This is a genomic window from Methylobacterium sp. GXF4 (assembly GCF_000272495.1).
GTDB lineage: Bacteria > Pseudomonadota > Alphaproteobacteria > Rhizobiales > Beijerinckiaceae > Methylobacterium > Methylobacterium brachiatum.
Genome location: NZ_AKFK01000058.1, coordinates 1 through 55942, shown reverse-complemented (window position 1 = coordinate 55942; position 55942 = coordinate 1). Strand labels below are relative to the sequence as shown.

The window sequence follows — 55942 nt, the reverse complement described above, 5'->3', positions numbered from 1 at the left end:
TCGCGGAACGGGAGGGCGGGGGTGTTTACGTCCGTAAGCAATCCAGCATCGAAGCCCATCAGGCTGACAGCGATCTTGAAGGTCGAGGCCGGCGTGACCCGCCGGTCGCAATCGCCGTGCTGGAGCAGGATGCGACCGTCCGTGGCGTTGGCAATCGCGGTGCACACAACCTCGCTCGCATGCGCTCGGGCGGCGAACACGGCGAAGCCGAGCAAGAGGATTCCAGATATCCGCATGACGACTGCGACCATCATCGAGACGTTATACTTTGGCTCAAGTTTGAGGGCGTCGGCGCAGCGCTCAGCCGCCCTCCCGTGCCAGCCGGGCCAGCCCGTCCCGCGTCGGCGCGGCCGGGCGCCATCCGAGCGCCGCGAGGCCGTCGGCGCGGGCCTCCAGGCCCTCGGCCACCCGGGCGAACAGCGCCTCCCGGCCGGTCAGCCGGCAGGCCAGCCCGAGGAGGCCGGCCGGCACCGGGACGAGCCCGGGTTGGCGGCCGAGGCCGGCGCGCAGCGCCGTGAGCATCTCGGCCAGGCCGAGTGGGTCCGGGTCGGCAGCGATCAGGGCGGATCGGATCGGGTCCGGCGCCCGCAGCACCGCGTCCACGGCCCCCGACAGGCTCTCCAGGGAGATCAGCGAGCGCCGCGCCGCCAGCCCGCCCAGCGGCAGGGGATAGGGGCTGCGGGCGAGCCGCAGCAGCGCGGCCATGTTGCCCTTCACGCCGGCGCCGTAGACCAGGACCGGGCGGAGCGCGACCCAGTCGAGCCCGGTCTCAGCGAGCGCCCGCTCGGCCTCCAGCTTGGAGCGGCCGTAGGCATCGGTGGGCCGGGGCTCGTCGCCCTCCCCGACCACGCCGGGCGCGCTGGCGCCGACCTGCGCGCGGATCGAGGACAGGAACACGAACCGGCGCACCTTCGCCCGGGCGGCGGCCTCGGCGAGCTTGCGCGTCGCCTCGGTGTTGAGGGTGCGGTAATCGTCCTCGGGAGCCCCGGACATGGCATGCGCCAGGCCCGCCGAATGCACCACGGCGTCCACGCCGCTGAGCGCCGCCGCCATGTTGATCGGGCGGGTCAGGTCGCCGACCACCGCGCTCGCGGCCCCCTCCGGCAGGGCGGTCGGCCGGCGCAGCAGCACCCGGACCTTGTAGCCGCGGGCGGTGAGGTCGGCGAGCAGGTGGCGGCCGATGAACCCGGTGGCCCCGGTGAGCGCGATCAATCCGGTCACGGGCTGGAGGCACCTTCGGCATGGGCCGGCGCGGGGGCGCGGGCGAAGCGGCGGAGCAGGGCGGCGACCAGGGCGAGCCCGGCCGCGAGAGCCCCGAGCGTGACCGGCCAGGACGGCCAAAACAAGGTCGCGGCGGCGAGCGCGGCCAGGACGAGGTTGACCGCAAACACCCGCGCCACGACGCCCGAAACGGTCAGGCCGTGATCGGTGGCGCGCTGGTAGTAATGGCCGCGATGCGCCTCCCAGACCCGCTCGCGCCGTGCCGCCCGGGCGGCGAGCGTCAGGCTGGCATCGGCGAGGTAGACCAGCGGCAGCAGCAGGGCGGCAGCGAGCCCCCCCGCCAAGGCGAGCTGGCAGAGCAGCCAGGCGGTGACGAGCCCGATCGGCAGCGAGCCGACATCCCCGAGGAAGAGCCTGGCCACCGGCCGGTTGAACGGCGCGAAGCCGAGCATCGCCCCGAGCAGGCAGGCCGCCACCAGGGCCGGCAGCGCCGGCAGGTATCCCGCAAGCCCGAGGAGCAGCAGCGCCCCGGAGACCGGGACGATCTCGGCCACCGTCATCCAGTCGAGCCCGTCCATGAAGTTCGTCAGGTTGACGAACCAGACCCCCGCCAGCAGCGCGAGCCCGCGCTCGAGCCACAGGGGCGCCCCGGGCAGCAGCCGGCCGTCGAGCTGCCAGACCAGCACGCCGACGACGCCCGCCTGCACGGCGAGCCGCAGCCCGGCCGGCAACGGCCGCAGGTCGTCCACGGCGCCGAGCAAAGCCAGGACCAGGGTGCCGCTCGCGAGCCCGATCCAGTCCGGCCGGCCGCCGATCTCCGGCGCCGCGATCAGGAGGCCGGAGATCGTCACCAGCGCCGTCACCACGGCGATCCCGCCGCCCTGCGGCGTCGGCACCGTGTGGCTCGACCGGGCGTTCGGCCGGGCCAGGGCGTAGCGCTGCAACACCGGCCGCAGGCGCAGGATCAGCCCGGCCGACAGGGCGGCGGCGAGCGGGACGGCGAGGAGGAGAATCGTGTCGCGGACGGACGGCATGGCGCCGTCCTACGCGATCCCGCGCGCGCTCGGGAAGGCGCGCCGCCCGTATCCCGTGGGATGCCCCTCAGTAGACCTGCGCGCCCTCCCGCGCCGGCTCCGGCGGGCTGCCCTGCCGGTCCAGGCTCTTCTCCACCACCTTGGCCAGGCCGATCATGATCGCGTCGATGGCGTAGTCCTTGGGGGTGTAGACCGCGCGCACGCCCATGTTCTTCAGGACCAGCTCGTCCTCGGGGGAGATGATGCCGCCGACCACGACGGGGATGTGGTCGAGCCCGGCCTCGCGCATCTGGGCGCGGACCTCGCGCACCAGCGGCACGTGGCTGCCGGACAGGATCGACAGGCCGACCACGTGGGCGCCGGTCTCCTTGGCCTTGGCGACGATCTCGGCCGGCGTCTGGCGGATGCCGTCATAGGTGACGTCGAAGCCGACATCCCGGGCGCGCAAGGCGATCTGCTCGGCGCCGTTCGAGTGGCCGTCGAGGCCGGGCTTGCCGACCACGAGCCGCGGGGTCTCGCCCAGGCGCTCGCCGAGATCGGCGATCAGCAGCTTGGCCTCCTCGGCCGCCCCGGAGGAGACGGTCTCGACCGTCACCCCGGTGGGCGCCCGGTACTCGCCGAAGACCTGCCGCAGGCGCTCGCCCCACTCGCCGGTGGTGACGCCGGCCTTCGCGGCCGCGATCGAGACCGGCATGATGTTGGCGCCCGAGCGCGCAGCCTGTTCCAGGGCGTCGAGCGCCTGGCCCACCGCCCGGTCGTCACGCTTGCTGCGCCAGTCGCGGATGCGCCCCTGCGCCTCCATCTCCACGGTCTCGGAGACGGAGAAGATCGCCCCCTCCCCGGCGGTGAGCGGCGAGGGCTCGCCCTGCTGCCACTTGTTGACGCCGACGACGATCTGCTCGCCGGCCTCGATCGCCGAGATCCGCTTGGCGTTCGACTCGACCAGGGCGCGCTTAAGGGCGCCGGTCTCCACCGCGGCGACCGCGCCGCCGATGCCGCCGATCCGCTCCAGCTCGGCCCGGGTCTCGGCCTTCAGCGCCTCGACCTTGGCCTCGATGACCGTCGAGCCGTCGAAGATATCGTCGTATTCCAAAAGGTCGGTCTCGAAGGCCAGGATCTGCTGCATCCGCATGGACCATTGCTGGTCCCAGGGCCGCGGCAGGCCGAGCGCCTCGTTCCAGGCCGGCAGCTGCACCGCCCGGGCGCGGGCGCGCTTGGAGAGCGTCACGGCCAGCATCTCGATCAGGATGCGGTGGACGTTGTTCTCCGGCTGCTGCTCCGTCAGGCCGAGCGAGTTGACCTGCACGCCGTAGCGGAAGATCCGCTTCTTCGGGTCGTCGATGCCGTAGCGCTCCTGGGCGATCTCGTCCCAGAGTTCGGCAAACGCCCGCATCTTGCAAATCTCGGTGACGAAGCGCAGCCCAGCATTCACGAAGAACGAGATCCGCCCGAAGACGTCGGAAAAGCTCTTCTCGTCGAATGCGGGGTCGTCGCGCACGGTGTCGAGCACCGCGATGGCGATGGCCAGCGCGTAGGACAGCTCCTGGACCGGCGTCGCCCCCGCCTCCTGCAGGTGGTAGGAGCAGACATTCATCGGGTTCCACTTCGGCACGTTCTTGGTCGTGAACAGGATCACGTCCTTGGTGAGCCGGAGCGAGGGTGCGGGCGGGAACACGTAGGTCCCGCGCGACAGGTATTCCTTGATGATGTCGTTCTGGGTGGTGCCCTGGAGGGCGTCGAGCGGCGCGCCCTGCTCCTCGGCCACCGCCAGGTAGAGCGCCAGCAGCCACGGGGCCGTGGCGTTGATGGTCATCGAGGTGTTCATCTGGGCGAGCGGGATGTCCTGGAACAGGGTCCGCATGTCGCCGAGATGCGCGATCGAGACGCCGACCTTGCCGACCTCCCCGCGCGACAGCTCGTGGTCCGGGTCGTAGCCGGTCTGGGTCGGCAGGTCGAAGGCCACCGACAGGCCGGTCTGGCCCTTGGCGAGGTTGCCCCGGTAGAGCGCGTTCGACTCCGCGGCGTTGGAATGGCCCGCATAGGTGCGGATGATCCAGGGTTTATCGCGGGGCGTCTTGTCGCCCCCGGTCTCCGCGACGCGCGCGCCCATCCTGGCCTCCGTATGGTCTTTTTCACTATCCGCGCTCGGGGCGCAGTCTTGGCCGCACCGTAGCGAAGGCGGCCGGGCGCGTCATCCGCGACAGAAGTGCAACGCGCGCCAGTACTGCTTGGGCGGCCTTTAAAAAACTTGTCCGAGCGGACAGCCGGATTTGAGGGCCGGTCCAGCCCCCCTTCACAGGCCCCCTTCACAAGCCCGCGCGCGAGCCAGAATTTAACGGCTCCAAACGGGAACCGGTGCGTTGGACCGCCGGCGATCGCACCGGTACCGTTTCGCACCCGTGCGGCCGCCAAGTCGGGCGCGACCGGTGTCGCCCCCGATTCCAGATCCGTGACTCACCGCGCTCTCCCGTGCCGGACCGGATGGATCGGCCGGCGGGGAGCGCCTCCAAGGAGCGACAGCGATGGCCGACCAGAGCCCGCGCCTGACCACCGCGTTCGGCAACCCCATCTCCGACAATCAGAATTCGATCACCGCGGGTCCCCGCGGGCCCGTGCTGATGCAGGACTACCACCTCATCGAGAAGATGGCCCATTTCAACCGGGAGCGGATTCCGGAGCGGGTGGTCCACGCCAAGGGCTACGGGGCCTACGGCACGTTCCGGCTGACCAAGTCGCTCAGCGCCTACACCCGCGCCAAGGTGCTGACCGAGGTCGGCAAGGAGATGCCGATGGTCGCCCGGTTCTCCACGGTGGGCGGGGAATCCGGCTCCGCCGACACCGCCCGCGATCCCCGCGGCTTCGCGCTGAAGTTCTACACCGAGGAGGGCAACTGGGACCTCGTCGGCAACAACACGCCGATCTTCTTCGTGCGCGACGCGATCAAGTTCTCCGACTTCATCCGCACCCAGAAGCGCGATCCGCGCACGCACCTGAAGCCGCATTGGCGCCGCTGGGACTTCTGGAGCCTCTCGCCCGAGGCGATCCACCAGGTGATGATCCTGTACAGCGACCGCGGCACGCCGAAATCGGCCCGGTTCATGAACGGATACGGCTCGCACACCTTCTCGCTGTGGAACGAGCGGGGCGAGCGGCACTGGGTGAAGTTCCACTTCCACACGAAGCAGGGCATCCAGAATTTTTCCGCCGAGGAGGCCGATCGGATCGCCGGCACGGATCCGGACTACTCCGCCGCCGACCTGTCCTCGGCGATCGAGCAGGGCGACTTCCCGAAGTGGAAGGTCTCCGTCCAGATCATGCCGGAGCTCGATGCCGACACCTACCGGATCAACCCGTTCGACCTGACCAAGGTCTGGCCGCACGGCGACTACCCGCTGATCGAGATCGGCGAGATGGAGCTGAACCGGAACCCGGAGAACTACTTCGCCGAGATCGAGCAATCGGCCTTCGAGCCGTCCAACGTGGTGCCGGGCATCGGCTTCTCGCCGGACAAGATGCTGCAGAACCGCATCCTGTCGTACTCGGACGCGCACCGGTACCGGCTCGGCGTGAACTACCACCAGATCCCGGTGAACCAGGCCAGGAACGCCAAGGTGCAGACCTACCATCGGGACGGGGCGATGCGGACCGACGGCAACCACGGCGCTCAGGTGGACTACCAGCCGAACTCCTTCGGCGGTCCCGTGGAGGATCCGGCCTTCGCCGAGCCGCCCCTGCGCATCCGGGGCGATGCGGCGCGCTACGGCTGGCCGAACGACGACGAGGACCTCTACGGCCAGCCGCGCCAGCTCTGGTCGAAGGTGCTGAACGACGGCGAGCGCGAGCGGCTCGTCAAGAACATCGTCACCTCGATGGGCGATTCCCCGCGTCACATCCAGGAGCGGATGATCGCCCACTGGTATAAAGTCCACCCGGATTTCGGCCGCGGGGTTGCGGAAGGTCTCGGGATCGACACCCGGCAGGCTGCCGCCGAATAATACTTGGTCTGCCGGAAAGGCGAATTTGAATACGGAGGCGCCGGCCTTGAGCCGGCGCCTTTTTCACATCTGAAACCCTTGGGTTTCGACTTTCGGCCCACTTGGACGCTTCGGATATCGCCGCTATAGCGCGATGAGAACCGCGGCCTTCAAGAACCACGCGGGACGAGAGGAGAGCGAGATGGCGGCGAGCGCTGCGGTCAGTCCGGCAGGCGGCGAGGTCAAGGACCTCTACGAGATGGGCGAGATCCCGCCGCTGGGTCACGTGCCGGCCAAGATGTACGCCTGGGCGATCCGGCGCGAGCGCCACGGGCCCCCGGAGCAGTCCCACCAGCTCGAAGTGCTGCCGGTCTGGGAGATCGGCGACGACGAGGTGCTGGTCTACGTCATGGCCGCGGGCGTCAACTACAACGGCGTCTGGGCCGGCCTCGGCGAGCCGATCTCGCCCTTCGACGTGCATAAGGGCGAATACCATATCGCCGGCTCGGACGCCTCCGGCATCGTCTGGAAGGTCGGCGCCAAGGTGAAGCGCTGGAAGGTCGGCGACGAGGTCATCGTCCACTGCAACCAGGATGACGGCGACGACGAGGAGTGCAACGGCGGCGACCCGATGTTCTCGCCGAGCCAGCGGATCTGGGGCTACGAGACGGGGGACGGCTCCTTCGCGCAGTTCTGCCGGGTGCAGTCCCGCCAGCTGATGCACCGGCCCAAGCACCTCACCTGGGAGGAGGCCGCCTGCTACACGCTGACGTTGGCCACCGCCTACCGCATGCTGTTCGGCCACGCGCCGCACACGGTCCGGCCGGGCCAGAACGTGCTGATCTGGGGCGCCTCCGGCGGGCTCGGCGTGTTCGGCGTGCAGCTCTGCGCGGCTTCGGGTGCCAACGCGATCGCGGTGATCTCGGACGATTCGAAGCGCGACTACGTCATGAGCCTCGGCGCCAAGGGCGTGATCAACCGCAAGGACTTCAACTGCTGGGGGCAGCTTCCCACGGTGAACTCGCCTGAGTTCCACGCCTGGACCAAAGAGGCGCGGAAATTCGGCAAGGCGATCTGGGACATCACCGGCAAGCAGGATGTCGACATCGTCTTCGAGCATCCGGGCGAGGCGACCTTCCCGGTCTCGGCCCTGGTGGTGAAGCGCGGCGGCATGGTGGTGTTCTGCGCCGGCACCACCGGCTTCAACATCACCTTCGACGCCCGCTACGTCTGGATGCGCCAGAAGCGGATCCAGGGCTCGCACTTCGCCCATCTCAAGCAGGCCTCGGCGGCGAACCAGTTCGTGATGGATCGCCGGGTCGACCCGTGCATGAGCGAGGTGTTCCCCTGGGACAAGATCCCCCAGGCCCACACCAAGATGTGGAAGAACCAGCACCCACCGGGCAACATGGCCTGCCTGGTCAACTCCCCCCGCGCCGGCCTGCGCACCGTCGAGGACGTGATCGAGGCCGGCCCGCTCAAGCGCTGACGCGGCCCCCGGCCTCCGCCTGGTGCGGGGGCCGGATCGGCGATCCTGAGGCTGCCCCTTGCCCCCGGCCCGGCCGGGAGCGAGAACGGCCGCGCTTGTTCCAGCATCCGAGCCGGGGCGATGACCGATTCGGCGTGACGGGCGCGGGCAAGCGGGGTGACGGGCGCAGCGCCCGGACCCGGTACCGGGGGTATGGTCTTGGCGGGCGACGACGAATCTTACGTGTACGACGAGGCGACGGGCGAGTGGCTCCCGCCCGGTCAGGCGGCCGCGGCAGCGCCCGGACGGGCGGAGGTGCGCGATTCGGCCGGCAACGTCCTGGCCGACGGCGATTCGGTCACGCTGATCAAGGACCTGAAGGTCAAGGGCGCGAACCAGACCCTGAAGCAGGGCACGGTCATCCGGTCGATCCGGCTCACGGACGATCCCGAAGAGATCGATTGCCGCCACGACACCATCAAGGGCCTCGTCCTGCGCACCGAGTTCGTGCGCAAGCGGTAGGGCTTCAGGGTTTCAAAAGGTCCGGGACCTTTTGCGGGGCCGGGGCAGAGCCCTGGGTCGAGCGAAGCGCGATGCCATCGGGGCTCTCGCCCCGATACCCCGCCAAAGGGCTGAGCCCTGCGGAAAACCCGGTCTTCCTACCGGCGCTTGGTCTCTTCCTGCGGCAGGTGACGCCCGTAGGTCTCCTGCTTCTCGGCGCGTTCCCGGATCAGGTCCGCATAGGCCTGCCGCATCTCGGGCGAGACGCTGACGCTCTTGCCCTTGGTGGGCTTGCGCTTGGGCGCCTTCTTGAAGGTGTTGCTGGTCTCGCTCATGCCGGGCTCCGCGTCGGACCATGGCGGCGGCGCGCGGCCGGCAGGAGGTCCGAGTCGAGTCCCGATTCGGATATCCGGGCCGGCCCGCGAGGCCGGACCCCTGCCCTCTAGCGCATCGCGCGGCCGCGTGCACGGGAGAGCGGCGCCGGGACGAGCAGATTTCCGTGCGCGTTACCGGCCGAGGGCCTTCGATCTGGCGCGCGGCCGAGGCCTCTGCCAAGGTTGCCGCGTTGAGCGTCGGGGACGGCGATGGATTCGCGTCGAGCAGGGCAAGAACCGGATCGTGAGACTGCGCCGCGCGGCCGGCGGACGCATCCGCTCCTGGCGGCGCTGCTGCTGGGGTGCCTGACGGCCCCTGGTCCGGCCCTCGCCCAGGACCGTCCGGCCCCGGCCCGGCCGGCCCAGCCCGCGCCGAGGGCTTCGTCCCCTGCCCGGCCCGCTGCGCCCGATCCGGCCTTCGAGGCGACCAAGGCCGCGTTCGAGGCGCTGCCCGAGGCGGAGCGCAAGGCAATCCAGGACGCGCTGGTCTGGACCGGCGACTTCAACGCCGTGGTCTCGGGGGCGTTCGGCCGCCGGACCTTCGACGCGCTGAGCGCCTACCGGACCCGGACGGGCGGCGCCGATCCCCTCGACCCGCGCGGCCGGGCGGCGCTGCTGGCGGCCGGCGAGTCGGCCAAGGCGGCGGCCCGCTTCCGGATCGCCGCGGATCCCGCCAGCGGCGCGATGATCGGCGTGCCCGAGCGCCTGCTGTCGAAGCGCACCGCCCTGCCATCCGGCACCCGCTGGCAGAGCGCGGACGGGCGCGTGACCCTGGAGACCCGGTCCTTCCCGCCCGGGACCGAGACCCTGGACAGCCTGTTCGACCAGGCCACCGCGCCGCTTCCCAACCGCAAGGTCACCTACAAGCTGCGGCGGCCGGAATCGCTGGTGGTCACCGCCGAGGCCGGGCCCGGCCTGTCCTACATCCGCTACGATGCCGGGCCCCAGGGCGTGCGCGGCTTCCTGATCGGCTACGACCGGGCCCTGGCCGCGGAGGTCGGCCGCCTGGTGATCGCCGTGGCCAACGCCTTCGAGCCGTTCCCGGCGGCCGGCGCGTCGGCGCCCCCGAAGCCCGCCGCGAGCGGATTGTCCGCGGCCGCCGCGGCGCCGCCGCCACGGGCGCCCAGTTCAACCGCCGAGGGAGCCGGAACCGGGCTCGTGGTCGCGCCGGGGCGTGTGCTCACCGCATCCGCGGTGCTGGAGGGCTGCGCCGCGCCCCGCATCGGCCCGTCATCGGCTCGGGTGCTGGCCACCGATCCGGCCGGGCTCGCGCTGCTCGAGGCGTCGGGCATTCCGGCCCCGGCGCGCCTGTCCGTGCGGGTGGATGCCCCCGCGGCCGAGGAGACCCTGATCGCCCTGGCCCCGGGGCCGGACGGGGGATTGGCCGCGCCGGCCAACGCGGTGACGGGCGGCGTGATCGCGCCGCTGCAGCCGGGTGCGGGCGGCGCGCCGGTTCTCGACCGGTCGGGCCATCTCGTCGGGCTCGTCGCCCGCTATCCGACGGCCCCGCGGCGGGTCGCCGGGATCGTTCCACCCGCGCGCCTGGCTCTGGTGCCGGCCCAGGCGGTCGCGGCCTTCCTGGCCGGCCAGGGCATCGCCGAGGCGAAGCCGCGCCCGGATGGCGGGCCCGGCGCTCTGGCCCCCGCGCTTGTCGCGATCGCCTGCCGTTAGGGTACGGCCGTCGCGGACGATCCCGCCGGACCGAATCCGGTCCGGCGGGCCCTGCGTCCGAGAGGGTGTGCGGTGCTTAGAGCCGGCCGGTGACCAGCAGGACGATCAGCACGATCAGCAGGATGCCGCCGAGGCCGAAGCCCGGGCCGCGATAGGCGCCGCCGCCCAGGAAGCCGCCGCCGCCGAAGGCCAGGATGATCAGGATGATGAGGAGAATGGTAACGAGGGACATAGAACGGGCTCTCCGGACGGTCGCGCTGTTGCGAGCGTGACCGTTCAAACGCTGCGACAATCCGTTCCGTTCAACGCAGGGCCACGCTTTTGTGAGGATATTGCCCGGATGAGGCGGTAGTTCTCAGGCGTGCCAATCCGGCAACACATCCGGCGGCGCCTCCAGCCAGCCCGGGACCGGCAGGTTCCGTTCGGTCAGGAAGGCCGGATTGAACAGCTTCGAGGCGTAGCGCGCCGCCCCGTCGCACAGGATCGTCACCACCGTGTGACCGGGCCCGAGCTCCCGGGCCAGCCGGATCGCCCCGGCGACGTTGATGCCGGACGAGCCGCCCAGCGACAGGCCCTCCTCCCGCATCAGCCCGAAGACGAGTTCCAGCGCCTCGCGGTCCGGGATCCGGAAGGCGTGGTCCGGGGTGAAGCCGTCGAGGTTCTGGGTGATGCGGCCCTGGCCGATCCCCTCGGTGATCGAGGAGCCCTCCGCCTTCAGGGTGCCGGTTATGTAGTGGGCGTAGAGGGCCGAGCCCTCCGGGTCGGCGAGCGCGATGCGCACCCCCGGCTTCCGGGCCCGCAAGGCCGCCGCGGTGCCGGCCAGCGTCCCGCCGGTCCCGGCCGCGCAGACGAAGCCGTCGACCCGGCCGCCGGTCTGGTCCCAGATCTCGGGGCCGGTCCCGTCCACATGCGCCTGACGGTTCGCGACGTTGTCGAACTGGTCGGCGAAGAACGCGCCCGTCGGCTCCGTGGCCGCGAGTTTTTCCGCCAGCCGCCGGGCGACGTGGACGTAGTTGTTCGGGTTGGCGAACGGCACCGCCGGCACCTCGACGAGGCGCGCGCCCGCGAGCCGCAGGGTCTGCTTCTTCTCCTCGGACTGGGTGACCGGGATGACGATCAGCGTCCGGTAGCCACGCACCGAGGCCACCAGGGCGAGGCCGATACCGGTATTGCCGGCCGTGCCCTCCACGATGGTCCCGCCCGGCCGGATCAGGCCCTTCGCCTCGGCATCCTGCACGATGGCGAGCGCCGCCCGGTCCTTCACCGACAGGCCGGGATTGAGGAACTCAGCCTTCCCGAAGATCTCGCAGCCGGTCGCCTCGGAGGCCCGGCGCAGGCGGATCAGCGGCGTCTGGCCGATTGCCGAGAGAACGTCGGGATGGGCGGTGCGATTCGGGATCGTCATGCTTAGGAGCCTAGGCGGATGCGCGGTGTCTGACGAGCTTCACCCGAACACATGCCCGCCGTTGATCCGCAGGCCGACCGGATGGCCGGCCGGGTAGCGGACGCCGTCGAAATCCTCCACCGCGAGCACACGGCCCTGGTCGTCGGCCACCTCGATGCGCTGGCGGCCCTGGCTGCGGTAAGAGCTGCGCACGGTGCCGGAGAGATGCGCGGCCTCGGGCTCGGCGAGCTGCAATTGCCACGGCCGAACGTAGAGCTTGACCGGGCCGATGATCCCGGCGGGCGCCGCCACCGGCGTCTCCCGGCCGCGCACCAGCACGCGGCCGCCCTCGGCCAGCGCCTCGACCTCGACGTGGTCGCCGAGGAACTTCATCACGATCGCGGAGGCCGGGTGCTCCTGGACCTCGTCCGGGGTGCCGACCTGCTCAAGGCGGCCGCGGTCGAGCACCGCGACGCGGTCTGACAGCTCCAGGGCCTCGTCCTGGTCGTGGGTGACGAAGATCGTGGTCTGGCCGGTGCGGTCGTGGATCTCGCGCAGCCAGCGGCGCAGGTCCTTGCGCACCTGGGCGTCGAGGGCGCCGAAGGGCTCGTCCAGCAGCAGGACGCGGGGCTCGACGGCGAGCGCCCGGGCGAGCGCCACCCGCTGGCGCTGGCCGCCCGAGAGCTGCGACGGGTAGCGGTCGCCGAAACCCGAGAGCCGGATCAGGTCGAGCAGGTCGCCGACCCGGCGCTTGATCTCGGCCCTGGCCGGGCGCTCGGCGCGCCGCCGCGCGTTCAGCCCGTAGGCGATGTTGTCGGCCACGCTCATGTGCTTGAACAGGGCGTAGTGCTGGAACACGAAGCCCACCGCCCGCTCCTGCACGGCCAGCCCCGTGGCGTCGTCGTCGCCGAACAGGATCCGGCCCCGGTCCGGCGCGTCGAGGCCGGCGATGATCCGCAGCAGGGTCGTCTTGCCCGAGCCCGAGGGGCCGAGCAGCCCGAGCAGCTCCCCCGCCCGCACGTCGATCGACAGGTCGTGCAGCACCGCGGCCGTGTCGAAGGTCTTCGAGATGCCCTCGACCCGGATCGCCGTGGACGGGCGATCAGTGAGCCCGGCCGTGCGCAAGCTCGCCCGCGAAGCGCCATTCGAGGATGGATTTGAGGACGAGGGTGATGAGGGCAAGGACAGCGAGGAGCGTAGCGACGGCGAAGGCGGCGACGAAGTTGTACTCATTGTAGAGGATCTCCACGTGGAGTGGGATGGTGTTGGTCAGGCCGCGGATGTGGCCGGACACCACCGACACCGCCCCGAATTCGCCCATCGCCCGGGCATTGCAGAGGAGCACGCTGTAGAGCAGGCCCCAGCGGATGTTGGGCAGCGTCACCGTGCGGAACGCGTGCAGGCCCGAGGCGCCGAGCGTCAGGGCCGCCTCCTCCTCCGCGGAGCCCTGCTCCTGCATGAGCGGGATCAGCTCGCGGGCCACGAACGGGAAGGTCACGAACACGGTCGCCAGCACGATCCCCGGCAGGGCGAACAGGATCTGGATCCCGTGGTTCAGCAGCCAGCCGCCGAACAGGCCCTGCGAGCCGAACAGCAGCACGTAGATCAGGCCCGAGACCACCGGCGAGACCGAGAAGGGCAGGTCGATCAGGGTGATCAGCAGCGACTTGCCGGTGAACTCGAACTTGGCGATCGCCCAGGACGCCGCCAGGCCGAACACCACGTTGAACGGCACCGCGATCGCCGCCACCGTCAGCGTCAGGCGGATCGCGCTCCAGGCATCCGGCTCCCGGAACGCGGCCAGGAAGGCGTCGAGCCCCTTCGACAGCGCCTGGGTGAACACCGCGATCAGCGGCAGGACCAGGAACAGCGCCAGGAACGCGATCGCAATCCCGATCAGGACGACGCGCGTGCCGGTCCCTTCCGAGGCGACCGGCTCCGTGCGCGCGGCGGGCGCGAAGGTCGGGGAGAAGATCTCAGACATAGCCGAAGCGCCTCCGGCTCCAGGCCTGGATCAGGTTGATGGCGAGGAGCGTCAGGAACGAGATGCCCAGCATGATCGTGGCGATCGCCGCCGCCCCGCCGTAATCGAACTCGGACAGCTTGATCACGATCAGGAGCGGCGCGATCTCCGAGACGTAGGGCAGGTTGCCGGCGATGAAGATGATCGAGCCGTACTCGCCGACCCCGCGGGCGAAGGCCATGGCGAAACCGGTGAGCACCGCCGGGATCAGCGGCGGCAGCACCACCCGGGTCAGGGTCGCGAACCGGGTAGCCCCGAGGGTGGCCGAGGCCTCCTCGATCTCCTTGTCGATCTCGGCGATCAGCGGCTGCACGGTCCGCACCGCGAAGGGCAGCCCGATGAACACCATGGCGATGAAGATCCCCACCGGCGTATAGGCCGCCTGGATGCCCAGCCGGGCGAGCGGCGCGCCGAGCAGCCCGTCGGGGGCGTAGAGCGAGGCCAGCGCGATGCCGGCCACCGCGGTCGGCAGCGCGAAGGGCAGGTCGACCGCCGCGTCCACGAGCTTGCGCCCCGGGAAGCGGTAGCGGGTCAGGACCCAGGCGACCAGGAAGCCGAAGGCCGAGGCCACGAGCGCGGCGAGCGCCGAGACGCCGAAGCTGAGCTTGAGGGCGCTGGCCACGCGCGGATCGGTGGCGACGTCCCAGATCCCCGCGAGGCCGAGGCCGGACGCCTTCACGACGAGCCCGGCCAGCGGCAGCAGCACGATGAGCCCCAGGCAGGTCAGCGTGTAGCCGAAGCTGAGCCCGAAGCCCGGGATCACGCTGGGACGGCGGAAGGTCCGTTTGCGACGCGGCGTCTCGACCATGATTCCCGCCTCAGCGGCCGGCCCGGCTCAACCGGTCGAACAGGCCGCCGGCGTCGAAGTTCCGCTTCTGGATGTCGTCCCAGGAGCCCTGCATGTCCTCGATCTTGAACAGCTTGATCTCGGGGAGCTGCGCGAGGTCGGCGGCCGCGGCCGCCTCGCGGCGGATCGGGCGGTAATGGTGCTTGGCGAAGATCGCCTGCGCGCGGTCGCTGTAGAGGAAGTCGAGATAGGCCTGGGCGGCCTTGGTGGTGCCCTTGCGCTCGGCATTGGCGGCCACCAGAGCCACCGGCGGCTCGGCGTAGATCGAGGTCGGCGGCGACACGATATCGAACTTGTCGGCGCCGAATTCCTGCAGGACCAGGTAGGCCTCGTTCTCCCAGGTCGGCAGCACGTCGCCGAGCCCGCGCTGCGCGAAGGTCACGGTGGAGCCGCGGGCGCCGGTATCGAGCACCGGCACGTTCTTGTAGATCTGGCCCACGAAGGCGTCGGCCTTGGCGGTGTCCTTGTCCTGGGCGTAGGCGTAGCCCCAGGCGGCCAGGAAATTCCAGCGGCCGCCGGCCGAGGTCTTCGGATTCGGGGTGATCACCTTGACGTCGGGCTTGGTCAGGTCGGCCCAATCCTTGACGCCCTTCGGGTTGCCCTTGCGGACCAGGAACACCACCGTCGAGGTGTAGGGCACGGCCTCGTTCGGGAGCTTGGTGCGCCAATCCTCGGGGATCTTGCGGGTCAGCTTGGCGATGGCGTCGATATCGGACGGGATGCCCAGCGTGACCACATCAGCATCGACGCCGTCGATCACCGTCCGCGCCTGGGCGCCCGAGCCGCCATGCGAGGCGCGCACCGTGATCGCCTCGCCGGTCTTGGCCTTCCATTCCTCGGCGAAGACGGCGTTGATCTCGCGGTAGAGTTCCCGGGTCGGGTCGTAGGACACGTTGAGCAGAGCGGTCTCGGCCGCGGCCGGCAGGAAGCTGCTCAGCAGGCCGGCGCTGACCAGCATCGACAGCCCGACCGCCCGGAAGGCCCGGTTCCGTGCCGCACCGTTCTTCATCACGTCCGCTCCCCCAGCCGCCGACGGTCGCGCCACAGGAAGACGCACCCGGAACGCCTTGGATCGTTCGTTTTATCGAACGAAGTCAAGCCGTCCGGACGTGTCTGCGTCAGCGTCGTCGCGGTGCAGGATCGGCGGAATCGCCCGGAACACAAGCGTGCTCAGAGCCCGCTCCTGGCAGAAGGCATGGATCTTCTCTCGCGCGCGGCGCAGGGAGAAGAATGTCGGCGTGTTTCCGGGTTTCTTAGAAAGAACGAACTGGCGTGCGCTGGCGCACATTTCATCCGCCAGGGCTCCGCTGGGCTGGGTCGCGGGACGCCTTACGGCTTGGGCTTGGCGAGCTGCTGGACCAGCGCTTCGAGGCGCTGGCTGATCGGGGCCGCCAGCGTGTCGGCATAGGCCGAGCGCAGGGTCTGGCCGAGATGGCGCCGCACGCTCGGGCCGAGCGCTCCCGCGTTCGTGGAGGCCGCCGTCTCGGACGGGCGCTCCGGGTGCGTCTTCGTCATGATCCCGACTCCTCCGCACATCCCTGTCTCGAGAGTGGCAAGGCTTGGTTAAGAAGCCGTCACGCGGCCGCCGCAGCGAACCGGAACTGGCCGCCCCGGGGCTACGTTGGCGGGCATGACCTCTCACACAGATCGGACCCGCCCCTTGTCCCGCTCACTTTCCCTGACCCTGACGGCGTTCCTGGCGGTCGCGGCGGCAAGCCCCGCCCTGGCGCAGACCAAGCCCGGCGAGATCAAGGGGATTGACGCGATGGGCGACAAGTCACGCAGCGCCCAGGACGGCTGGAGCCAGGCGCCGGTGCCCCGGGAGCAGTCGGCGGCCAAGGACGCGCCGAATCCGGGCGGCAAGTCGATCGGCGAGAACGCCAACCGGCCGGTCCCCGGCGCCGATACCGGCAACTCCACCGGGACCGAGCCGCAGGCGCCGCTGGACCACCGGACGGGCGGCCCCTCCGGCCACAACCCGGCCGCGCCGGCGAAATAATCCGCCGCCCGAAAAGATCTGGTTTCCCAGGATGATAGCCGGCATTCGAACGTGCCGGCCAAAAGGCGACGGCGCCGCGCGCTGTGTCACCCAATCGCACTTGCCTCGTGCACGCTTTTTTGGGACACCCTGGAATTATACCAGATCGCTTTAGGAGCGGAGATGACGGTCCAGGTCTCTAGGCGTGGCCTGCTCAAAGGGGCCGGCGCCGGCCTCGCGGGCGGCTCGCTCGGCGCACTCGGCTTCGGCGGACTTCAGCCGGCCATGGCGGCCGCGGTGCGGCCCTTCAAGCTCGCGCAGATGCGCGAGACGCGCAACACGTGCCCGTACTGCTCGGTGGCGTGCGGCGTCATCCTGTACAGCCTGGGTGACCGCTCGAAGAACGCGCGCTCCTCGGTGATGCATATCGAGGGCGATCCCGATCACCCGGTCAACCGCGGCACGCTCTGCCCGAAGGGCTCGGCGCTGCTCGACTTCGTGCATTCCGAGACCCGCACGAAGTACCCGCTCTACCGCGCGCCCGGCACCTCCGAGTTCAAGCGCGTCTCCTGGGACTTCGCGCTCGACCGGATCGCGACCCTCCTCAAGGAGGATCGGGACAAGAACTTCCTGGCCAAGAACGAAGAGCTCACGGTCAACCGCTGGACCACGACGGGCTTCCTCGGCGCCTCGGCCACCACCAACGAGACGGCCTGGCTGACCTACAAGACAGTCCGAAGCATGGGGGCCCTGGTCTTCGATAATCAGGCCAGGGTTTGACACGGTCCGTCGGTCGCCAGTTTGGCGCCCTCCTTCGGACGCGGTGCGATGACCAACCTCTGGATGGACATCAAGCACGCGGACGTGATTACCGTGATGGGCGGCAATGCCGCCGAAGCGCATCCGTGCGGATTCAAGTGGGTCGTCGAGGCGAAGGCCCATAACAACGCCAAGCTCATCGTCGTCGACCCGCGCTTCACCCGCACGGCGTCGGTGGCCGATCTGTACTGCCCGATCCGGCAGGGGACCGACATCGCGTTCCTGTCGGGTGTCGCGAAGTACCTGATCGACAACGACAAGCTGCAGCACCGCTACGTCGCGGCCTATTCCAACGCGGGCTACGTGGTCCGTGAGGGCTACGATTTCAGCGAGGGGCTGTTCGCCGGCTACGACGCCGACAAGCGCGACTACGACAAGACCACCTGGGACTACGAGATCGGTCCCGACGGCTACGCCGTGGTCGACGAGACGATGCAGCACCCGCGCTGCGTCATGCAGCTGTTGAAGAAGCACATCGCCATCTACACGCCCGAGATGGTGGAGCGGATCTGTGGCTCGCCGAAGGAGACCTTCCTGAAGGTCTGCGAGTTGATGGCGACCACGTCCTCCCCTGAGCGGACGATGGCCTCCCTCTACGCGCTCGGCTGGACGCACCACTCCAAGGGCTCGCAGAACATCCGGTCGATGTGCATCGTCCAGACGCTGCTGGGCAATATCGGCATGCTCGGCGGCGGCATGCAGGCCCTGCGCGGTCACTCCAACATCCAGGGGCTGACCGATCTCGGGCTGATGTCGAACCTCATCCCGGGCTATCTCAACCTGCCCGTGGAGAAGGAGCCGGACTACGCGAGCTACATCGCCAAGCGGCAGTTCAAGCCGCTGCGTCCGGGCCAGACCAGCTACTGGCAGAACTACAACAAGTTCTTCGTCTCGTTCCAGAAGATGATGTGGGGCGACAAGGCGACGAAGGAGAACGACTGGGCGTACGATTACCTGCCCAAGCTCGACGTGCCGACCTACGACGTGATCCGTGGGTTCGAGCTCGCCAAGCAGGGCAAGATGACCGGCTACGTCATCCAGGGCTTCAACCCCCTGCTGTCGTTCCCGAATCGCGCCAAGATGACGGAAGCCTTCTCCAAGATGAAGTTCATCGTGGTGATGGATCCGCTCAAGACGGAGACCGCCCGGTTCTGGGAGAACCACGGCGAGTACAACGACGTCGATCCGACCAAGATCCAGACCGAGGTGTTCGAGCTGCCGACCACCCTGTTCGTGGAGGAGGAAGGCTCGCTGTCGAATTCCAGCCGCTGGCTGCAATGGCACTGGCAGGCGCAGGAAGCGCCGGGCGAGTGCCGCTCGGACATCGAGATCATGTCGGAGATCTTCCTCCGCGTGAAGGCGGCCTACAAGAAGGATGGCGGCGCGTTCCCGGACCCGATCGTCAACCTGAAATGGGACTACGCCATCGCCGAGTCGCCGACGCCGACCGAGCTCGCCCGCGAGCTCAACGGCTACACGGTGGCGCCGACGCCCGACCTCAACGGGACGATCATCCCGGCGGGCAAGCAGGTCGACGGCTTCGCCCAGCTCAAGGACGACGGCACCACCGCCTGCGCGTGCTGGATCTACTCGGGCTGCTACACCGAGAAGGGCAACACCATGGCCCGCCGGGACAACAATGATCCCGGCGACCGCGGCATCGCCCCCAACTGGGCCTTCGCGTGGCCGGCCAACCGGCGCGTGCTCTACAACCGAGCGTCCTGCGACCCGGAGGGCAAGCCCTGGTCGGAGAAGAAGAAGCTCATCGAGTGGAACGGCAAGCAGTGGATCGGCTTCGACGTGCCGGATTACGGCGTCACCGTCGCCCCCGATAAGGGCGTCGGGCCGTTCATCCTGAACCAGGAGGGCGTCGCCCGCCTGTGGACCCGGGGGCTCATGCGCGACGGGCCGTTCCCGACGCATTACGAGCCGTTCGAATCGCCGATGGCCAACATCCCGTTCCCGAAGATCAAGGGCGCCCCGGCGGCCCGGATCTTCAAGGACGACCTGGCCGATCTCGGCGACGCGAAGGAGTTCCCCTACGCGGCGACGAGCTACCGTCTGACCGAGCACTTCCACGGCTGGACCAAGCACGCCCGGATCAACGCGATCCTCCAGCCGGAGGCCTTCGTGGAGATCTCGGAAGAGCTCGCCAAGGAGAAGGGCATCACCAAGGGCGGCTGGGTCCGCGTCTGGTCGAAGCGCGGCTCGCTGAAGGCCAAGGCGGTGGTGACCAAGCGGATCAAGCCGCTGATCTGCGACGGCAAGCCCGTCCACGTCGTCGGCATCCCGCAGCACTGGGGCTTCATGGGCCTGACGAAGAAAGGATGGCACCCGAACTCGCTGACGCCCGTGGTGGGTGACGCGAATACCGAGACGCCGGAGTTCAAGGCCTGGCTCGTGAATATCGAGCCGACCACGCCGCCGTCCGACGCGGTCGCCTGAGGGGAGCTGAGATCATGGCCGATTACAGCTCCCTCGATATCCGCCAGCGCTCCGCCTCCACGGAGACGCCGCCGGAGATCCGCCGCCAGGTGGAGGTCGCCAAGCTCATCGACGTGTCGAAGTGCATCGGCTGCAAGGCCTGCCAGTCGGCCTGCGAAGAGTGGAACGACCTGCGCGACGACATCGGCATCAATCGCGGTGTCTACGACAACCCCCACGACCTCACGCCGAAGTCGTGGACCCTCATGCGGTTCACCGAGTACGAGAACCCGGAGACCCAGAACCTCGAATGGCTGATCCGCAAGGACGGCTGCATGCACTGCACCGAGCCGGGCTGCCTCAAGGCATGCCCGTCCCCGGGCGCGATCGTGCAGTACTCCAACGGCATCGTCGACTTCATCGAGGAGAACTGCATCGGCTGCGGCTACTGCGTGAAGGGGTGCCCGTTCAACATCCCGCGCATCAGCCAGACCGACCACAAGGCGTACAAGTGCACCCTGTGCTCGGACCGGGTCGCGGTCGGTCAGGCTCCGGCCTGCGCCAAGGCGTGCCCGACCGGCTCGATCATGTTCGGCACCAAGCAGGCGATGATCGAGCAGGCCGAGACCCGCGTCGAGGACCTGAAGTCGCGCGGCTTCCAGCATGCCGGCCTCTACGACCCGGCCGGCGTCGGCGGCACGCACGTCATGTACGTGCTGCACCACGCCGACCAGCCGAGCCTCTATGCCGGCCTGCCGAACGACCCGAAGATCTCGCCGCTGGTCGCCTTCTGGAAGGGCGGCGCCAAGGTGTTCGGGCTCGCCGCGATGGGCTTTGCCGCGGTGGCGGGCTTCTTCCACTACGTGACGGCCGGCCCGAACGAGGTCGTGCCCGAGGAAGAGGAGGAGGCGGTCGAGTTCGACGAGGCCAAGCGCCGCGAGAGCGGCGGCGACGAGGCCCGGCCGCACTGACACGTCTTTCGGGCCGGCACAGTGGCTCGAGAGACGCGACATGCCCCCTCTCCTGCACGGGAGAGGGGACCCGCGGCCGGTCCCGCGATCGCGTAGATCCGACGGGCCGCCCGATCTAAAACTCCAGAGCCAGCCCTCGCCGCCGCTGCGGCGCAGGGCCGGCGCCACGTCAGGCGCGAGAAGGCCGATGACGAGCCAGAACGATATCCGGGACGGTGATTCCCGCCCGCTGCATCACGCCAAGTCCGAGGCGCCGGAGGTGATGTACGTCCCGCGCTACACCGGGGTTCAGCGCGTGAATCACTGGATCACCGCGATCCTGTTCACCCTGCTGACCCTCTCGGGGCTGGCGATGTTCACGCCCTACCTGTTCTCGCTGACCGGCCTGTTCGGCGGCGGGCAGGCGACCCGGGCGATCCATCCCTGGTTCGGCGTCGCCCTGGCGGTAAGCTTCTTCTTCCTGTTCGTGCGCTTCTGGAAGCTCAACATCCCCAACAAGGACGATGTCGAGTGGACCAAGCATATCGGCGACGTGGTCACCAACCGGGAGGATCGCCTGCCGGAGCTCGGCAAGTACAATGCTGGCCAGAAGGGCGTGTTCTGGGGTCAGACCGCGCTGATCGGGGTGATGTTCGTCACCGGCCTCGTGATCTGGAACACCTATTTCGGCGGGCTGACCACCATCGAGACCCAGCGCTGGGCGCTGCTCGCCCACTCGCTCGCCGCCGTGATCGCCATCGCGATCATCGTGGTCCACATCTATGCCGGCATCTGGGTGCGGGGCACCGGCCGGGCGATGGTGCGCGGCACGGTGACGGGTGGCTGGGCCTACCGGCATCACCGCAAGTGGTTCCGGCAGATCGCCGGCGCCAAGGTACGCCGGGGCTCGGTCGACAAGCGCGGATCCTGAGGCGTGGCCAATTTCTTCCGGCGCAAGCCCGCGGTCCCGGCCGAGACGACGCAAGCCGCTTCCGAGTCGAAGCCCCGGCGGCGGGATTTCAGTGAGCTGAAGCCCGATCCCGACAAGATCGGGATCTCGGGCTCGGTCCCTTTCGTGCGGCTGCCCGATCCCGGAACGCTGTTCGCCGACCGGGCCGCGCGCCTGACCGCCGCGGCGCCGGGGCATCCGCTCGAGGCCTACTTGCTGTTCGTGGCCGAGGTCGCGCGGGCACAGGCTTCGGTCCAGGCGGCGTTCCCGGCCGCCGAGGCCCCAGCGGCGGCCGACATGGCGCTGCGCGCCGAGCACGGCATGCCGCCCCTGTCGCGCCAGCGGCTCGAGACCGATGCCGGCTTCGACGCCTGCCTCATTGCCCTCCTGGAACAGCTCGACCTGTCGGTGTCGCCCGAGGCGTCCCAGGCGGCGCGGGCGAGCCTGCTGGCGGCCTCCCCGGCCGACCGGCTCGACCTGGCCGTGCAGGTCGTCGAAGGCGCGCTGCCGGTGGAGCGGATCGCCGAATGCGTGTTCGTGGCGGCGGCCCTGCAGGTCCGGTTCGCCCAGGATGCGGCGCGGCTCGACGCATCCGCCCTGAAGCCCGTGGCCGACGGGGTCTGCCCGTGCTGCGGCGGCGCGCCCGTGGCGAGCGTGGTGGTGAGCTGGACCCCGGCCGACAAGGCCCGGTACCTGAGCTGCTCGGTCTGCGGCACCCTGTGGAACCACGTCCGGATCCGCTGCACCGCCTGCGGCTCCGGCGAGGGCATCAGCTATTACGGGCTCGACGAGGTGTCGAAGGACGTCCAGGTCGAGACCTGCACGACCTGCCACAGCTACATCAAGCACCTGCACCAGCATCGGGCGCCGGCGCTCGACCCGGTGGCGGACGACATCGCGTCCTATGGCCTCGACCTGAAGATTACCGAGGACGGGTTTCGCCGGGCGGGACTGAACTTGCTGTTCATCGTTTGAGTCCCGGATCCACAAGGTCCGGGACCTTGTGCGGGTGCAGGGCGGAGCCCTGCTAAGAGCCTCTCACAAAAACCCTGCCGCACCGTCGCGTGCGAAGGGAGAGCTCCCGGGAACCGGGAGTTTTGTGAAGCGCTCCAAGTCCCGCGCTCAGACTGCGCTTCGCGTCATCGTTTCCGAAAGCCGGCGTCCACCGTTCGGGATGATGCTCTAGCGATACCCGTAGCGGCTCTTGGCGGCGGCCAGGAGGTGAAGCGCCTCGCCGGACTTGCCGGCAGCGCATTCCGCGGCGGCCTGGCTGAGGTCGGCGTTGAAGCGGTCGCCCACCGGCTTGTTGAGGTTGCCGGTCGCCACGTCGCTGTCGACGATGGCCTTGGTGCGCGCGATCTCCGGGCCGCAGCCGCTGCCCGTCGGCAGGGCCAGCGGCGCCGGCACGACGGGCGAGGGCTCGGAGACCTTGGGCGCGGCGGCGCGCTGCTGGCAGGCACCCAAGGTCGCGGCGGCGAGAACGACGAGACTGAGACGCATCGGGAGACGGTACGCGGGCACGGCGATCATCCTGTTGCGGCGCACGGGCTGCGCCGCCGGGGTTTTGAGCCGAGCTTGGCAGTGGGTCAATCGCCCCGGCGGCATGGCTGTGCGCTGTGATGATCACGCATCGCGCGCGGTGTGATCCGGGGCTGAGATGCCCTGACCTTCCCGCAGAGGGTGCAGGTCCCCTCTCCCGTGCGGAAGAGGGGGCGCGTCGAGCCCTCGGCCCGCGCGGGTGAGCGCGTCCTACTTGGCCTTGTCCGACAGGGCCTTCAGGCCCGATTCGTAGATTCCCTGGATGGCGTCGACCGCCACGGTGTCGGGGGCGCCCTTGGCGTTGAAGGTGCCGCTCCAGGTCACCTTGGAGCCCGTGCCCTCGGGGGCGACGGCCAACGTCGACTTGTAGTCGGCGACCGGCAGCGGACCTTCCAGGATCGTGTAGGTGTAGCTCATCACCTTGTCGTCGCGGGAGACCTGCTCCTCCTTGAGGGTGCCGCCGCCCTTCAGGCTCAGCGTGCGGACCTTCATGCCGTCCTTGTCGGACAGGACGCACTTCTCGATGGCCGGGTGCCAGTCGCCGATGCCGCAGAACTCGCCGATCGTCTGCCAGACCTTGGCCGGCGGCGCGGCGATGTCGGCCGAGCGCGTCACCTCCAGGGCATGACCCGCCACGGTGGAAGCGGCCAGCGCCAGGGCGGCGAGAGGCAGGGGCCGGCTGAAAGCGAAGGGCATCGGGGGGAGTCTCCATCCATGACGATCGCGGCGGGCGCCGCGCAGCCTCTGAGGGCCGCGCTTGAGCTAGGCCGGGATGCCCGCCTCGGCAATGGTCCGGATGGAGGGGGTGGGTGGCCGCGCCCAGACGACGCAATGTGTCGGGCGGCCGCGCGTATCCCAAATCCTCCCCTCATTCTGATGCGCCGGGCGATCGAGGATCGCTCGGCCGCGTAGGAGTGCTCCGCCGAGGGCGCTGCGTCGCGATGCGGGCGTGGCTGGGAAGGACCTGACGAGCCCCTACCCTACCAGCCATCCACCGCATCGACCTCGACGGGATACCCATAGCCCGGGACCGGCACGTAGGCCGGGCGCACGACGGTGCGGGTATACGTGGCCGGGAGCGTGCGCCGGCCCATCTGGTCGAGATCGGCCAGGCTGTCGTCCGGCGCGTAGGGATCGCGGCTCCGGGCGACCCGGCGGCTGCGCACGGCGCGCTCGGCCACCACGGCATCCGCGCCCTCGATCTGGACGCGGGTCCGGTTCATGCCCTGCGCCTTGACCAGGTTGAACAGCGTCGCGGCGTTGCGCACCGACAGGCGCACGCAGCCATGCGAGGCCGCGCGGCCCAGGCTGCGAACGTGGTTGGTGCCGTGGATCGCGTGACCCTGGGTGGTGAAGAACATCGCGAACGGCATGGGCGCGTCGTCCCACTCCTTCGAGAAGTGGGTGCGCTCCATCCGGAACGGCCGATACGAGCCGGACGGGGTGTCGTAGGCCTCGACCCCGGTGGAGACCGGCCAAGTGTAGCGCGGCTGCCCGTCGACCGAGACCTCCATCCGCTGGGAGGATTTGTCGACGCTGATGAGCACATCCGCCCGCGCCGCCGGCGGCGCGGCGGTCCAGAGAAGGAGCCCCGACAGGACCGAGACCAGACCGATACGCATGTACGACCTCGATAGATGGGCGAAGACAGCTTTCAGATAGGCTAAGCCATTGGCAACGCCAAGGTTCCTGGGCGCAGGCCGGCGGCCGCGGGGCTCGACTGCGCAGAGCGCGCCCCGCGAGGCAACCCAGGACAGCGCGCGATCCCAAACCGTGGCGTATCCCACGGGTGTGGTGCTGCGCGCGCGACGACCGCGCAGGTTCGATTCGGCACGGAAGATGCGGCCGTTGACACGCGCCCGCGCCCGGGCGCCTCCTCCCCGTCCCGAACCCGGAGATCCCATGGTCTTCCCATCCACCCTCGACCCCGCCCTCGCCGCCGAGATCGAAGCCTCCGTGGCGGAGGGCTTCGCCGACCAGGTCGCACACACGCAGGCGCTGATCCGGTTCGCCTCCCTGCGCGGGGCCGAGCATGCCTGCCAGGATTACGTGTTCGGGGCGTTCCGGGCCCGGGGCTACGCCACCGAGCGCTTCGCCATGGACCGGGCCGCCATCGCGGCCCATCCGGGCGGCTCGAAGATCGATGACCGGCATTCGGATGCCCCGATCGTGGTCTGCCACCACCGTCCGCAGACCGAGACCGGGCGCTCGCTGATCCTGCAGGCCCATGTCGACGTGGTGCCGGAAGGGCCTCTCGACCTGTGGACCCATCCGCCCTTCGACCCGGTGATCGAGGGCGACTGGCTCTACGGCCGCGGCGGCGGCGACATGAAGGCGGGGCACGCCGCCAACCTGTTCGCCCTCGACGCGCTCGCCCGCCTCGGCCTCCAGCCCGCCGCCGCGGTGACGATCCAGTCGGTGGTGGAGGAGGAATCCACCGGCAACGGCGCGCTCGCGACCCATCTGCGCGGCTACCGGGCCGACGCCGTGCTGATCCCGGAGCCCGAGGACGAGAAGCTCGTGCGCGCCAATACCGGCGTGCTGTGGTTCACGGTCGAGGTCCGGGGCGTGCCGGTCCATGTCCGCGAGATGGGGGCCGGCGCCAACGCCATCGACGCGACCTATCGGGTGATCGGCGCCCTGCGGGAGCTCGAGGCGCGCTGGAACGCCGAGAAGTCCGCGCACCGCCACTTCGCGGCGGAGGACCATCCGATCAACCTGAATATCGGCAAGATCGAGGGCGGCGACTGGGCCTCCTCGGTGCCGGCCTGGTGCCGGATCGATTGCCGGGTCGCGCTCTATCCGGGCGTCCCGGCCGCGAAGGCCGCCGCCGAGATCGAGGCCGCGGTCGCGAACTTCGCCCGCACCGACCCATTCCTCGGCAACAGCCCGCCGCGCGTGGCCTTCAACGGGTTCTTCGCCGAGGGCTACGTGCTGGAAGAGGGCTCGGAGGCCGAGGCCGTGCTCGGCCGCGCCCATGAGCGGGCGATGGGCACCAAGCTGCAGAGCTTCATGTCGCCGAGCTATCTCGATACCCGAGTCCACGCCCTCTACGACCGGGTTCCGGCCCTGTGCTACGGGCCGATCGCCCAGAACGTCCACGGCTTCGACGAGCGCGTCAGCCTCGCCTCGGTGAAGCGCTGCACCACCGCGATGGCGTTGTTCGTGGCCGAATGGTGCGGGACGGAGCGGCGACCGGGCTGAGGCTTCGGTCCTTCGTATGGAGCGCAGGTCCCCTCTTCCGTGCGGGCTAGCGGATTCACGGAACTCGGTCCGGTTGGTTCTCGGCAGCAGGGGACGTCTCTCCGAGGCTGACACGCGCCTTCCCTCCCCCCTCTGCGGGGGAGGGTGGCGCGCTTGGGGTTGGCCTTGGTTCGCGTCCGGCAGCGATGTGTGAACATCGTAGCCCGCGTGGGAGAGGGGCCGCGTCGCGGCCCGCACACGGTGATACTAGACCATCGTAGCCCGCGCGGAAGGGGACCTGTCCCTCATCCGGCGATCCGTGCCCCCCTTAGGGAATCAGCCGGTCCGCCCGGAGCTGGGTGAAGAGGTCGTAGAAGGCGTCGTCGGTCGGCTGATACGCCGAAAAACCCAGGCGCCGGCTCTTGCTCATGTCGGTGACGACCTCGATCGGCCGGCCGAGATCGGCGTCGGTGTGCCAGGGCGAGGCGAGCTTCGCGAGGTCCGGCTCGGCCAGGCCGTGCTGCTTGGCGATCTCGGCCCAGGCCGGCCCGTCCTGGGCCATCCGCTCTTCCAGCGGCCGCACCGTGCCGTCGAACGGCACCGCCTCGATCCCGAACCAGTCGGCGATCCGACCCCACATCCAGCTCCAGCGGAAGACGTCGCCGTTGACGACGTTGAACGCCTCGTTGGCGGCCTTCGGCTCGGTGGAGGCCCAGAGCAGATGGCGGGCGAGCAACCTGGCATCGGTCATGTCGGTCAGCCCGTTCCACTGGGCGGCCGAGCCCGGGAAGGTGAAGGGCCGGTTGAGCGCACGGCACAGGGTGGCGTAGCAGGCCAGCGTCGTGCCCATGTTCATGGCGTTGCCCACCGCCTTGCCGATGATCGTGTGCGGCCGGTGCACGCTCCAGGCGAAGCCGTCGCGGGCGCTGGCGTCGAACACCGCGTCCTCCTGGGCGTAGTAGAAATTCTCGATGTCGAGCCGGCCCTGGTCCTCGCGGAACGGCGTCTGCGGCAGGGTGCCCTTCCCGTAGGCCTCGAATGGGCCGAGATAGTGCTTCAGCCCGGTCACCAGGGCGACGTGGCGGACGCTACCCATCGGCCGCAGGGCGTCGAGCAGGTTCTCGATCATCGCCCGGTTGACCCGGATCATCTCGGCCTCGGTCGGGCGCCGCTGCCAGGTCGCCAGGAAGACGTGGCTCGGGGCGAGGCCGGCCAGGGCCGTCTCCAGGGAGGCCGGGTCCTGCAGGTCGGCCACGACGGGCTCGACCCCCGCCATCGCCACCGGCTTGCGGGCGAGGCCCGCGACGCGCCAGCCCTCCTCGGTGAGCCGCGCCGCGGTGGCGCTCCCGACGATCCCGCTGGCGCCGACGATCAGGGCGGTGTTCGACATGCACATCCTCTCGACCTGGCTCACATCCAGGTTGAGCGGCAGATGCGGCCGTCACCCACAGGCTTCAAGGCCAACCGGCGCCGCCCTCCCCCGCGTCGCGGGTATTGGCGGGGTGTCGATGGGTAGAGGTCAGCGACTAGGCACACCCGGTGTCATCCCTCTGCGGGAGACGGTGCTCACGACTTTCCGGGCGCTGCGCGGGTTCCCCCTCTCCCCGCACGCGGGGCGAGGGGATCGCGGCCCGTAGGCCGGTGCTAGAACGTCAGGGGCCGGTACGGCAGGCTCGATCGCGATCCAGCGGCCGCCAACCCCCGCCCCTCACGCCACCCGGTCGATCGCCGCGCCCAGCACCTCGACGATCTCGCCGATCTGGCCGCGCTCCAGGATCAGCGGCGGCGACAGGGCGATGATGTCGCCGGTGACGCGGGTGAGCAGGCCGCGCTGGAAGCAATCCACGAACAGCTCGTAGGCGCGCTTGCCGGGGGCGTCGGGCCGGGGCGCCAGCTCGATGCCGGCGATCAGCCCGATGGTGCGGATGTCGATGACGTTCTTGCGCCCGCGCAGGTCGTGCATCGCCGCCGCCCAATCGTCGGCGAGGTCGGCGGCGCGGGTGAGCAGCCCCTCCTCCCGGTAGATGTCGAGCGTGGCCAGCCCGGCCGCGCAGGCCACCGGGTGGCCGGAATAGGTGTAGCCGTGGAACAGCTCGATCCCGTCCGGGCCGTTCATCAGCGCGTCGTGCACCGGGCGGCTCGCGAACACCGCGCCCATCGGCACCGTGCCGTTGGTCAGGCCCTTGGCGCTGGTGACGAGGTCCGGCACCACGCCGAAATAATCGGTGGCGAAGGGCGCGCCGAGGCGGCCGAAGCCGGAGATCACCTCGTCGAAGATCAGCAGGATGCCGTGCTTCGTGCAGAGCGCGCGCAGGCGCTCGAGATAGCCCTTCGGCGGGATCAGCACGCCGGTTGAGCCGGCCACCGGCTCGACGATGCAGGCCGCGATGGTCTCGGCGCCGTGGAGCGCCACCAGCCGCTCGAGATCCTCGGCGAGCTCCGCCCCGTGCTCGGGCTGGCCCTTCACGAAGGCGTTGCGGGCCGGGTCGTGGGTGTGGCGCAGGTGGTCGGTGCCGTTGAGCTGCGGGAAGACCCGGCGGTTCGAGACGATGCCGCCCACCGACAATCCGCCGAAGCCGACCCCGTGATAGCCGCGCTCCCGGCCGATCAGCCGGGTCCGGGTCCCCTGCCCGATCGCCCGCTGGTAGGCGAGCGCGATCTTGAGCGCGGTATCGACCGATTCCGAGCCGGAATTGGTGAAGAACACCCGGTCGAGGCGCTGGTCCGGCCCGCCGGGGGCGATATCGGCGAGGCGCTCGGCGAATTCGAAGGCGATCGGGTGACCCATCTGGAAGGTCGGGGCGAAGTCGAGCGTCGCGAGCTGGCGCTCCACCGCCGCCGCGATCCCCCGGCGCCCGTGCCCGGCATTGACGCACCAGAGCCCGGCGGTGCCGTCCAGGACCGTGCGGCCGTCATCGGCCGTGTAGTGCATGCCCTCGGCGGCCACGAGCATCCGCGGCGCCGCCTTGAACTGACGGTTGGCCGTGAACGGCATCCAGAAGGCGTCGAGCGACGGCGTGTTGCGCAGGGGATGGTCGGTCATCGGGCGGCTCTCCGGGGCGGCGATCGGTCCAGGGGACACCCTGGCGGATCGGGCAACAAGTCCTTTTCTGATCGCCGCCAAGCCCTTGCAGAATCGGGGCCGCGGGCGCCACCGTTGCGGGATCCTCAACACCTGAAACGGGGCCCGGGCGAATGAGCATCGATGTCGGCGCGCGCCTGCGCTTCGTGCGGGCCCGCCACGGCCTGTCGCAGCGGGCGCTGGCCAAGCGGGCCGGAGTGACGAACTCGGCGATCTCGCTGATCGAGGCGAACCGGGTGAACCCCTCGGTGGGCGCCCTGAAGCGGATCCTCGACGGGGTGCCGATCGGCATGGCCGAGTTCTTCGCGCTCGAACCGGAGCCCGAGCGCAAGGCGTTCTTCGCGGCCGACGAGCTCACCGAGATCGGCCGCAAGGCGGCCAAGGGGGCGATCTCGTTCCGGCAGGTGGGCGACAGCCTGTTCGGGCGCAAGCTGCAGATCCTCAAGGAGCGCTACGAGCCCGGGGCCGATACCGGCCGGGTGCCGCTCTCCCACGAGGGCGAGGAGGGCGGCATCGTGCTCTCCGGGCGCCTGGAGGTCACGGTCGGCGAGGAGCGGCGCATCCTCGGCCCCGGCGACGCCTACAGCTTCGACAGCCGCCGCCCGCACCGCTTCCGCTGCGTCGGCCCCAACCCGTGCGAGCTGGTCAGCGCCTGCACGCCGCCGAGTTTTTGAAGCTGCACAAAACGGCTGGAAATCCTGGTTTCAAAAGGTCGTCGACCTTTTGCGGGTGCAGGGCGGGGCCCTGCTCTCTTCAGGGGCTCTGCCCCCGAACCCCGCCAAAGGGCTGAGCCCTTTGGGAACCCGGTCCGTGCCCGCATTCGCTCAAAAGCGGCGGATCCGGCTAACGCCGGATTCACGGGCGGCGCGTAGGAGGGGTGCATGAGCGCTCTCGCCGCCACCGCCAGCCGGATGCTGGCCTCGTCCCAGAACCAGGCGATCGGCACCGCGGTCGCGCGCCAGCAGATCAACGCCGAGAAGGCCGTGGCCGGGCTCGTGGCGGAGACCGCCCAGGGCGCCGCCGCCTCAGGCCCGCCGGCGCCTTCCGGACAGGGCCAGCGCGTCGACCTGCGGGTCTGACATCCCCTAGTCGAAACCGTAGAGGCGGCGCGGGTTGTCCACGAAGAGCCGGCGGCGTCGCTCCGCGTCCGGCACCCACTCGGCTATCAGGTCGAGCAGGTCGGCCAGGCGCGGCGGCCCGTCCCAGGCGGCCACGTGCGGCCAGTCCGAGCCCCAGAGGCAGCGCTCGGGGGCGGCGTCGTTGAGGGCGCGGGCGAACGGGATCGTGTCCGCGTAGGGCGGGCCAGCCACCGAATCCCGGAAGGCGCCCGAGAGCTTGACCCAATGGCCGTCGCGCACGAGGCCGAGCAGGGTCTGGAAGCCCGGATGCTCCACCCCCGCCGAGGCCGGCATGTGGCCCATATGGTCGAACACCAGGGGCACCGGCAGCCGCGCCAGGCGCGTGGCGATGGGCGGCAGGTCGCGGGCGTCGAGCAGGAACTGCAGGTGCCAGCCCATCTCCCGGGCGAGCGCCCCGTAGGCCTCGACCGCGTCGAGGCCGACCCCGCCGCCGAACAGCACGTTCAGGCGCAGGCCCACCACCCCGGCCTCCTTCAGGGCGGCGAGCTCCGCGTCGGGCAGGCCCAGCGGGATCACCGCGATGCCGCGCAGGCGCTGCCGGTTGGCCCGGAGCGTCTCCACCATCAGGCGGTTGTCGGTGCCGTGGACGCTGACCTGGACCAGCACGCCGTTGGCCATGCCGGTGGCGTCGAGCATCGCCAGATACCGGTCCGCCGGGGCGGCCGGGGGCGTGTAGCTGCGGTCGGCCACCAGCGGATAGGCCGGCGGCAGGCCGATCACGTGGGCGTGGGTGTCGACCGCGCCGGCGGGCACCCGGTAGCGGGTCGGCCCGCCCGGATGCGGATCCGGGGCGGGGCAGTCTCGGATCTCCGGCATGGTCAGGTGTCCGCGTGCAGGACCCGGCCGCGGGTCTCGGGCAGCGCGAAGGCCGCCAGGAAGAAGATCCCGTAGGCGATCGCCGCGAAGATCGCGATGGCCGAGGCGAGGCCGGCGCGCTCGGCGAGATAGCCCACGAGCGCCGGGAACAGGGCGCCCACGCCCCGGCCGAAATTGTAGCAGAAGCCCTGCCCCGAGCCGCGCAGGCGGGTCGGGTAGAGCTCGGTCAGGAAGGCGCCCATCCCGGAGAAGTAGCCCGAGGCGAAGAAGCCAAGCGGGAAGCCCAGAACCCAGAGCACGCTGTTGGAGAGCGGGATCTGCGTGTAGGCGACGATCACCGCGATGGCGCCGAGCGAGAAGATCAGGAACAGCGGCCGGCGCCCGAGCCGGTCGGCGAGCCAGGCGCCGACCAGGTAGCCGGCGAACGAGCCGATGATCAGCGCCGCGAGATAGCCCGTGGAGGACACCACCGACAGGCCCCGCTCGGTGGTGAGGAAGCGCGGCACCCAGGTGGTGATCGCGTAATAGCCGCCCTGGCAGCCCGCCGCCGCCAGCGAGGCGAGCAGGGTGGTCTTGAGGATCGGGCCCGAGAAGATCTCCCAGATCTTCGGCCGGTCGCCGGTGGCGATGGCCCGGGCCCGGGTCTCGGCGGCGACCTGCGGCTCCTGGACGTAGCGGCGCAGGTAGAAGATTAGCAGGGCCGGCAGGGCGCCGATCGCGAACATCCAGCGCCAGGCGATCTCGGGGGGCAGCAGCGAGAAGGTCACCGCCTGCGCCAGCACCGCCATGCCCCAGCCGATCGCCCAGCCGGACTGGACCGAGCCGACGGCGCGGCCGCGATACTCGGCCCGGATGGTCTCGCCGATCAGCACGGCGCCGGCCGCCCACTCGCCGCCGAAGCCGAGTCCCAGGATCGCCCGGGCGATGAGCAGCTGCTCGAAATTCTGCACGAAGGCGCAGAGCAGCGAGAACACCGAGAACCACAGGATGGTGATCTGGAGGGTGAGCACCCGGCCGATCCGGTCGGCGATGAAGCCCGCGAGCCAGCCGCCGAGCGCCGAGGCGAGCAGCGTCACGGTGGCGGCGAGCCCGGCCGTGCCGGAATCGACGTGCCAGAGGGCCATGATCGTCCCGATCACCAGCGGGTAGATCATGAAGTCCATGCCGTCGAGGCACCAGCCGGCGGCGCATGCCCAGAAGGTGTGCCGCTCCGTCGAGGTCATGGAGCGGTAAAAGGCCATGAGGCTGGCGTCGCGGATCTCCACCGCCTCCACGCCCGTATTCCCCGGCCCGGATTCCGTACGCATCACACTCTCCCACCACCGGGTACCAGTATCGGCGCCAATAGCCGAGCTGTGCAACCGTGGGGAGGCGCCACGCAAGGAAAAGGCCGCCCGGAGGCGGCCTTTCCCAATGGGTCCCGGTTCAGGCGCCGCTCAGTAGCAGCGCTCGACCAGGACCCGGCGGTAGCCGTAGGGGGTCCAGCGCACCCGCGGGACCGTGTAGCAACCGCCGCCGTAGCCGTAATCGCCGGCATAGCCGACCGGGGCGTAGCCGCCGCCGTAGCCGTAGCCGTAACCCGGATAGCCGTAACCACCGTAGCCGCCGTAGAGGCCGCCGGCCGCCAGACCCAGGCCGACGCCGAGACCCAGGCCGCCGAGGCCGTAGCCGTAGCCGCCGCGATAGCCGTAGCCGCGGCCGTAGAAGCCCCGGCCGTAGCCGCCGTGGAAGCCGGCGCCGCGGAACCCGCCATAGCCGCCGCGGAACCCGCCGAAGCCGCCGCCCCGGAAGCCGCCGAATCCGGCACCCCGGAAGCCGCCGCCGAATCCACCACCGTGGAACCCGCCGCCGTGGAACCCGCCGCCATGGAATCCGCCGCCGCCGAAGCCGCGCGCATCGGCGGTGGCCGGCATCACGACCAGGGCACCCGCCGCCAGCATGGCCGAGCCGAGCACTGCACCCTTCATCTTGTATCTCCGTCGATTCTAACCGCCCTCGTGAGCCAGAAACGCCTGAGTATTGAAAACAGTTCAGGTGCCGCCCGCGGCGCGCGGCCGCTGGCGGAGGCGCAAGCCCGGCGCCATCCTGAGCCGCGAAGCTTCGGTCCCGGACACGAAAATCGCCGTTTTCCCAGGCGAAAGGCGCTGCGCCTGCCCTCGCCCCCGCCTTCGGGCCCACGGAACCACCGATGACGACGCGCCCGGTTCACGCTCTGTTGATCGCGCTCGCGATGACGCTCGCGGTCGCCGGCGCGGCCGTGGCGGCCCCGGCCGCGCCGGATCTCTGCCGCGCCGTCCAGGCGCAGGGCGAGGCGTTCACGGTCTGCACGATCGACCTGCGCCGGCAGCGGCTGCGGCTGTTCTGGCTCCAGGAGGACGGCCGGCCCTACGGCGCCCTGGGGACCCTCGCCGAGAAGCAGGGCGGGCGCCTCGCCTTCGCGATGAATGCCGGCATGTACGACAAGGAGCAGGCGCCGGTGGGCCTCTATGTCGAGGACGGGCGGGAGATGAAGCGCGTCTCGACCGCGGACGGGCCGGGCAACTTCCACCTCAAGCCCAACGGCGTGTTCTGGGTGAAGGGCGACAAGGCCGGCGTGCTCGACACCGGCCATTACCTCCGGGCGAAGATCCGGCCCGACTTCGCCACGCAATCCGGCCCGATGCTGGTGATCGACGGCCAGATCCACCCCAAGATTTCCACCGACGGTCCGAGCCAGAAGATCCGCAACGGCGTCGGGGTGCAGGAGGACGGGCGCGTGGCGGTGTTCGCCATCTCCGAGCGCCCGGTGACCTTCGGAGCCTTCGCCCGCCTGTTCCGGGACGACCTCGGCTGCCGGGACGCCCTGTTCCTCGACGGCACGGTCTCGAGCCTCTACGCGCCGAATCTCGGCCGCTCGGACATCAGCCGGCCGCTGGGGCCGCTGATCGGGGCGCTCGTGCGCTGAAGGCGCGCTCGGCATCCCGCATCACAGCGGGTCCGATCCCGGATCTCACCATCGAACGACCATGCGGCCGCGGACCGGCCAAGGATCGGCGTCCGGCCCGGGGCCGCGAGGTCGATCGCCCTGCGGTTCGGAACCGCCGTTAGCGCTTGGACGCGCGCACCGCCCCCGATATACTCAGACAAAACAAAGGGGGGAATCATGGCTCGGTCGAAGCTTGCCGCCAGCGTTGCGGCGATGGTGTTCGCGACGAGTTCGGCGGGGGCGCAAGTCCCGCAAACGATCCTGTACGGCGCGGCCTATTACGACGAGTATACGCCGGTCGACCGGGTCGACGAAGACGCCCGGATGATGAAGGCGGCGGGCATCACCGTCGTCCGGATCGCCGAATCCACTTGGGGCACCTTGGAGCCCCAGCCGAACGTCTTCAATTTCAGCCATATCGACCGGACCCTCGCGGCGATGAATCGCGAGGGCATCAAGGTCATCATCGGCACGCCGACCTATGCCGTGCCGACCTGGCTGGCGCGCCAGCACCCCGACATCCTGCTGCAGCCGGGTGCCTACGGTCCGCGGCAGAACATGGACATCACCAATCCCCATTATCGCGCGGCCGCCGAGCGCGTCATCGTGGCCCTGATCGACCACGTGAAGGACGATCCGGCGGTCATCGGCTACCAGGTCGACAACGAGACCAAGTCGTTCGGTACCAGCGGCCCCAACGTCCAGGCCGCCTTCGTTGCGGCCATGAAGACCAAATGGTCGAGCCTCGACGATCTCAACAAGGCTTGGGGGCTCGACTACTGGAGCAACCGGATCAACAGCTGGGACGATTTCCCGTCGGTCAACGCGTCGATCAACGCCAGTATGACGAACGCCTTCCAGGCCTTCCAGCGCGGGCTCGTGACCGACTTCCTCGCGTGGCAGGCGGATCTGGTCCGTCGGCACGCCCGCCCCGGCCAGTTCGTCACCCAGAACTTCGACCTCGACTGGCGCGGCTATTCCTACGGCATCCAGCCCGACGTCAACCATTGGGAGGCCGCCAAGGCGCTCGATGTGGCGGGCATCGACATCTACCATCCCAGCCAGGAGAAGCTGACCGGGACCGAGATCGCCTTCGGTGGCGACGTGGCCCGCTCGATGCGCGGCGGCGCGAATTACCTGGTGATCGAGACGCAGGCGCAGGGGTTCCCGGAATGGACGCCCTTCCCCGGCCAGCTGCGCCTGCAGGCCTTCAGCCACCTCGCCTCGGGTGCGAAGATGGTCGAGTACTGGCACTGGGCCACGACCACGAACTCGTTCGAGACCTACTGGCGCGGGCTGCTGACGCAGGACTACAAGCCCAACCCGGTCTACGACGAGGCGAAGACGATCGGCGCCGACCTCAAGCGGCTCGGGCCGAAGCTCGCCGACATGAAGAAGACGAACCGCGTCGCCCTCTACGTCAGCAACGCCGCGTTGAGCGCCTTCGATTCGTTCAAGATCAACACGCACGACTTCAAGGGCAATGCCGATCGGACGCCCGTGACCTACAACGAGGTGGTACGCGGGTTCTACGATGCGCTGTACCGGCAGAACATCGAGGTGGACCTGATCTCTCCGTCCTCCACGGTGCCGCTCGATCAATACAAGCTGATCGTGGTGCCGGCGCTCTACGCGGCGAGCGACGCGGAGATCGCCAAGCTCAATGACTGCGCCAAGGCGGGCGCCCACGTACTCTACAGCTTCAAGAGCGGCTTCTCCGACGAGAACACGAAGGTGCGCTTCGCGGCGCAGCCGGGTGGAATCGCGGAGGCGGCGGGGGTGACCTATCAGCTGTTCACGGTCCCCGAGGGCGTATCCCTCGCGGGCGACCCGTTCGGCGTCGGCGCTGCCGACAACAAGGCCCGCTGGTGGATGGAGATGCTGACCCCGACCACCGCGACGGTGGTGGCGCGCTACCAGAGCCCGTCCTGGCCCGCCGCCGCCGCGGTGACGCGCAACAGCTGGGGCTCGGGCGAGGTGACCTATGTCGGCTTCATGCCGACCGATGCCCTGGCCGAGAAGATCCTGGCGGATGCGGCCAAGCGCGCCGGGATCGATGTTCCCGCGGTGCACTGGCCAATCATCGTGCGCGGGGGCACGCTGACGAACGGGCATCCGGTCCGCTACGTGCTGAACTACTCCGCGACGGCCCAGGCCACGCCCGCGATGGTGAGCGGCACCGAGCTTCTCAGCGGTCGGGCGGTCACGCGCGGCAAGCCGATCGACCTGCCGGCTTGGGGCGTCGCGATCCTCGAAGGCGAGTCCGCAACGCCCTGATCGGAGGGTCGCGCTCGGCCGCGGGGCCGCGCGCGACCGGAGGGCGCTCTAGCGCTGCCCGAACGCCGTGTCCTTGAACAGGTCCTTGTATTCCCGCGGCTGGGAGCGCCAGTACTGCTTCGGCGCCCGCACCTGGGCGCCGAGCTCGGCCGCGGCGTGCCAGGGCCAGCGCGGATCGTACAGCATGGCCCGGGCGAGCGAGATCGCGTCGGCCTTGCCCTCGGCCAGGATCGCCTCCGCCTGCTGCGCCTCGGTGATCAGGCCGACCGCGATGGTGGTCAGCCCGGTCTCGGCCTTGATCCGCTCGGCATGGGGCACCTGGTAGCCCGGCCCGAGCTTGATCGTCTGCTTGGGCGAGACACCGCCGGTGGAGACGTGCAGCGCCGGCGAGCCGGCCCGCTTGAGCGCCTGGCCCAGGGCGACAGTCTCGTCGAGGTCCCAGCCGTCCTCGACCCAGTCGGTGGCCGAGACCCGCAGCCAGACCGGGCTGCCGGCCGGCACGACGTCGCGCACGGCGTCGTAGACTTCGAGGGGAAAGCGCATCCGGTTCTCGAGGCTGCCGCCATACTGGTCGGTGCGCTTGTTGGCGATCGGCGACAGGAACTGGTGCAGCAGGTAGCCGTGGGCGCCGTGCAGCTCGACCGCCTCGATCCCCAGCCGCACGGCGCGCTTGGCCGTGGCGACGAACTGGTCGCGGACGCGCTTCAGGTCGGCGGCGTCGAGGGCGTGGGGCGGCACCTCGGCTTCGCCGTGCGGGACCGCGGAGGGTGCCTCCGTGCGCCAGCCATAGGGATGCTCGGGCGGGATCTGCTGGCCGCCCTCCCAGGGCGTCTGGCTCGACGCCTTGCGGCCGGCATGGGCGATCTGGATGCAGATCGGGATCGGGGCGTATTCGCGCACCGCCTCCAGCACCCGGCCGAGCGCCCGCTCGCAGCCGTCCGAGTACAGGCCGAGATCCCAGGCGGTGATCCGCGCCTCCGGGGAGACCGCCGTGGCCTCCAGGGTCAGCAGGCCGGCGCCCGACTGGGCGAGCTGGCCGAGATGGATCATGTGCCAGTCGGTGGCCTCGCCGTCCCGGGCCGAATACTGGCACATCGGTGCGATCAGGATGCGGTTCTCGAGGGTGAGGGCATCCAAGGCGAGCGGTTCGAACAGGCGGGCGGTCATGGGCGGCTCCGTTACGGGCCGGGCCAATGTGGCGCAGCAGCGCGGCCGCGGCCAGCGCCGGCATGTGCGGTAGCCCACCCGCCAGGCGGCTCCGGCACGGCGCCGCGGGAACCGAGCGCCGGTTCGTTAACTTTTGGCAGGACGACGGCTCGAAGCCGCCGATGCGAACCGCCTGAGGGGGCGTGATCGCGTGAGGTCCTCTCCATGTTTCACCCGACCCGTTCCACCCGACTCGCCGCCCTTGCAGCCGCCCCGTTTGCCCTGGCGGCATTCCTGGCCGTCCCGGCCGACGCCCAGCCGGCCGCGTTCGGCGGCCCGAAGATCCTGATCCATGGCAATTACTGCGGCCCGGGCAACAACGCCCCGCTGCCGCCGATCGACGCCCTCGACGCGGCCTGCGCCCGCCACGACGCCTGCACCCCGAATGGCGGCCTGCCGTCCCAGGCCTGCAACCTGCGGCTCCAGCAGGAGGCGACCCTGATCTCGCGCGACCCGCGCCAGCCCCAGGATCTCCGGGCCCTGGCGGGCTTCGTCGCCGCGAGCGCGACCCTGATCCCCACCGAGTCCGGGCCGCAGCGCCTGCCGGCCTCGGTCTCCACGGACGCGGTGCCGGGCGCCTACGCCCCGACCCTGTCCCGGCCGACGCCGTCGGCCGATCCGTCCGAGGACGAGCCGGACGACGAGTGAGGCTGAGCCGGGGCGCGTAACCCCGGCCCGGATTCGATCCTCATGCGCGGGCGGATGCGGCCCGCGCATGCTCCTTAAAGAACCGGACCATCGCACGGCTCGCATCCGGGCCGCGGGGGTCCGTGAAAGACCCGTCCGGGCTGCCGCCCGACCAGGCGTGGCCGGCCCCGTGCAGGACCCAGTATTCGAGCTGCGTCCGGCCGGTCCCGTCGCTGCGGACGGTTCGCGTGTAGGCCACGCCCCCCGGGCTCCTGCCCCGCTCGACCGTCTCGGCGAGGCCCGTCGCCGCGCTGGCCTGGGCGACCACCTGGTCGCCGTTGGCCGGATGCACGGTGCGGTCGCCGTCGCCGTGGAACACGATGGTCGGCACCGCCTGCCGGTTGGGGCCGGGCTTTCCCCCCTGCCCCTTCATGGCCGCGAAGGCCGAGGCGACGTCCCGGGCCGCGCCGCAGGCCAGGCCGGAATGGACGCCCACCGCCGCGAACAGGTCCGGATAGGTGGCCGCCAGGATCGCCGCCGCGGCGCCCCCGGCCGAGAGCCCGGCCGCGTAGACCCGGTCCGGATCCGCGGAGAATTCGTCCACCACCGCCCGGGCGATGCCGGCGAGCAGGGCCGGCTCGCCGCCGTCGCGCACCTGGTCGCCGGCGGCGTACCAGTTCCAGCAGCGCTGCATGTTGGCCGATTGGGGCTGCTCCGGATAGGCGACCAGGAAGGTCTCGTCCTCGGCCAGCCGGTTCATCTGCGTGCCGGCGGCGAAATCGTCCGGGTTCTGCGTGCAGCCGTGCAGCATCAGGACGACCGGCAGCGCCTGGCCCGTATACCCGCTCGGCACGAACACCTTGTAGCGGCGGCTGCCCGCGGCGCCGGTGAACACGCGGTCCTCGAACCGGGCGCCCTCCGGCACGGGGGCGGCGGGTTTGCCCGGCTGGACGGAGCCGCCGGCAAACCCCTCCGCGAAGCCGCCGGCGGGAATGCCGCCTTTGGCGAGGCTGTCGCGCACGGTGCGCATCACCGCCGCAGCGATGTCGGCACCGCCGGGCGCGGCGTGCGGGCGCGCGGCGGCCGGGTTAGGCGCCGTCCAGGCGCCGTCGGGGGATCTGGGCGCCTCCATGTCGATGGTGGCGGTCCCGGCGGGCTCGGCCGGACGGTCGCGCGCCTCGGCCCAGCGGGCGAAGGCATCGACCTGCCGGCGCTGGAACCGGCCCATCGCGGCGGTCATCCGGGCGGCCCGGGCGGCGCGCTGGCCCTCGGCCTCGGCCGAGCCGGCGGCACCGAAGCCGCCGAGCTTCATCTTGGAGAGATCGAGGTTCAAGAAATCCATCTTGGGAAGGTGTTTCATCGGGCCGTTCCTTGCGGGTGGGGTCGGACACGGCCGGCTGCTTGGCCCGACTGTGCAGTAGGGGCGGTCGGGGCGGTTCAGGCGATCCGGTCGGCCAGGGCAGCCTTGACGGCGGGGCTCGCCTGGAACGCGCCCAGCACCTCGACGGAGGCGATGGCGGCGCGGGCGAGCTCGGGGGTGACGTCGGTCGCCACGGTGGCGAGGCCCAAAACCTGGATGTGCAGGGGCGTGCCGGCGTCGCGGGCGGCCTCGAGGGTGGCCCGCGAATAGTGCGAGACGCCCAGGCGCAGCTGGCGCCGGGCCACGGATTGGCGCACCGCCTCCTCCTGCCGGTCGAGCTGGTTGCGCACGGCGGTGCGGATGAAGTCGGCGCGGTTGGCGTAGAACCCGTCGCGGACCATCAGGTCGACCCGGCCGAGATCGACGAAGCCGAGATTGATCGTGATCTTCTCGCTGTCCGGCACCTTCGGCCGGAGATCCTGCACAGTGTCGCTCATCGCCCCGCCATCCTCAGGCCATCCGGTTGGATGGTCTAGAGATGGTAAGCGGATGTCGGGGCGCAAGGGGCGGCTGCGGCGAGCCTCGAAACCGTCGCAGCTTCAAAAGGTCCGGGACCTTTTGCGGGTCCAGGGCGGAGCCCTGGTGTCGGGCTTCGCCCGAGATCGGGGCTGCGCGCCCCGAACCCCGCCGAAGGGCCTCAGGCCCTTCGGGAACCCGGATCGCGACGCGTGATCAGCCGGCGCCGATCCCCCGCCCCTTCAGGCTGGCGTCGATCTCGTCCAGGGCGGTGGCGTCGTCGATGGTCGCCGGCATGGTCCAAGGTTCGTGGTCGGCGATGCGCTTCATGGTGGCGCGCAGGATCTTGCCGGAGCGGGTTTTCGGCAGCCGCGGCACGGTGAGCGCCAGCTTGAACGCCGCCACCGGGCCGATCTCGTCCCGCACCTTGGCGACCAGCTCGCGCTCGATGTCCTCGGGGGCGCGGTCGACCCGGGCCTTCAGCACCACGAAGCCGCAGGGCACCTCGCCCTTGAGCGCGTCGCGGATGCCGATCACCGCGCATTCGGCCACATCCGGGTGGCCGGCCAGCACCGCCTCCATGCCGCCCGTGGACAGGCGGTGGCCCGCGACGTTGATGATGTCGTCGGTCCGACCCAGCACGGTGATGTAGCCGTCGGCGTCGATCACCCCGGCATCCGAGGTGTCGTAATAGCCCGGGAAGGTGGCGAGGTAGCTCGACCGCATCCGCGCGTCCGAGCCCCAGAGGGTCGGCAGGCAGCCGGGCGGCAGGGGCAGGCGGATCGCGATCGTGCCCATCGTGCCGGGCGGGACCGGCTTGCCGCCCTCGTCCAGGACCTCGACCCGGTAGCCCGGCATCGGCACGCAGGTGCTGCCGTGCTTGACCGGCAGGAGGCCGAGGCCCAGCGGATTGCCGGCGATCGGCCAGCCGGTCTCGGTCTGCCACCAATGGTCAATCACCGGCCGGCCCAGCACCCGCTCGGCCCAGGCGACCGAATCCGGGTCCGCCCGCTCCCCGGCCAGGAACAGGCTGCGGAAGGCCGAGAGGTCGTAAGCGCCGATCAGCGACCCGGCCGGATCCTCCTTCTTGATGGCGCGCAGCGCCGTCGGCGCCGTGAACAGGCAGACGACGCCGTGCTCGGCGACCACCCGCCAGAACGCCCCGGCATCCGGCGTGCCCACCGGCTTGCCCTCGTACAGCACGGTGGTGCAGCCGTGCAGCAGCGGCGCGTAGACGATGTAGGAATGGCCGACCACCCAGCCGATGTCGGAGGCGCAGAAATAGGTCTCGCCCGGCTGGACGCCGTAGAGGTTCGGCATCGACCAGGCGAGCGCCACGAGGTAGCCGCCGGTATCCCGGACCACGCCCTTCGGCTTGCCGGTCGTGCCGGAGGTGTAGAGGATATAGAGCGGGTCGGTGGCGGCCACCGGCACGCAGGCGGCCCGCTTGCCCGCGGCTTGAGCGGCCGCGACGGTCTCGGCCCAGTCGTGGTCGCGCCCCGCGACCAGGCTCGCGGCGCATTGGGGCCGCTGCAGGATCAGGCAGGCTTCCGGCTTGTGCCGGGAGGTGGCGATCGCGAGGTCCAGCAGCGGCTTGTAGGCGACCACCCGGTTCGGCTCGAGGCCGCACGAGGCGGCCAGCACCACCTTCGGGGCGGCATCCTCGATCCGCACCGCCAGCTCGTTGGCCGCGAAGCCGCCGAACACCACCGAGTGAACGGCCCCGAGCCGGGCGCAGGCCAGCATGCCGAACAGGGCCTCGGGCACCATCGGCATGTACAGCACGACCCGGTCGCCCTTGCCGACGCCGAGCTCGGCCAGCACCGCGGCGAGCGCCGCCACCGAATCGCGCAACTCTCGGTAGCTGATGCTGCGCTTCGTCCCGGTGACGGGGGAATCGTACAGGATCGCCGCCTGCTCGGCCCGCGCCCCCTCGGCGTGCCGGTCCACCGCGTTGTGGCAGGCGTTGAGCGTCCCGTCCGGGAACCAGCGGCCATAGGGGCTGGATTCGGGGGCGAAGGCCTGCGCCGGGTTCCGAGCCCAGTCGAGCGCCCGGGCCGCCTCCAGCCAGAACGCCTCCGGGTCGCGGCGCGCCGCGTCGTAGATCTCGGGATAGCGGCCCGGCGGGCTGGCGGTGGTCATCGGCGCGGCGTGTCCTCGGGAGCCGCTCTCCGGCGGCATCGTCGGGGAGATTAGCTGATTCTGGTTTGTTGCGCGCGCGGGTGGGTGCTTGTCGGGGGTGCGGGTGCCCCCGGATGGAGTGGGACCCGGCTCGGCGGGGGAATGCGCTCCTCCCACCCAATCCCCTCATCCTGAGGTGCCGCGCAGCGGCCTCGAAGGAGCCCTCCAGGGATCGCGCGGCCGGCTGGAGGGCTCCTTCGAGGCCTCCGCTGCGCTCCGGCACCTCAGGATGAGGGGGTGGGTTGGAGGGGCGGTAGAAACCGCTAGGCTCGGTGTCCCGCGACGGAATGAGTCGGGCCGTGAATGCGTTCGTGTACATGCTGCGGTGCTCGGACGGCAGCTATTATGTCGGCTCCGCCCGCGGGGCGTCCCTCGACAAGCGCCTCAGCGAGCATGAGGCCGGCACGTATCCGGGCTACACCAGCCGGAGGCGGCCGGTCACGCTGGTCTATGCCGAGCAGTTCGAGCGCATCGCGGACGCGGTCGCGGCGGAGCGGCGCATCAAGGGCTGGAGCAGAGCCAAGAAAGAGGCACTGATCCGCGGCGACTGGGATGATCTGCGGATGCTGGCCAGGCGCCCAGCCGCACAACGCCTCTCCGAACCATCCGCCTCATCCTGAGGCGACGGAGCGAAGCGGAGGCCTCGAAGGAGAGTTCTTTCGAGGCTCGCTGACGCGGGCACCTCAAGATGAGGGACAGGGTAGGACAGTACGGTCTGTCCCCCCAAAAGAAGCCGCCGCGCCGGGCGGCCCGGCGCGGCGGCTGCCGTCTTGCGTCTATGTCCGGGAGGGACTCAGGCGCGGCTCAGTGCAGCGTGTCCGTGCCGGCCTGCAGCCTGTTGATTTCGTCCTTGAGGAGAAGTTTCCGTCGCTTCAGTTCAGCAATGTGGAGGTCGTTCGCCGAAGGCCTGTGGATCGCCTCGTGAATCTCACGCTCGAGGGCTTCGTGCTTCCGGGCGAGTTGGCTCAGATGCGTCTGCAGCGACATGAGTCGAATCTCCTGTCATTGTTCCGACACACGGAGACTGGCACAGGATGCCACACCTGTCGAAGCCTTTTCTCCGGCTAAGCCTGACGAATGCCGGCCCGGCCGGCTTGTCCCGCGGCGGGGCGTGACGCATGCTCTTCGACAAGGAACGGTCTTCGATCCCGCGGGTGATGATGGCGGACGAGTCGGGTGAGAGCGGGCAGTCGGACCTCGAGTCCGAGCTGAATCGGCTGCGCGAGGAGCATCGGGATCTCGACAGCGCCATCGAGGCGCTGGAGCGCAGCGTCGCCGGGGACCAGCTCCAGATCCAGCGTCTGAAGAAGCGCAAGCTGACCCTGCGCGACCGGATCTATCACATCGAGGACGCGCTGACCCCGGACATCATCGCCTAGGGCCGCGTCCGGGACCTCGATCCCGCGCGGCCACGGCCTCGGGACGCGTCCTCGTTCTCTCAGAGCCGGCAACCATCCTGCGGGATCGGGCGTCGAAGTTGGTGGACGCGCCGGCGCGACGCCTTGCCGCCGGCCCGCCCCGCCTGTAAGCGGCCTCTTTTGCCGGGATCAACGATGGCGTCGCCTCCGGTCGCGATCATCATGGGCAGTCAGTCCGATTGGGCGACCATGCGGCACGCCGCCGAGACGCTCGACGCGCTCGGCGTGCCGCACGACACCCGCATCGTGTCGGCCCACCGCACCCCCGACCGGCTCGTGGCCTTCGCCAAGGGCGCCGTCGCGGCCGGGTTCAAGGTCGTGATCGCGGGCGCCGGCGGGGCCGCGCACCTGCCCGGCATGGCCGCCGCGATGACCCGCCTGCCGGTCTTCGGCGTTCCGGTGGAATCCAAGGCCCTGTCCGGCCAGGACAGCCTGCTGTCGATTGTGCAGATGCCGGCTGGCATCCCGGTGGGGACCCTGGCGATCGGCCGGGCCGGGGCGGTCAACGCCGCCCTGCTCGCCGCCGCGGTGCTGGCGCTCGCCGACTCGGACCTAGCGGAACGCCTGGAGGCCTGGCGCGCGGCCCAGACCGCATCGGTGGCCGAACGGCCGGAGACGGACAAGCTTTCGTGACGGATACAGCTCTGAAGCCCGGCTCCACCCTCGGCATCGTCGGCGGTGGACAGCTCGGGCGCATGATCGCGCTGGCGGCGGCCAATTACGGGCTGAAGGTGCATGTCTACGCGCCCGACCGGGACAGCCCCGCCTTCGACGTCGCCGCCCGCACCACCTGCGCGGCCTATGACGACGCCGCCGCGCTGGCCGGCTTCGCGCAGAGCGTCGATGTGGTGACCTACGAGTTCGAGAACATCCCGCGCGCCACCGCCGACATCCTGGCCCGGCACGCGCCCCTGCACCCGAATGCCGAGGCCTTGTCCACGACGCAGGACCGCCTCACCGAGAAGGAATTCATCAACCGGCTCGGCATCCCGACCGCGCCGTTCCAGGCGGTGGACACGCCCGACGACCTCGACCGGGCGATCGCGGCGCTCGGCCTGCCGGCTGTGCTCAAGACCCGCCGGTTCGGCTACGACGGCAAGGGCCAGCGCATCCTGCGCGAGCGCGCCGAGGGCGACCGCAACGCGCTGTTCGCCGAATTCGGCGGCGCGCCGCTGATCCTTGAGGGCTTCGTGCCGTTCGAGCGCGAGGTTTCGGTGGTGGCCGCCCGCGGCCGCGACGGCAGCTTCGCGGCCTTCGACCTGTGCGAGAACGAGCACCGCGACCATATCCTGACGCTGACCCGGGTGCCGGCCCCCGGCCTCACCCCCGAGACCGCCCGCGCCGCCCTCGATATCGCCAAGCGGATTGCCGACGCCCTGGACTATGTCGGCGTGCTCGCCGTCGAGATGTTTTTGGTGCGCGAGGACGGCGCGGAGCGGCTGGTGGTCAACGAGATCGCGCCGCGGGTCCACAATTCCGGGCACTGGACCATCGAGGGGGCGACGACCTCGCAATTCGCTCAGCACGTCCGGGCGGTGTCCGGCTGGCCTCTCGGCGATTCGGCCCGGGTCGGCGGCCTGTCGGTGGAGATGCGCAACCTGATCGGCGCCCAGGCCGACGACTGGTCCGCCCTGCTCGCCGAGCCCGGCGCCCACCTCCACCTCTACGGCAAGGGCGAGGCCCGGCCGGGCCGCAAGATGGGCCACGTCACCCGGCTGGGGCCTGTTCCGGAGGCCTGACCGGGGCCGGTTCTGCGGCTTCGGGAACACACCGGCCGGGCCGCGCGCAGGCCGGATGCCGCGCGGCCGGGCCGGCGCGGCCCCAAGCCATACCTTCGCCACATCCCAAAGCTTCCACCACGGCGTGACCGGTCGCGGGACCGCGCATCCTTAAGCCGGCATTCACCGCGATGCGCGACGGTGCCCCGGAGACCAGGGGCGCGGCGCGGGCCGGGCGACGGACAAATCGGGGGCGGGGTGGGCATGCGGGATGCGGGCCGCGCCCCGGGGAGAGTGGGGCGATGATCGTACGCAACGGGCTGGCACACAAGATCGCGCTGATCGGCGCGGCCACGCTCTCGGCCGCGGCGCTTGCGGGCTGCGAAACCGTCGGCAGCGCCGCCAGCCCGCGGCAATACGCGGTGGTGGAGACCGACACCACGGGCGCGACCAACGTCAATATCGCCTCGCTCACCGAGGTGATCCAGCGCAACCCGAACGACGCCGCCGCCTACAACACCCGCGGCGCCGCCTATGCCCGGGCCGGCCAGTTCAACGACGCCATCGCGGACTTCACCAAGGCGATCAGCATCGACCCGAATTCGGGCTCGGCCTACAACAACCGCGCGCTGGCCGAGCGCCAGGTCGGCCGCGACGCCGCCGCCCTTCAGGATTTCAGCAAGGCGATCAGCATCGATCCGAATTACGGCCCGGCCTATATCGGCCGCGCCAATGTCGAGCGCGCCCAGGGCAACCTCGACCAGGCGCTCTCCGACCTCAACGTCGCGATCCGGCTGATGCCCGAATCGGCCGAGGCCTACCACGCCCGCGGCCTGGTCCGGCAGAAACAGGGCCAGGAGACCCAGGCGATCGCCGATTTCGACGCCGCCATCGACCGCAACCCGTTCGTGTCCGCGCCCTACGCGGCCCGCGGCCAGAGCCTGATCGCCACCAACCAGTACCCGAAGGCGATCGAGGACTACAACGCGGCGCTCAACGTGAACAACAAGGACGCCACCTCCTGGGCCTATCGGGGCCTGGCCTACGAGAAGTCGGGCCAGCGCAAGGAGGCGCTCGAGAACTACCAGCGCGCCGCCGTGATCGACCCCAACAACGCCGTCGCCCGCGCCGGGTTGGGCCGCGTGCAGGGCGGGGTGGGCTCGCTGTTCAACTAGGATCCCGTCCGGTCCACCCACCCACCTCCCTCATCCTGAGGCGACGGAGCGAAGCGGAGGCCTCGAAGGAGGGCTCCAGCCAGCCGCGCGATCCCTGGAAGGCTCCTTCGAGACTCTCTGCGCGCGCGCCTCAGGATGAGGGGGCTGGGTATGATGAGGTGAGGGGAAAATCGCCCCTCACGCCGCCAGCAGCCCGTTCTCGCTCTGCGTGATCCGGCGCAAATGGTGGGCGGTGTCGCCGAGCTGGTACTCGATCATGGCGAGCCGCTTGAAGTGGTGGGCGCCGAGATATTCGAGCGTCATGCCGATGCCGCCGTGGAGCTGCACCGCCTCCTGGCCGACGAACCGGCAGGCCTTGTTGATCTGCACCTTCACGGCCGCCAGCGCCGCCGCCCGCGCCGCGGGATCCTCCGCCTCCACCATCATGGCGGCGTAGAGCGCCATCGACCGCGCCTGCTCCAGCTGGATCAGCATGTCCACGGCCCGGTGCTGCAGCGCCTGGAACGAGCCGACGCTGACGCCGAACTGCGTGCGGGTCTTGAGATACTCCACCGTCAGCTTGTGCAGCGCGTCCATGGAGCCCACCGCCTCGGCGGCGAGCGCCGCGATGCCGTGCTCGACCACCCGCTCCAGCAGCGTCAGGCCCCCCTCGGGATCGCCCAAAGCCGCGTCGGCCGGGAGCGCGACGTCCGAGAACGACACCTCGGCGGCGCGCCCGCCATCCTGGGTCGGGTAGGCCTCGATCGCCACCCCCGCGGCATCGGTCGGCACCAGGAACAGCCCGATCCCGTGCGGGTCGCGCCGCTCCCCGGAGACCCGGGCGGAGACCACCATCAGCCCGGCCGCGTCGGCATTGGGCACGACGCTCTTGGCCCCGCTGAGCACGAACGTTTCGCCCGAACGCCGGGCCGTGGTCGCCACGTCGTGGAGGTCGTAGCGCGACTGGCGCTCGGTATGGGCCAGGGTGAGCCGCAGGCTGCCGTCGATCACGCCGGGCAGGATCCGCTCCGTCTGCGCCGGGCTGCCGCCGAGCCGGAGCGCCGTCGCGCCGAGCACCAGGCTCGCGAACAGGGGCTCGACCACGAGGTTGCGTCCCACCGCTTCCATGACCAGCATGGTCTCCACCGGGCCGCCGGCGAGCCCGCCCTGCTCCTCGGAGAAGGGCAGGCCGGTGACGCCGAGCTCGGCGAAGGCCGCCCAGCCGGCCTCGGGGAAGCCCAGCGGGGCCTTCAGCCGCGCCTGCCGGCTCTCCAGCGACGGGTACAGGTCCGCCGCCAGCCGCTCGACGCTGTCGCGCAGGAGCGACTGGTCCTCGTTCAGGTCGAAATCCATGTCGCGTTCCTTGTCTCGCTTCGCTCCGTCACCCCGTCCGTCCTGTCCAACCCCCTCATCCTGAGGTGCCGGAGCGCAGCGAAGGCCTCGAAGGAGGGCTCCAGCCGGCCGCGCGATCCCGGGAGGCCTCCTTCGAGGCGGCTGCGCCGCATCTCAGGATGAGGGGGTGGGTGGGATGGACGTTGTCGTCACAGCCCCAGAATCCCCTTCGCGATGACGTTGTGCTGGATCTCGTTGGAGCCGCCGTAGATCGAGACCTTGCGGTTGTTGAAGTAGCTCGGCGCCGCCGCATCGACCCAGTCGAAGCCGCCCGGCAGGTTGTTGCCCCCGGCCCCGCGGGCCGGCGCCGCCAGGGCGAACGGGCCGGCGAGCTCGACCAGCAACTCGGTCGCCGCCTGCTGGAGCTGCGAGCCGCGGATCTTGAGGAGCGAGGAGGCGGGATCGGGCTCCACCGAATCCGCCCGGCCCTGCTTGGCCGCCACCCGCATCTGGGTGATCTCCAGCGCCTTCAGCTCGACCTCGACCTCGGCGACCCGGCCGCGGAAGTCGCGGTCGTCCCACATGGTGCCGGAGCCCGCCGGCATCTCCTTGGCGAGGCGCTTGATCCGGGCAATCCGTTCCTTGGTGAGGCCGATCCGGGCGATGCCGGTGCGCTCGTTGGCGAGCAGGAATTTGGCGTAGTCCCAGCCCTTGTTCTCCTCGCCGACCAGGTTCTCGACCGGCACCCGCACCGCGTCGAAGAAAACCTCGTTGACCTCGTGGCGGCCCTCCAGCGTGAGGATCGGCCGCACGGTGATGCCGGGGCTCTTCATGTCGATGAGCAAGAAGGAGATGCCGCGCTGCTTCTTCGCCTCGAAATCGGTGCGCACGAGGCAGAAGATCCAGTCGGCGTGCTGGCCCAGCGTCGTCCAGGTCTTCTGGCCGTCCACCACGTAGTGGCCGCCGTCGCGCACCGCCTTGGTCTTGAGCGAGGCCAGGTCGGAGCCGGCGCCGGGCTCGGAGAAGCCCTGGCACCACCAATCGTCGAGATTGGCCGCACGCGGCAGGAAGCGCGCCTTCTGGTCCTGCCGGCCGAAGGTCGCGAGCACCGGGCCGAACATGTAGCAGTTGAACTGCTGCGGCAGCGGCACCGCCGCCTGGAACAGTTCCTCGGTGTAGATGTAGCGCTGGATCGGGGTCCAATCCCGGCCGCCCCATTCCTGCGGCCAGTGCGGCACTGCCCAGCCCTTGGCGTTGAGGATCCGCTGGCTGGCGACGATGTCCTCCTTGGCGAGGCTGCGCCCCTCCGAGACCTTCTTTCGGATCTCGGCCGGGATCTCCGTCCGGCAGAAGCTGCGGACCTTATCGCGGAACGCGATCTCGTCCGGGGTGAAGCGGAGATCCATAATCAGCCCCCGATCTCGAACAGGCCGGCGCAGCCCTGGCCGCCGGCGACGCACATCGTCACCACGGCGTAGCGCGCCCCGCGGCGGCGGCCCTCCAGCAGGGCGTGGCCCACGAGCCGCGCCCCCGACATGCCGAACGGATGGCCGACCGCGATGGCGCCGCCGTTGACGTTGACCGTGTCGGGATCGATCCCGAGCCTGTCCCGGCAATAGACCGACTGGGACGCGAAGGCCTCGTTCAGCTCCCACAGGTCGATATCGGCGACCCTGAGCCCCTGGCGCTCCAGCAGGCGCGACACCGCGAAGACCGGGCCGATGCCCATCTCGTCCGGGCCGCAGCCGGCCGAGGCGAAGCCCCGGAAGGTGCCCAGCGGCGTCAGGCCCCGCCGGGCCGCCTCTTCGGCCGACATCAGCACGCTGGCGGCGGCGCCGTCCGAGAGCTGGCTGGCATTGCCGGCGGTGATGAAGGCGCCCTCCCCGCGCACGGGCTTGAGCTTCGCGAGGCCTTCGAGGGTCGTGTCGGGCCGGTTGCCCTCGTCCTTGGCGAGCCGCGTCTCGACCTCCCGGGTCTCGCCGGTGGCCTTGTCGGCCACCGCCATCACGGCGCTCATCGGGACGATCTCGTCGTCGAACAGGCCCTGCGCCTGCGCGGCGGCGGTGCGGCGCTGGCTCTCCAGCGCGAAGGCGTCCTGCGCCTCCCGGGAGATGCCGTAGCGCGTGGCGACGATGTCGGCGGTCTCGATCATCGGCATGTAGATCGCCGGCAGGTGCGCCTCCAGCCAGGCGTTGCGGGTCAATTCCCGCTGCACCTTCGGCTGGACCAGGCTGATCGACTCGACCCCGCCGGCCGCCGCCACCGGCACGCCGTCGAGGATGATCCGCCGGGCCGCGCTGGCGATCGCCTCGAGCCCCGAGGCGCAGAAGCGCGAGACCGTGACGCCCGCCGACTCCACCGGGATCCCCGCCACCAGGGCCGCGTGGCGGGCGACGTTGCCGCCGGTGGCGTTCTCCGGATAGCCGCAGCCGAGCACCACCTCTTCCACGGCCTCCGGCTTCAGCCGGGCCCGGTCCAGGGCGCCCCGGATCGCGTGGGCGGCGAGGTCGGCGCCCCGGGTGAGGTTCAGCGCGCCGCGATGGGCCTTGCCGATCGGCGTGCGGGCGGTCGAGACGATCACCGCGTCGGTCATGCCGGGGTCCTCTGGGGTTCCCAAAGGGCGTCACGCCCTTTGGTGGGGTGTCGGGGCGACGCCCCGACGCTGCGCGGGATGGAGGCCGGCAGCAGGGCGCTGCCCTGCACCCGCGAAAGGTCCCCGACCTTTCGAAACCGGGACTTGGCCCGGCGAAACCGACAGGGCATCAGCGCGCCTTCCAGTCGGCGAAGCGTCCGCCCGATTCCGCCAGCTTGCGCAGCAGCGGCGCCGGCTCCTGGCTGTCGTCGCCGGTCTCCCGGGCGAAGCGCGTCAGCGCCTCGGCGACATGCTTGAGCCCGACCGTGTCGGCCCAGTGCATCGGGCCGCCGCGCCAGGCCGGCCAGTTGTAGCCGTTGATCCAGATCGTATCGATGTCGCCGGGCCGCGCCGCGATCCCCTCCTCGAGGATCCGGGCGCCCTCGTTGACCATCGGGTACATCAGCCGGGCGATGATCTCGTCCGGCGTGAAGCTCCGGCGCGCGATGCCGTGCTCGGCGGCGGTCTTCTCGATCAGCGCTTCAACCTTGGGATCGCGTGTCCCGGTCCTGGCGCCGTCCGAATACACAAAAAAACCGCGGCCGGTCTTCTGGCCGAACCGGCCCATCTCGGCCAGCGCGTCGGCGACCGGCGCCCGGCCGCCGAAATCCTTGCGGGAGCGCCAGCCGATATCGAGGCCGGCGAGGTCGCTCATGGCGAAGGGGCCCATCCGGAAGCCGAAGCCGGTCACGGCGGCATCGACCGCGTGCGGCAGGGCGCCTTCGAGTAGCAGGCGCTCGGCGGCGCGGCTGCGGCGCTCCAGGATGCGGTTGCCGACGAAGCCGAAGCAGACGCCCACCGTCACCGGCAGCTTGTTGAGGCGCTTGGCCAGATGCAGCGCGGTGGCGAGCACGTCGGGCGCGGTCTTGCTGGCGCGGACCACCTCGACGAGGCGCATGACGTTGGCCGGGCTGAAGAAATGCAGGCCGAGCACGTCCTGCGGACGGCCGGTCACCGCCGCGATGGCGTCGACGTCGAGATAGGAGGTGTTGGTCGCCAGGATCGCGCCCGGCTTGGCGATGCCGTCGAGCTTGGAAAAGATCTCGCGCTTGACCGCCATGTCCTCGAAGGCCGCCTCGATGACGATGTCGGCCTCTCCGGCGTTCTCGAGGCCGATCGCCCCGGTGATCCGGCCGATCCGTTCGTCGCGCTGGGCCTCGGTGATCGAGCCGCGCTTGGCCGAGCCGGCATAGAGGCCCTTCACCCGGTCGAGGCCGCGCTCCAGGGCGCCGGCCTCGGTCTCGATCACGGTGACCGGGATGCCGGCATTGGCGAAGCACATCGCGATGCCGCCGCCCATGGTGCCGGCGCCGATCACGGCGGCGGTCTCGACGGGGCGGCGGGGCGTGTCCTTCGACAGGCCCGGCACCCGGGCGGCCTCGCGCTCGGCGAAGAAGGCGTAGCGCAGGGCCTTGGAGCGCGGATCCTCCACCAGCGTGCGGAACTCGGCCCGCTCGACGGCGACGGCCGCGTCGAACGCGTCCGGGTCCAGGCCGGCGCGCACCGCCCGGGCGAGGGCGTGGACGTTGGTCGCCTCGGGATCGCGCTTGACCGCCGCCTCGGCCTTGGCCTCGAAGGCCTGGCGGGCCTCCGGGGTCAGCGTGTCCACCCGGTCGCGCACCCGCGGCAGGGCGCCGGAATCGGCCAGTTCCAGGGCCCGGATGCGGGCGGCCGGCACGAGGTCGCCCAGCACCACGGCGTCGACGATCCCGAGCTTGGCGGCAATTTCCGCCGAGACCGGCTCGCCGGTGAGCATCATCGTGAAGGCGGCGTCCGGCCCGATCAGCCGCGGCAGGCGCTGCGTGCCCCCGGCCCCCGGGATGATGCCGAGCTTGATCTCCGGCAGGCCGAGCTTGGCCGCGGGCGCCGCGACCCGGCCGTGGCAGGCCATCGCCAGTTCCAGCCCGCCGCCCAGCGCCGCGCCGCCGATCGCCGCCACCACAGGCTTCCGCCCGGCATCGAGCCGCTCCAGCACGTCCGGCAGGCTCGGCGCCTGGGGCGGCTTGCCGAATTCCGAGATGTCGGCGCCGCCGACGAACACCTTGCCCTCGGCCGCCAGCACGATCGCCCGGACCGCTTCGTCGGCCTCCGCCCGCGCCAAAGCGCCGTCGAGGGCAGCCCGCAGCGCGGCGCCCAGCGCGTTGACCGGCGGGTTGGCGAGCGTGAGCACGGCCACGCCGCCATCGACCTCGTAACGAACCAAAGCGGCTTTCTCCCTGTTCTGCAGTGCAGAATTATCGTTCGCAGTTTTGCGGGATGTTGATCTGCGGTGGCCGGCGCGTCAAGGATGTGGCGGCGTCGCGTGTGACGTCCCGCGGCGCGTTCCGCATTGCAGACGCGATCCGGCCGGACTGTTTGACCGGTGCCGAGCGCCATGCCATTCAGGCCCGCCCCGGGCGCGAGTCCGGCTCGAACCCGCCCAGCCGGGTTCCAAGGGCCGGGTCGCCCGATCCATCAGGGAGGATCGCTTTGCGCGGTATCGGCCAGCAACCCGGCAGCCTCCGATGAGCGACGGCCCCGAACAGGGTCCGGCCAGCCGCCTGCCGGACGTCCTGCGCGGCCGGCTCGCCCTGCCGGTGATCTGCGCGCCGATGTTCATCGTCTCGGGACCGGAGCTGGTGATCGCGCAATGCCTGGCCGGCGTGGTCGGCGCGTTCCCGGCGCTCAACGCGCGGCCGGCCGAATTGCTCGACGAATGGCTTTCGACGATCACGCGCACGCTCGCTGACGCGCGCGCGAAGGATCAGACGCGGAAGATCGCGCCCTTCGCGGTCAATCAGATCGTCCACGCCTCGAACGACCGCCTGGCCCAGGATGTCGAGGCCTGCGTCCGGCACCGTGTGCCGATCATCATCACCTCGCTGCGGGCCCCGGACGCGGTGATCCGCCCGGTCCATGCCTATGGCGGCGTGGTGTTCCACGACGTCACCACGGTTCGCCACGCCGAGAAGGCCCTGGAGGCCGGGGTCGACGGGCTGATCCTGGTCTGCGCCGGCGCCGGGGGCCATGCCGGCACGCTGAGCCCCTTCGCCCTGGTCGGCGAGATCCGCCGCTTCTACGATGGGCCGCTGATCCTGTCGGGGGCGATCACCACCGGCTCGGCGATCCTCGCCGCCCAGGCCATGGGCGCCGACCTCGCCTATATGGGCACCCGGTTCATCGCCACCCGGGAGGCCAACGCGGCGTCGGGCTACAAGGACATGATCGCCGGCAGCGCCGCCGCCGACATCCTCTACACCCCCTACTTCACCGGCGTGCCGGGCAATTACCTGACGCCCAGCATCCGCGCCGCCGGGCTCGATCCCGAGGGGCTCCCGGCGCGCGACAAGACCGCGATGGATTTCGGCAGCGCCGGCGTGAAGGCGTGGCGGGACGTCTGGGGCGCCGGCCAGGGTGTCGGCACCATCGCGGACGCCCCGGCCACCGCCGACCTCGTCGCCCGGCTCGCCCGGGAATACGCCGCCGCCCGGGCCGGGCTCGCGGGCGTTTCCGAGGACTATGCCGGCGAGGCCGTCTCTTGAGCGTCCGCGTCGCCGATCCAGAGCCCGGGATCCGGCTGGTCACCATCGACCGGCCGGAGCGCCGTAACGCCCTCGACCGGGCGACCTATGCGGGCCTCGCCGCCGCCTTCGACGCCGCCAGGGCCGACGCGACCCTGCGCGCCGTGGTGCTCACCGGGGCGGGGGGCTGCTTCACCGCCGGCAACGATCTCAAGGACTTCCAGGATGTCGAGGCCGCCGGCGACAGCCCGGGCCTGACCTTCCTGAAGGCCCTGCGCGGTTGCCCGAAACCCGTCGTCGCGGCGGTGGAGGGGCACGCGGTCGGCATCGGCACGACGCTGCTGCTGCATTGCGACCTCGCCTATGCCGGGGACGGCGCCCGCTTCCGCCTGCCGTTCACGGCGCTCGGCCTCAGCCCGGAAGGCGGGTCGAGCTACCTCCTGCCGCTCATCGCCGGCACCAAGCGGGCGGCCGAGTTGCTGATGCTGGGCGAGCCGTTCGGCGCCGCGGAGGCGGTGACGGCCGGGCTCGTCAACGCCGCCGTCCCGCAGGGGACGGCCCTGGAGGTTGCCCTCGCCCGGGCCCGTTCCCTCGCGGCCCTGCCCCCGGTCTCGATCGCGGCGACCAAGCGGGCCCTGCGCCGGGGCCAGGACGCCAGCGTCGCCCATGCCCTGGCCGAGGAGGCGGAGGTGTTCCACGCGCTCCGCCGGGGCCCGGAGGCGCAGGCGGCCTTCGCGGCGTTCCTGCGCCGATGAACGCCGCGGACGAGGCCCTGCTCGCCGATCCCGAGGCCGCGCCGGGCGACGGCACCAAGGAGGACGGCGCCAAGGAGGATCGCCACTTCGTCACGGCGCTCGCCCGCGGCCTCGCGGTGCTCGCCTGTTTCGGGCCGGGGCGGACCAGCCTCGCCAACCACGACCTGGCTGCGGCCTGCGGCCTGCCGCGCTCCACCGTCTCGCGCCTGACCTACACGCTGACCAAGCTCGGCTACCTGCACCACACCGCCGAGACCGGCCGCTACCGGCTCGGCAATGCGACGATCGCCCTGAGCTCGGCGGCCCTCGGCGGGCTCGACGTGCGCGGCATCGCCCGGCCGGTGCTGCGGGCGGTCGCGGAGGCGGCGAACGCCTCGGTGGGGCTCGGGGTGCGCGACCGCCTGAGCATGCGCTACGTCGATTGCCAGCGGGGCCCCGCCGCGATCTCGCTGAACCTCGATACCGGCTCGCGGATCTCGCTCGCCCGCAGCGCCATGGGCCGCGCCTACGTGGCGGTCTGCCCCGAGCGCGAGCGCGAGAGCATCTACGAGGACCTGAAGGCCCTCGACCCGGTGGCCTGGCCCGCCCTGCGCGCCGGCCTCGACCGGGCGGTGGCCGAGCATCGAGAGATCGGCTGCTGCACCTCGTTCGGCGAGTGGCAGGAGACGGTCTGCGCCATCGGCGTGGGCTTCCATCCCGGCGGCGGCCTGCCGCCGATGTCGGTCAATTGCGGCGGCCCGACCGTCATCACCGACGCCCGGTTCCTGATGGACGTGGTCCGCCCGAAACTCGTCGCGGCGGTGCGCGGCCTCGACGGCGTGATGGGCGCCTGAAGGCTCATGGGATGGGGTTTCCAAAGGGCGTGCCCTTGGGCGGGGTTCGGGGGCGGAGCCCCCGAGTGACCAGGGCTCTGCCCTGGACCCGC

52 protein-coding genes (1 of these 52 cut by a window edge) are annotated in these 55942 nt (G+C 70.7%); 23 read left to right on the top strand and 29 right to left on the bottom strand.

Features of this window, described 5'->3' with window-relative positions; all coding sequences use genetic code 11:
• The 4 genes from blaOXA to WYO_RS13405 form a co-directional block, all read right to left on the bottom strand.
• Positions 1-167, bottom strand: the beginning of a protein-coding gene (blaOXA, locus tag WYO_RS13420; RefSeq protein ID WP_244424166.1) for a class D beta-lactamase. The gene continues 571 nt to the left of window position 1, outside the view; only the first 167 of its 738 coding nucleotides appear in the window; the start codon lies at positions 165-167; its stop codon lies off the left edge, out of view.
• Between the two features lie 133 nt (positions 168-300).
• Positions 301-1221 carry an NAD-dependent epimerase/dehydratase family protein gene (locus tag WYO_RS13415; RefSeq protein WP_007563246.1) on the bottom strand — a complete coding sequence of 307 codons (921 nt, stop codon included), beginning with the start codon at positions 1219-1221 and terminating at the stop codon, positions 301-303.
• A complete protein-coding gene (locus WYO_RS13410; protein WP_007563244.1) occupies positions 1218-2255 on the bottom strand; it encodes a glycosyl transferase in 1038 nt (345 codons plus the stop codon). The genes WYO_RS13415 and WYO_RS13410 overlap by 4 nt, the downstream gene beginning before the upstream one ends.
• A 67-nt stretch (positions 2256-2322) precedes the next feature.
• Positions 2323-4365: a protein meaA gene (locus tag WYO_RS13405; protein ID WP_007563242.1), complete on the bottom strand. Its 2043-nt coding sequence runs from the start codon at positions 4363-4365 to the stop codon at positions 2323-2325.
• Positions 4366-4777: 412 nt separating this feature from the next.
• Between WYO_RS13405 and WYO_RS13400 the strand changes: the two genes are divergently transcribed.
• The 3 genes from WYO_RS13400 (at position 4778) to WYO_RS13390 (ending at position 8219) form a co-directional block, all read left to right on the top strand.
• Positions 4778-6250 carry a catalase gene (locus WYO_RS13400; protein ID WP_007563240.1) on the top strand — a complete coding sequence of 491 codons (1473 nt, stop codon included), beginning with the start codon at positions 4778-4780 and terminating at the stop codon, positions 6248-6250.
• Positions 6251-6431: 181 nt separating this feature from the next.
• Positions 6432-7718, top strand: a complete 1287-nt coding sequence (gene ccrA, locus WYO_RS13395) for a crotonyl-CoA carboxylase/reductase (protein ID WP_007563238.1) — start codon at positions 6432-6434, stop codon at positions 7716-7718.
• A 198-nt stretch (positions 7719-7916) separates the two neighbouring features.
• Positions 7917-8219, top strand: coding sequence for an alkylphosphonate utilization protein (locus WYO_RS13390; protein WP_039902922.1), 303 nt, complete (start codon positions 7917-7919; stop codon positions 8217-8219).
• 137 nt (positions 8220-8356) lie between these two features.
• On the opposite strand, the gene WYO_RS31555 is transcribed toward WYO_RS13390, so the two are convergent.
• Positions 8357-8533, bottom strand: coding sequence for a hypothetical protein (locus tag WYO_RS31555; protein WP_007563234.1), 177 nt, complete (start codon positions 8531-8533; stop codon positions 8357-8359).
• A gap of 249 nt (positions 8534-8782) precedes the next feature.
• Between WYO_RS31555 and WYO_RS13385 the strand changes: the two genes are divergently transcribed.
• Positions 8783-10243: a serine protease gene (locus WYO_RS13385; protein WP_007563232.1), complete on the top strand. Its 1461-nt coding sequence runs from the start codon at positions 8783-8785 to the stop codon at positions 10241-10243.
• Positions 10244-10319: 76 nt separating this feature from the next.
• Here WYO_RS13385 and WYO_RS30450 read toward each other — a convergent pair whose 3' ends face one another.
• The 7 genes from WYO_RS30450 to WYO_RS13355 all read right to left on the bottom strand — a co-directional run bounded on the left by WYO_RS30450 (position 10320) and on the right by WYO_RS13355 (position 16012).
• On the bottom strand, positions 10320-10475 hold the full coding sequence (locus tag WYO_RS30450; protein ID WP_007563230.1) for a hypothetical protein: 156 nt from the start codon (positions 10473-10475) through the stop codon (positions 10320-10322).
• A gap of 123 nt (positions 10476-10598) precedes the next feature.
• Complete coding sequence (locus tag WYO_RS13380; RefSeq protein ID WP_007563217.1) at positions 10599-11648, bottom strand: cysteine synthase A; 1050 nt, start codon at positions 11646-11648, stop codon at positions 10599-10601.
• Positions 11649-11687: 39 nt separating this feature from the next.
• Positions 11688-12713 carry a sulfate/molybdate ABC transporter ATP-binding protein gene (locus tag WYO_RS13375; RefSeq protein WP_081496976.1) on the bottom strand — a complete coding sequence of 342 codons (1026 nt, stop codon included), beginning with the start codon at positions 12711-12713 and terminating at the stop codon, positions 11688-11690.
• A 16-nt stretch (positions 12714-12729) separates the two neighbouring features.
• Positions 12730-13611, bottom strand: a complete 882-nt coding sequence (gene cysW, locus WYO_RS13370) for a sulfate ABC transporter permease subunit CysW (protein WP_007563215.1) — start codon at positions 13609-13611, stop codon at positions 12730-12732.
• Positions 13604-14458 carry a sulfate ABC transporter permease subunit CysT gene (gene cysT / locus WYO_RS13365; protein WP_007563213.1) on the bottom strand — a complete coding sequence of 285 codons (855 nt, stop codon included), beginning with the start codon at positions 14456-14458 and terminating at the stop codon, positions 13604-13606. The genes cysW and cysT overlap by 8 nt, the downstream gene beginning before the upstream one ends.
• 10 nt (positions 14459-14468) lie before the next feature.
• Positions 14469-15506: a sulfate ABC transporter substrate-binding protein gene (locus WYO_RS13360; protein ID WP_007563211.1), complete on the bottom strand. Its 1038-nt coding sequence runs from the start codon at positions 15504-15506 to the stop codon at positions 14469-14471.
• A gap of 320 nt (positions 15507-15826) precedes the next feature.
• The gene (locus tag WYO_RS13355; protein WP_007563209.1) at positions 15827-16012 is read right to left on the bottom strand and encodes a hypothetical protein; all 186 of its coding nucleotides are present in this window, start codon (positions 16010-16012) and stop codon (positions 15827-15829) included.
• 145 nt (positions 16013-16157) lie between these two features.
• Here WYO_RS13355 and WYO_RS13350 point away from each other — a divergent pair, with 145 nt between their 5' ends.
• From WYO_RS13350 to fdhE, 5 genes are all read left to right on the top strand, one after another.
• On the top strand, positions 16158-16496 hold the full coding sequence (locus WYO_RS13350) for a hypothetical protein (RefSeq protein WP_007563207.1): 339 nt from the start codon (positions 16158-16160) through the stop codon (positions 16494-16496).
• A gap of 162 nt (positions 16497-16658) precedes the next feature.
• Positions 16659-19739 carry a formate dehydrogenase-N subunit alpha gene (fdnG, locus tag WYO_RS13340; protein ID WP_081496973.1) on the top strand — a complete coding sequence of 1027 codons (3081 nt, stop codon included), beginning with the start codon at positions 16659-16661 and terminating at the stop codon, positions 19737-19739.
• Between the two features lie 14 nt (positions 19740-19753).
• On the top strand, positions 19754-20689 hold the full coding sequence (gene fdxH / locus WYO_RS13335) for a formate dehydrogenase subunit beta (protein ID WP_007563200.1): 936 nt from the start codon (positions 19754-19756) through the stop codon (positions 20687-20689).
• A 187-nt stretch (positions 20690-20876) separates the two neighbouring features.
• Positions 20877-21599 (top strand): formate dehydrogenase subunit gamma, encoded by a 723-nt coding sequence (locus WYO_RS13330; RefSeq protein ID WP_007563198.1) that lies wholly within the window; start codon positions 20877-20879, stop codon positions 21597-21599.
• A gap of 3 nt (positions 21600-21602) precedes the next feature.
• Positions 21603-22592 carry a formate dehydrogenase accessory protein FdhE gene (gene fdhE, locus WYO_RS13325; protein ID WP_007563196.1) on the top strand — a complete coding sequence of 330 codons (990 nt, stop codon included), beginning with the start codon at positions 21603-21605 and terminating at the stop codon, positions 22590-22592.
• Positions 22593-22799: 207 nt separating this feature from the next.
• Here the strand turns inward: fdhE and WYO_RS13320 are convergent, their stop codons facing one another.
• The 3 genes from WYO_RS13320 to WYO_RS13310 form a co-directional block, all read right to left on the bottom strand.
• A complete protein-coding gene (locus WYO_RS13320) occupies positions 22800-23147 on the bottom strand; it encodes a hypothetical protein (protein ID WP_007563194.1) in 348 nt (115 codons plus the stop codon).
• A 219-nt stretch (positions 23148-23366) separates the two neighbouring features.
• On the bottom strand, positions 23367-23852 hold the full coding sequence (locus tag WYO_RS13315; protein WP_007563192.1) for an SRPBCC family protein: 486 nt from the start codon (positions 23850-23852) through the stop codon (positions 23367-23369).
• A 284-nt stretch (positions 23853-24136) separates the two neighbouring features.
• On the bottom strand, positions 24137-24778 hold the full coding sequence (locus tag WYO_RS13310; RefSeq protein ID WP_007563190.1) for a L,D-transpeptidase: 642 nt from the start codon (positions 24776-24778) through the stop codon (positions 24137-24139).
• A 280-nt stretch (positions 24779-25058) separates the two neighbouring features.
• Between WYO_RS13310 and WYO_RS13305 the strand changes: the two genes are divergently transcribed.
• Complete coding sequence (locus WYO_RS13305) at positions 25059-26360, top strand: ArgE/DapE family deacylase (RefSeq protein ID WP_007563188.1); 1302 nt, start codon at positions 25059-25061, stop codon at positions 26358-26360.
• Positions 26361-26667: 307 nt separating this feature from the next.
• Here the strand turns inward: WYO_RS13305 and WYO_RS13300 are convergent, their stop codons facing one another.
• Both WYO_RS13300 and WYO_RS13295 read right to left on the bottom strand, forming a co-directional pair.
• Positions 26668-27729: an SDR family oxidoreductase gene (locus WYO_RS13300; RefSeq protein WP_007563187.1), complete on the bottom strand. Its 1062-nt coding sequence runs from the start codon at positions 27727-27729 to the stop codon at positions 26668-26670.
• Between the two features lie 318 nt (positions 27730-28047).
• Entirely contained in the window at positions 28048-29382 is a 1335-nt protein-coding gene (locus WYO_RS13295; RefSeq protein ID WP_007563186.1) for an aspartate aminotransferase family protein, read from the bottom strand.
• Between the two features lie 152 nt (positions 29383-29534).
• Between WYO_RS13295 and WYO_RS13290 the strand changes: the two genes are divergently transcribed.
• Positions 29535-30095, top strand: a complete 561-nt coding sequence (locus tag WYO_RS13290) for a cupin domain-containing protein (RefSeq protein ID WP_007563185.1) — start codon at positions 29535-29537, stop codon at positions 30093-30095.
• Positions 30096-30302: 207 nt separating this feature from the next.
• Positions 30303-30500: a hypothetical protein gene (locus tag WYO_RS13285; protein WP_007563183.1), complete on the top strand. Its 198-nt coding sequence runs from the start codon at positions 30303-30305 to the stop codon at positions 30498-30500.
• Between the two features lie 6 nt (positions 30501-30506).
• On the opposite strand, the gene WYO_RS13280 is transcribed toward WYO_RS13285, so the two are convergent.
• From WYO_RS13280 to WYO_RS13270, 3 genes are all read right to left on the bottom strand, one after another.
• Positions 30507-31376 carry an amidohydrolase family protein gene (locus WYO_RS13280; protein WP_007563182.1) on the bottom strand — a complete coding sequence of 290 codons (870 nt, stop codon included), beginning with the start codon at positions 31374-31376 and terminating at the stop codon, positions 30507-30509.
• A 2-nt stretch (positions 31377-31378) separates the two neighbouring features.
• Entirely contained in the window at positions 31379-32683 is a 1305-nt protein-coding gene (locus tag WYO_RS13275) for an MFS transporter (RefSeq protein ID WP_007563181.1), read from the bottom strand.
• Between the two features lie 129 nt (positions 32684-32812).
• Positions 32813-33343, bottom strand: a complete 531-nt coding sequence (locus tag WYO_RS13270; protein ID WP_007563180.1) for a hypothetical protein — start codon at positions 33341-33343, stop codon at positions 32813-32815.
• 263 nt (positions 33344-33606) lie between these two features.
• On the opposite strand from WYO_RS13270, the gene WYO_RS13265 reads away from it, so the two are divergent.
• Together WYO_RS13265 and WYO_RS13260 are read left to right on the top strand one after the other, a co-directional pair.
• Positions 33607-34320 (top strand): phosphodiester glycosidase family protein, encoded by a 714-nt coding sequence (locus tag WYO_RS13265; RefSeq protein ID WP_244424169.1) that lies wholly within the window; start codon positions 33607-33609, stop codon positions 34318-34320.
• 198 nt (positions 34321-34518) lie between these two features.
• Entirely contained in the window at positions 34519-36618 is a 2100-nt protein-coding gene (locus tag WYO_RS13260; protein ID WP_007563178.1) for a beta-galactosidase, read from the top strand.
• 48 nt (positions 36619-36666) lie between these two features.
• Here the strand turns inward: WYO_RS13260 and WYO_RS13255 are convergent, their stop codons facing one another.
• A complete protein-coding gene (locus WYO_RS13255) occupies positions 36667-37785 on the bottom strand; it encodes an NADH:flavin oxidoreductase/NADH oxidase (protein ID WP_007563177.1) in 1119 nt (372 codons plus the stop codon).
• A 204-nt stretch (positions 37786-37989) separates the two neighbouring features.
• On the opposite strand from WYO_RS13255, the gene WYO_RS13250 reads away from it, so the two are divergent.
• Positions 37990-38472, top strand: coding sequence for a hypothetical protein (locus WYO_RS13250; protein WP_007563176.1), 483 nt, complete (start codon positions 37990-37992; stop codon positions 38470-38472).
• Positions 38473-38512: 40 nt separating this feature from the next.
• Here the strand turns inward: WYO_RS13250 and WYO_RS13245 are convergent, their stop codons facing one another.
• From WYO_RS13245 to WYO_RS13235, 3 genes are all read right to left on the bottom strand, one after another.
• Positions 38513-39811 (bottom strand): PHB depolymerase family esterase, encoded by a 1299-nt coding sequence (locus tag WYO_RS13245; protein WP_007563175.1) that lies wholly within the window; start codon positions 39809-39811, stop codon positions 38513-38515.
• 77 nt (positions 39812-39888) lie between these two features.
• The gene (locus tag WYO_RS13240) at positions 39889-40308 is read right to left on the bottom strand and encodes a hypothetical protein (protein WP_007563174.1); all 420 of its coding nucleotides are present in this window, start codon (positions 40306-40308) and stop codon (positions 39889-39891) included.
• A gap of 235 nt (positions 40309-40543) precedes the next feature.
• Entirely contained in the window at positions 40544-42469 is a 1926-nt protein-coding gene (locus WYO_RS13235) for a propionyl-CoA synthetase (RefSeq protein ID WP_007563173.1), read from the bottom strand.
• Between the two features lie 338 nt (positions 42470-42807).
• Between WYO_RS13235 and WYO_RS13230 the strand changes: the two genes are divergently transcribed.
• Positions 42808-43128, top strand: coding sequence for a GIY-YIG nuclease family protein (locus tag WYO_RS13230; protein ID WP_039902909.1), 321 nt, complete (start codon positions 42808-42810; stop codon positions 43126-43128).
• 184 nt (positions 43129-43312) lie between these two features.
• On the opposite strand, the gene WYO_RS13225 is transcribed toward WYO_RS13230, so the two are convergent.
• Positions 43313-43495 carry a DUF465 domain-containing protein gene (locus WYO_RS13225; RefSeq protein ID WP_007563171.1) on the bottom strand — a complete coding sequence of 61 codons (183 nt, stop codon included), beginning with the start codon at positions 43493-43495 and terminating at the stop codon, positions 43313-43315.
• Between the two features lie 173 nt (positions 43496-43668).
• On the opposite strand from WYO_RS13225, the gene WYO_RS13220 reads away from it, so the two are divergent.
• The 4 genes from WYO_RS13220 (at position 43669) to WYO_RS13205 (ending at position 46819) form a co-directional block, all read left to right on the top strand.
• Positions 43669-43887 (top strand): DUF465 domain-containing protein, encoded by a 219-nt coding sequence (locus tag WYO_RS13220; protein ID WP_039902908.1) that lies wholly within the window; start codon positions 43669-43671, stop codon positions 43885-43887.
• Between the two features lie 174 nt (positions 43888-44061).
• Complete coding sequence (gene purE, locus WYO_RS13215) at positions 44062-44559, top strand: 5-(carboxyamino)imidazole ribonucleotide mutase (protein ID WP_007563167.1); 498 nt, start codon at positions 44062-44064, stop codon at positions 44557-44559.
• Positions 44556-45665: a 5-(carboxyamino)imidazole ribonucleotide synthase gene (locus tag WYO_RS13210; RefSeq protein WP_007563166.1), complete on the top strand. Its 1110-nt coding sequence runs from the start codon at positions 44556-44558 to the stop codon at positions 45663-45665. Before purE ends, WYO_RS13210 begins: the two co-directional genes overlap by 4 nt.
• Positions 45666-45946: 281 nt before the next feature.
• Complete coding sequence (locus WYO_RS13205; RefSeq protein WP_007563163.1) at positions 45947-46819, top strand: tetratricopeptide repeat protein; 873 nt, start codon at positions 45947-45949, stop codon at positions 46817-46819.
• A gap of 177 nt (positions 46820-46996) precedes the next feature.
• Here the strand turns inward: WYO_RS13205 and WYO_RS13200 are convergent, their stop codons facing one another.
• From WYO_RS13200 to WYO_RS13185, 4 genes are all read right to left on the bottom strand, one after another.
• Entirely contained in the window at positions 46997-48151 is a 1155-nt protein-coding gene (locus WYO_RS13200; protein WP_007563161.1) for an acyl-CoA dehydrogenase, read from the bottom strand.
• 188 nt (positions 48152-48339) lie between these two features.
• Positions 48340-49536, bottom strand: a complete 1197-nt coding sequence (locus WYO_RS13195; RefSeq protein WP_007563160.1) for an acyl-CoA dehydrogenase family protein — start codon at positions 49534-49536, stop codon at positions 48340-48342.
• A 2-nt stretch (positions 49537-49538) separates the two neighbouring features.
• On the bottom strand, positions 49539-50723 hold the full coding sequence (locus tag WYO_RS13190) for an acetyl-CoA C-acyltransferase (RefSeq protein WP_007563158.1): 1185 nt from the start codon (positions 50721-50723) through the stop codon (positions 49539-49541).
• 169 nt (positions 50724-50892) lie between these two features.
• Entirely contained in the window at positions 50893-52965 is a 2073-nt protein-coding gene (locus WYO_RS13185; protein WP_007563157.1) for a 3-hydroxyacyl-CoA dehydrogenase NAD-binding domain-containing protein, read from the bottom strand.
• 301 nt (positions 52966-53266) lie between these two features.
• Here WYO_RS13185 and WYO_RS13180 point away from each other — a divergent pair, with 301 nt between their 5' ends.
• The 3 genes from WYO_RS13180 to WYO_RS13170 are packed head-to-tail and all read left to right on the top strand — an operon-like array spanning position 53267 to position 55850.
• Positions 53267-54283 carry a nitronate monooxygenase family protein gene (locus tag WYO_RS13180; RefSeq protein WP_007563155.1) on the top strand — a complete coding sequence of 339 codons (1017 nt, stop codon included), beginning with the start codon at positions 53267-53269 and terminating at the stop codon, positions 54281-54283.
• The gene (locus WYO_RS13175; protein ID WP_007563153.1) at positions 54280-55017 is read left to right on the top strand and encodes an enoyl-CoA hydratase-related protein; all 738 of its coding nucleotides are present in this window, start codon (positions 54280-54282) and stop codon (positions 55015-55017) included. Before WYO_RS13180 ends, WYO_RS13175 begins: the two co-directional genes overlap by 4 nt.
• Entirely contained in the window at positions 55014-55850 is an 837-nt protein-coding gene (locus WYO_RS13170; RefSeq protein ID WP_007563151.1) for an IclR family transcriptional regulator, read from the top strand. The genes WYO_RS13175 and WYO_RS13170 overlap by 4 nt, the downstream gene beginning before the upstream one ends.
• Positions 55851-55942: the final 92 nt, after the last annotated feature.

What these genes read in the sequence shown, in the direction of transcription:
- WYO_RS13300 (WP_007563187.1), bottom strand. Translation starts at nt 27,729, where the DNA reads ATGTCGAACACCGCCCTGATCGTCGGCGCCAGCGGGATCGTCGGGAGC.
- WYO_RS13180 (WP_007563155.1), top strand. Translation starts at nt 53,267, where the DNA reads ATGAGCGACGGCCCCGAACAGGGTCCGGCCAGCCGCCTGCCGGACGTC.
- WYO_RS13405 (WP_007563242.1), bottom strand. Translation starts at nt 4,365, where the DNA reads ATGGGCGCGCGCGTCGCGGAGACCGGGGGCGACAAGACGCCCCGCGAT.
- WYO_RS13260 (WP_007563178.1), top strand. Translation starts at nt 34,519, where the DNA reads ATGGCTCGGTCGAAGCTTGCCGCCAGCGTTGCGGCGATGGTGTTCGCG.
- cysW (WP_007563215.1), bottom strand. Translation starts at nt 13,611, where the DNA reads ATGTCTGAGATCTTCTCCCCGACCTTCGCGCCCGCCGCGCGCACGGAG.
- purE (WP_007563167.1), top strand. Translation starts at nt 44,062, where the DNA reads ATGGCGTCGCCTCCGGTCGCGATCATCATGGGCAGTCAGTCCGATTGG.
- WYO_RS13380 (WP_007563217.1), bottom strand. Translation starts at nt 11,648, where the DNA reads ATGACGATCCCGAATCGCACCGCCCATCCCGACGTTCTCTCGGCAATC.
- WYO_RS13250 (WP_007563176.1), top strand. Translation starts at nt 37,990, where the DNA reads ATGTTTCACCCGACCCGTTCCACCCGACTCGCCGCCCTTGCAGCCGCC.
- WYO_RS30450 (WP_007563230.1), bottom strand. Translation starts at nt 10,475, where the DNA reads ATGTCCCTCGTTACCATTCTCCTCATCATCCTGATCATCCTGGCCTTC.
- WYO_RS13255 (WP_007563177.1), bottom strand. Translation starts at nt 37,785, where the DNA reads ATGACCGCCCGCCTGTTCGAACCGCTCGCCTTGGATGCCCTCACCCTC.
- WYO_RS13245 (WP_007563175.1), bottom strand. Translation starts at nt 39,811, where the DNA reads ATGAAACACCTTCCCAAGATGGATTTCTTGAACCTCGATCTCTCCAAG.
- WYO_RS31555 (WP_007563234.1), bottom strand. Translation starts at nt 8,533, where the DNA reads ATGAGCGAGACCAGCAACACCTTCAAGAAGGCGCCCAAGCGCAAGCCC.
- WYO_RS13275 (WP_007563181.1), bottom strand. Translation starts at nt 32,683, where the DNA reads ATGCGTACGGAATCCGGGCCGGGGAATACGGGCGTGGAGGCGGTGGAG.
- WYO_RS13285 (WP_007563183.1), top strand. Translation starts at nt 30,303, where the DNA reads ATGAGCGCTCTCGCCGCCACCGCCAGCCGGATGCTGGCCTCGTCCCAG.
- WYO_RS13195 (WP_007563160.1), bottom strand. Translation starts at nt 49,536, where the DNA reads ATGGATCTCCGCTTCACCCCGGACGAGATCGCGTTCCGCGATAAGGTC.
- WYO_RS13295 (WP_007563186.1), bottom strand. Translation starts at nt 29,382, where the DNA reads ATGACCGACCATCCCCTGCGCAACACGCCGTCGCTCGACGCCTTCTGG.
- WYO_RS13265 (WP_244424169.1), top strand. Translation starts at nt 33,607, where the DNA reads ATGACGCTCGCGGTCGCCGGCGCGGCCGTGGCGGCCCCGGCCGCGCCG.
- WYO_RS13270 (WP_007563180.1), bottom strand. Translation starts at nt 33,343, where the DNA reads ATGAAGGGTGCAGTGCTCGGCTCGGCCATGCTGGCGGCGGGTGCCCTG.
- WYO_RS13205 (WP_007563163.1), top strand. Translation starts at nt 45,947, where the DNA reads ATGATCGTACGCAACGGGCTGGCACACAAGATCGCGCTGATCGGCGCG.
- WYO_RS13410 (WP_007563244.1), bottom strand. Translation starts at nt 2,255, where the DNA reads ATGCCGTCCGTCCGCGACACGATTCTCCTCCTCGCCGTCCCGCTCGCC.
- WYO_RS13320 (WP_007563194.1), bottom strand. Translation starts at nt 23,147, where the DNA reads ATGATCGCCGTGCCCGCGTACCGTCTCCCGATGCGTCTCAGTCTCGTC.
- WYO_RS13200 (WP_007563161.1), bottom strand. Translation starts at nt 48,151, where the DNA reads ATGGATTTCGACCTGAACGAGGACCAGTCGCTCCTGCGCGACAGCGTC.
- WYO_RS13225 (WP_007563171.1), bottom strand. Translation starts at nt 43,495, where the DNA reads ATGTCGCTGCAGACGCATCTGAGCCAACTCGCCCGGAAGCACGAAGCC.
- WYO_RS13400 (WP_007563240.1), top strand. Translation starts at nt 4,778, where the DNA reads ATGGCCGACCAGAGCCCGCGCCTGACCACCGCGTTCGGCAACCCCATC.
- WYO_RS13310 (WP_007563190.1), bottom strand. Translation starts at nt 24,778, where the DNA reads ATGCGTATCGGTCTGGTCTCGGTCCTGTCGGGGCTCCTTCTCTGGACC.
- WYO_RS13330 (WP_007563198.1), top strand. Translation starts at nt 20,877, where the DNA reads ATGACGAGCCAGAACGATATCCGGGACGGTGATTCCCGCCCGCTGCAT.
- WYO_RS13280 (WP_007563182.1), bottom strand. Translation starts at nt 31,376, where the DNA reads ATGCCGGAGATCCGAGACTGCCCCGCCCCGGATCCGCATCCGGGCGGG.
- WYO_RS13170 (WP_007563151.1), top strand. Translation starts at nt 55,014, where the DNA reads ATGAACGCCGCGGACGAGGCCCTGCTCGCCGATCCCGAGGCCGCGCCG.
- cysT (WP_007563213.1), bottom strand. Translation starts at nt 14,458, where the DNA reads ATGGTCGAGACGCCGCGTCGCAAACGGACCTTCCGCCGTCCCAGCGTG.
- WYO_RS13235 (WP_007563173.1), bottom strand. Translation starts at nt 42,469, where the DNA reads ATGACCACCGCCAGCCCGCCGGGCCGCTATCCCGAGATCTACGACGCG.
- WYO_RS13190 (WP_007563158.1), bottom strand. Translation starts at nt 50,723, where the DNA reads ATGACCGACGCGGTGATCGTCTCGACCGCCCGCACGCCGATCGGCAAG.
- WYO_RS13305 (WP_007563188.1), top strand. Translation starts at nt 25,059, where the DNA reads ATGGTCTTCCCATCCACCCTCGACCCCGCCCTCGCCGCCGAGATCGAA.
- WYO_RS13360 (WP_007563211.1), bottom strand. Translation starts at nt 15,506, where the DNA reads ATGAAGAACGGTGCGGCACGGAACCGGGCCTTCCGGGCGGTCGGGCTG.
- WYO_RS13385 (WP_007563232.1), top strand. Translation starts at nt 8,783, where the DNA reads ATGGATTCGCGTCGAGCAGGGCAAGAACCGGATCGTGAGACTGCGCCG.
- WYO_RS13290 (WP_007563185.1), top strand. Translation starts at nt 29,535, where the DNA reads ATGAGCATCGATGTCGGCGCGCGCCTGCGCTTCGTGCGGGCCCGCCAC.
- ccrA (WP_007563238.1), top strand. Translation starts at nt 6,432, where the DNA reads ATGGCGGCGAGCGCTGCGGTCAGTCCGGCAGGCGGCGAGGTCAAGGAC.
- fdxH (WP_007563200.1), top strand. Translation starts at nt 19,754, where the DNA reads ATGGCCGATTACAGCTCCCTCGATATCCGCCAGCGCTCCGCCTCCACG.
- WYO_RS13355 (WP_007563209.1), bottom strand. Translation starts at nt 16,012, where the DNA reads ATGACGAAGACGCACCCGGAGCGCCCGTCCGAGACGGCGGCCTCCACG.
- WYO_RS13315 (WP_007563192.1), bottom strand. Translation starts at nt 23,852, where the DNA reads ATGCCCTTCGCTTTCAGCCGGCCCCTGCCTCTCGCCGCCCTGGCGCTG.
- WYO_RS13240 (WP_007563174.1), bottom strand. Translation starts at nt 40,308, where the DNA reads ATGAGCGACACTGTGCAGGATCTCCGGCCGAAGGTGCCGGACAGCGAG.
- WYO_RS13220 (WP_039902908.1), top strand. Translation starts at nt 43,669, where the DNA reads ATGGCGGACGAGTCGGGTGAGAGCGGGCAGTCGGACCTCGAGTCCGAG.